This is a genomic window from Micromonospora sp. WMMD882, assembly GCF_027497255.1.
Lineage (GTDB): Bacteria > Actinomycetota > Actinomycetes > Mycobacteriales > Micromonosporaceae > Micromonospora.
The window spans coordinates 5,290,953-5,346,473 of record NZ_CP114903.1; the positions used below are offsets into that span (position 1 = coordinate 5,290,953).

Genomic DNA, 55,521 nt, shown 5'->3' on the forward strand with positions numbered 1-55,521 from the left:
TCGATCACCAGACCGCCGTTGCCGTTCGGGTAGGTCCGGGCGGCGTACGCCTCCATCGCCGGGTGGGCCAGCCGGCGGGCCTGGAGCAGCGCCGCCGCCTCCACCGCGTCGGTGGCCGTGTACACCTCGGACGCCCCGGCGGCCGAGCAGACCTCGGCCAGCCGGGCCAGGTCGGCCGCCGCCCGGGGGCCGGTGTCGGCCGCCGCGAGCAACAGCGCCTCCGCGTCGGTGCGCAACCCCATCGGCCGGTACGCCTCGATGGCCGCCAGGTGGGTGCGGTCGAGCAGCTCCAGCAGGCTGGGGCTGAGCCCCTGGGCGGCGATCCCGGCGACGGCGGCGCCCGCGTCGGTGGTCGAGTCGAAGACCGCCACCAGGGTCAGCGACTCCTCCGGGGCGGGCCGCAGCGCCAGGGTCACCTCGGTGACGATCCCGAGCGTCCCCTCCGAGCCGACGAAGAGCCGGGTCAGGTCGTACCCGGCGACGCCCTTGGCGGTGCGCCGACCGGTGCGCAGCACCTCGCCGGAGGCGAGCACCACCTCCAGGCCGAGCACGTACTCGGTGGTCACGCCGTACTTGACGCAGCACATGCCACCGGCGTTGGTGGCCACGTTGCCGCCGATCGTGGACGACTCCCACGACCCCGGGTCGGGCGGGTAGTAGAGCCCCTCCTTGCGTACCGCCCCGGCCAGGGTGGCGTTGACGACCCCGGGCTGCACGACGGCGATCCGGCTGACCGGGTCGATCTCCAGGATCGCGTCCAGCGCCGACGTGCTCACCACCACCGCGCCGTCGACCGCGTTCGCCGCGCCGGCCAGCCCGGTCCGGGCCCCCTGCGGCACCACCGGCGCCCCGTGCCGGGCCGCCGCCCGGACCACCGCCACCACCTGCCCGGTGTCCCGGGGGCGCACCACCACCAGCGGCAGGCCGGCGGCGCACAGGTCGGCCTCGTCGCGTTGGTGCGTCCGGAGCAGATCCGGGTCGGTCAGGACGGCGTTCTCGCCGAGCGCGGCCCGCAGCTCGTCGAGGAGGGGGGAACCGGACATGCAGCAGAGGTTAACGTCAGCTCAGGGCGACGGCCATCGTGCGCCGGCCGCTCACGGCGGCAGCCGACAGGGTGACCGGGCGACGGCGGGCCGGGTGACCGTGGTGGCGGGGGACGCGGTGGGTCAGTCGGGGTGGCGCAGGGTGGTCAGCTCCCGGGTCAGGTTCGCCCGCGCCGGGGCCTCCCAGCGGGCGGCCAGCGCCGGCACGTGGAACAGGGCGGGCAGGTCGAGCAGCTTCTCCAGCACGGCCGCCCGGCCGGACCGGAACGCCGCCTCGGGCACGTGCGCGTACTCCTGACGGATCCGGGCCGCGTACCCGTCGTACCGCTGCGGGGTGGCCGCGAGGACCGCGAGGTCGGCGTCGCAGAGCAGCGCGCCGTCCCGGTCGTCGGCGGCGACCGCGTGCCCGGCGGTGAGCAGCACCAGCCGGCGTACCTCGGCCACCGCGTCGGTCGGCACGCCCACGGCGGTGAGCAGGTCACCGGCCAGCGCGGCGCTGTCGCGTTCGTTGGTGTCCCCGGGCGCGCGCGGATCGTAGACCGCGTCGTGGCACCAGGCGGCGAGCCGTACCAGGTCGGGCCGGTCGGCGTGCCCGGCGTGCCGGTCGATCACGTCCAGCACGGCGGTCAGGTGGTCGACGGTGTGATAGCGGCGGTGCGGCTCCCGCCACCGGGTGAGCAGCTCCGTGCCGGCCCCGGCCACCGCCGCCGGGTCGGGGGCACCCACCCCGCGGGCCGCCGCCTGCCACCGTCGCTCCAGCGTCTCCACAGGCGCAGTGTGCCGTACGGCCCGCGACCGCCAGGATTCACCACGCGTGGCGCGGGTAGTCCCGCCCATGGCCGCTGCCCGTGACCGACACCGCCCGCCGCGGACCGAGTTGCGGCAGGGACTGGTCGACGTCGACACCGCCCGGATCGCCGGGGCGATGGTGGAGCTGCGGCAACGGGGTCACGCCACGCTGCGGGACCGGACGCACCGGGTACGCAGCGCGGCGGGCCTGGCCGTGCAGGCTGGGGTGGCCGCCGCGCTGGCCTGGGTGGCCTCGCACGAGCTGCTGCACAACCCGGAGCCGGTGTTCGCGCCGATCTCGGCGGTCGGCACCCTGGCGGCGTCGGTCGGTCAGCGGCTGCGCCGCACCATCGAGCTGATCGTCGGGGTGGGCATCGGCGTGCTGATCGGCGACGTGCTGATCTACCTGCTGGGCACCGGCCCCTGGCAGTTGGGCCTGATCGTCACTCTGGCCATCATCGTCTCGATCTTCCTGGGCGGCAGCGTGGCGGTGGTCATCCAGGCGGCGGCGACCGCCGTGCTGATCGCCACGCTGAGTCCGTCGACCAAGGATCTGGAGCTGCCCCGGTTCGTCGACGCCCTGGTCGGCGGCGGTATCGCCCTGCTGGTGACCGCCGTGCTGCTGCCGCTCAACCCGCTCCGGGTGATCAACCGGGCGGCCCGGCCGGCGCTGGACCTGCTGGCCGAGCAGCTCGACGTGACGGCGGAGGCGATCCGGGACCACGACCGGGAGCGTTGCCAGCGGGCCCTGGAACGGCTCCGGGCGAACAAGGAGGAGCTGGCCGCGTTCACCGAGGCGATCGACGGGGCGAAGGAGACCCTGACCATCTCGCCGGCGCGCTGGCACCGGCGCAGCGAGCTGGCCCACTACGCCGAGGCGGCCGAGCCGATCGACCGGGCGATGCGCAACAGCGGCACCCTGATCCGCCGGGCGATCACCATGATCGAGGACGAGGAGCCGACGCCGGAGCCGCTGCCCGACGCGGTCGGGCACCTGGCCGAGGCGGTCCGGCTGCTGCGGCACGAGTTCGCCGTCGGGGCGGAGCCGGGCGACGCCCGGGAGCGGACGCTGCGCGCGGTCAGCGAGGCGGGGCGGGCGTACGAGCAGGGGGTGGGGTTCTCCGGCAGCGTGGTGGTGGCCCAGGTGCGGACCACCGCCAGCGACCTGATGGTCGCCTCCGGTCTGGACCAGGAGGAGGCCAACCGGCTGGTCCGCAGCGCGTTCGGCGAGCACGAACGGCCCTCGTCGCCCACCGACCGGCGGACCGGCGACGCCGGACCGCCGGTGGCCTGACCGCCGGTGGCCCGTCGACCGCCGGGACCGGTGTGCCGCCGCCGGTGGCCTGACCGCCGGGACCGGCATGCGGCCGGTCGGGTCGGCCGGGGGTCGATACGCTGAGCGCATGGCCGACACCCCGCCCGGCGCAGCGCCTGCCGGTCCGCCGCCGCCGAGCCCCGCCCTGCACACCCCGGGCCCGCCGGTCACCCCGCTGCCCGCCCGCCGGACGAGCTGGCGACGGTACGTGGTGTTGGCCGGCACCATCCTGGTCATCGCCGCCTGCGCCATCTTCATGATCTTCACGTTGGGGCAGAGCCTGGGCGTCGAGGCGCTGTTGATCGGCCTGGTCGCCGCGATCCTGCCGGTCCCGGTGCTGGTGGCGTGCTTCCTCTGGCTGGACCGCTACGAGCCGGAGCCGTTGAAGTACCTGATCTTCTGTTTCGCCTGGGGGGCGTTCGTCTCCACCGCGGCGTCACTGACGGTGAACGAGTTCTTCGCCGGCCGGTTCGCCGCGTGGGACCTGCCCGACGCGCTCACCGCCGTGCTGGTCGCCCCGTTCATCGAGGAGCTGACCAAGGCGCTCGGCCCGATCCTGCTGCTGATCTTCCGGCGGCGGGAGTGGTCCGGCATCACCGACGGTCTGGTCTACTGCGGGCTCTCCGCGATCGGCTTCGCCATGGTGGAGAACATCCTCTACCTGGGCGGGTACGGCTACCGCACCGGCGTCGAGGAGTACGGCCCGGCCACCGGCGCGCAGCAGGTGCTGGCCATCTTCATCGTCCGGATCCTGCTGTTCGGCTTCGCCCACCCGCTGTTCACCGCGATGACCGGCGTCGGGCTGGGCATCGCCGCCCGGTCCGCCGACCGGCGGGTCCGTTTCCTCGCGCCGATCGCCGGCCTGCTGGTGGCGATGATGCTGCACGGCACCTGGAACCTGGTCCCGTCGCTGGTGGCCGCCACCGGGCAGCCGCTGGTCGCCCTCTACGGGTACATCGGCGTGATGGTGCCGATCTTCTTCGGCATGGTGGGCCTGGCCGTCTGGCTGCGCGCCTGGGAGGGGCGGCTCACCGAGCGCACCCTGCCGGACTACGTCCGCGCCGGTTGGCTCACGCCGCCGGAGGTGGCGGCGCTGGGCAGCCTCGGCCGGCGGCACGCCGCCCGCAGTTGGGCCCGCCGGGTCGGCGGGGACCGCGCGGTGAAGGCGATGCGGGGCTACCAGTTCGCGGCCACCCGGCTGGCCCTGCTCCGCGACGGCATGCGCCGGGGCCTGGACCTCCGCCCCGTCGACCGGGAACGGACCGCCGCCGAGGAACGCCTGCTGCTGGAGACCATCTCCGCGTACCGGTGGTTCTTCGTCGGCCGCGACCCGCAGACCCCGCTCGGCATCTGGGACGGGCACCGCTACCACCTGCGGTTCCCCGACGGCCACCAGCGGCCGGTGGATCCGCCGGACGAGCCGGTCGTGCCGATCCCGGTGGTGCTCGCCCCGCCGCCGCCACCCGTGCCGTACCCGCCGGGGCCGCACTGGCCCGCCCCGCCCGCCGGCTGGCACCCGGGCGCTCCCCGCTGACGGCGGCCCGGGGGCCGGGCGCTCAACTGAACAGGCTGGTCAGGAAGTCACCCAGGCCGGCGGCGATGGCCAGCAGCGCCACCCCGATGGCCCTGAACAGGTCCGCGGCGCCCTGCGGCCGGAACGCCATGAAGTAGATCAGGAACCCGACGCTCAGTATGACGAGCAGCTTCTTCAGGAAGATCGGCATCATCCCTCCCCAGGGCGCGGACGTGCCTGGCTTCCCGCCGCGGCGGTGGGCAAACGGCACAGACCCCGGGGAGCGGGACGCCTACAGGTACAGGCCGGTGGAGTCGGGCTCGACGCGCTCGGCGGCGACGGCGTGCACGTCCCGTTCGCGGAGCAGCACGTAGCCCCGCCCGTGCAGTTCGACCTCGGAGCGGTCGTCGGGGTCGAACAGCACCCGGTCGCCGGAGACGATCGACCGGACGTTCGGGCCGACGCCCACGGCGGTCGCCCAGGACAGGCGCTTCCCGACGGCGGCGGTCGCCGGGATCACGATGCCGGCGGTGGAGCGGCGCTCGCCCTCGTTACCCTCCAGGCGCACCAGCACGCGATCGTGCAGCAGGCGGATCGGCAGGCCGGCGTCGAGGTTCTGGTCGGCGGTCACGGGAGGAGACGCTACCGTGCCCGCCGCCTCCGTCGGCGCGGTGGTTACCGGACGACCGCCCTGGGCAATGTGTGGCGCGACCGGCCTACCGTGACGTTCCCGCGGGAACATGTCCGGCCGTTACCGTATGTGGACACATGGTGAGCAGGAGGTCGGCTTGAGCCGCTTCGAACGGATCCGCAGCCGGCTGCGTCGCGCGTACGAGTCGGGCCGGGACGCGGTGCGCGAGGGCCGCGACCGCGACCGTGAGCAGGCCCACGACCTGCGGCGACGGGCTGCCGTCCCCGGGTCGGGGACGGGGACGGCCTCGCCGGCCGAGCCCGGGCCGGTCGCCCCGGCGTCGGCGGTGGTGGTCGGCGCGGAGCCGTCCGCCGCCCTGCACAGCTCCACGGTCAGCCGGGACGACGCCGACGTGCCGCACGCGCTGCGGATCGCCGCGGCCTGGTCGTGGCGGCTCATCGTGGTCGGGCTGGTCGGCTGGGCGCTGTTGAGGATCGTCGGTCAGATCCGGATCGTGATCATCCCGTTGGCCGTCGCGCTGCTGTTGTCGGCGCTGCTCGCGCCCGCCGTGGGCTGGCTGCTGCGGGCCCGGTTCCCCCGCTCGCTGGCCACCGCGGTGGTGCTGGTCGCCGGGCTGGCCGCGGTGATCGGCACGCTGACCCTGGTGGTCAACGAGTTCATCGACGGGGTGCCGGAGCTGAGCGCGAAGTCCTCCGAGGGCGTCCGGCAGATCCAGGACTGGCTGAAGACCGGGCCGCTGCACATGAGCGACGGGCAGCTCGACCGGTACATCAGCGAAGGTCAGCAGTGGGTCAACGACAACACCAACCGGTTGACCAGCGGGGCGCTCTCCACCGCCGCCACCGTCGCCGAGGTGCTCACCGGAGCGCTGCTGGTGCTCTTCGCGACGTTCTTCTTCCTGCGGGACGGCCGGCAGATCTGGCGTTTCCTGGTCCGGCTGCTGCCGGTCGCGGCCCGCTGGAAGGTCGACGACGCCGGTCAGGCGTCCTGGTCGACCCTGGTGGCGTACGTCCGGGCCACCGTGCTGGTGGCCTTCATCGACGCCGTCGGCATCGGTATCTTCCTGGTCGTCTTCGACATCCCGTTCGCGTTCCCGCTGGCGGCGCTGGTCTTCCTCGGCGCGTTCATCCCGATCGTCGGGGCGACCCTGTCCGGCGCGGTGGCGGTGCTGGTGGCGCTGGTCGACAGCGGGCCGGTGACCGCCCTGATCATCCTCGGCGTGGTGATCGGCGTGCAGCAGGTGGAGGGGCACATCCTGCAACCGTTGATCATGGGTCGGGCGGTGGCGATCCACCCGCTCGCCGTGATCATCGGGATCGCCGCCGGTGTGGTGCTCGCCGGCATCACCGGGGCGCTGGTCTCGGTGCCGCTGATCGCCGTGCTGAACACCGCCGTCCGGCGGCTCGCCGCCCGTACCGTGCCGGAGACTCCGCCGGACGCGGTGGTGGTCGCCGCCAAGGCCCCCTGACCCGTCCCGGCCGGGCCACGCCCCGCGCGGTCGGGGTGTCCGGCCGCCCGGACAGCGCCGTTTCGGCGACGTCGGGGTGTCCGGCGGCCCGGACAGCGCGGTTTCGCCGAAATGGCGGCGGCCGGCGAGAAAGCCCACGGTCCGGGGGCACCGGGCGGGGTCAGGAGTCGGCCAGGCGTTCCAACGCGCCCCGGGCCACCTCCGGCCGGGTGGTGTACCAGAACGGCGGCAGCGACCGGCGCAGGAACGGGCCGTACCCGCGGGCCGTCTCCAGCCGGGAGTCCAGCACCGCGACCACGCCCCGGTCACCGGTCGAGCGGATCAGCCGCCCGACGCCCTGGGCCAGCCGGATCGCGGCGATCGGCACGCTGACCGCGGCGAACCCGGACCCGCCCCCGGCGTCCACCGCCGCCGCGCGGGCCGCCGCCAGCGGCTCGTCCGGACGCGGGAACGGCAGCCGGTCGATCACCACGAGCTGGCAGGAGTCGCCCGGCACGTCCACCCCCTGCCAGAGCGACATCACCCCGAACAGGCAGCTCGACCGCTCCTGCTTGAACCGGCGCACCAGCAGCGGCAGGGACTCCTCACCCTGGAGCAGGATCGGCAGGTCCGTCCGCGCCCGCAGCAGCTCCGCCGCCTGCTGCGCGGCCCGCCGGGAGGAGAACAGCCCCAGCGTACGGCCACCCAGCGCGGTCACCAGCGACAGCAGCTCCGCGCCGGCCGCCTCGGGCAGCCCGGAGACGCTGGGCCGGGGCAGGTGCGCCGCCACGTACAGGATGCCCTGCCGGGCGTAGTCGAACGGGGAGCCGACGTCCAGCGAGCGCCAGCCCGGGCCCTCCGTCGCCGGCTGCCCGGCAGCCGGCGTGTCCCCTGACGTCTTCCGCTGCGCGCCCCGGGCGGCGGTGGCCAGGGCGTCCGCCGCCGGGGACGGCGTCGGGGCGGGCGGGGCCTCCAGGCCGAGGGCGCGGGCCACCGTGTCGAACCGGCCGCCCAGGGTCAGCGTCGCCGAGGTGGCGACCACGGTGCGCTCGTCGTACAGGTGGGTGGCGAGGGTGCCGGCGACGGACAGCGGCGCGACCACCAGCGCCCGCCGGCCGCCCTGCTCCGGCTTCTCCACCCAGGCCACGTCGTGGTCGGCCTCCTCCAGCAGCCGCTGCGCGGTGGTGGAGAGGTCGTCCAGCGCCGCCTTGGCCTGCTGTTTGCGGACCGGGTCCGGGTCGTCGGCCTTGACGTCGCCGATCGCGTCCAGCGCGGCCCGGGTGGCGGAGTCGAGCAGGGTGCACGCCTGGCGCAGCAGCTCCGGCAGGCCGTTGGTGATCCGCCCGGCCGGGGCCTCGGTGAGGCCGAGGGTGAGCGCGTCGCCGGCCTCGCCGAGCGTCTCGGCGACCTCCGGCTTGACCAGCGGCCGGGCCCGCCGGCCGGTGCGCTCGATCAGCTCCGGCGTCAGCTCGGCCTGGGACGCCGAGGAGACCCGGTCGGCCAGCTCGTGGGCCTCGTCCACGATCAGCAGCCGGTGCGGCGGCACGATCTGCCGACCGGCCAGCATGTCCACCGCCAGCAGGCTGTGGTTGGTAACCACGATGTCGGCCTCCCGGGCCCGCGCCCGGGACGCCTCGGCGAAGCACTCCGCGCCGAACGGGCAGCGGGACGCGCCGACGCACTCCCGGGCCGGCATCGACACCAGCCGCCAGGCCTGGTCGTCGACGCCCGGGTCCAACTCGTCCCGGTCGCCGGTCTCGGTCTCCATCGCCCAGTCCCGCAGCCGCTCGACCTGCTTGCCGAGCCGGCCCACCGCGCCGAGCCACTGCCCGCCACCCCCGGCGGCCGGGGCGCTGTCGAACAGGTCGGCCGGCTCGTCCTCGGTGGAGCTGTCCAGCCGGGCCAGGCACAGGTAGTGGTGCCGTCCCTTGAGGACCGCGAACGTCGGCCGCCGACCCAGCAGCGGCTCGACCGCCTCGGCGAGCCGGGGCAGGTCGTGGTCGACGAGCTGGGCCTGGAGGGCCAGGGTGGCGGTGGAGACCACCACCGGGCCGTCCACGGTCAGCGCCGGGGCGAGGTAACCCAGCGACTTGCCGGTGCCGGTGCCGGCCTGCACGAGCAGGTGTTCCCGGTCGGCGACGCACTCCTCGATGGCGGTGACCATCTCCTGCTGGCCGGGGCGGGCCGCGCCGCCGGGCACCGCGCCGACCGCCGCGGCGAGCAGCTCCGCGCCGCTGGGCCGGGCCCCCCGGCGCCGGGAGCGGGAGCTGGCGGACTTCGGGAAGGCGCGCGGCAGGGTCACCGTGCGACGGTACCCGTCGCCGCCGACACCGTCCGCGCGGATCGGCCCGTGTTCGGGGTGACCGTCCGGAATCGGTCAGTCCCGATCGGTTCGTGCCCTGGGGCGTCCGGTGGGGGGTACGGGATAGGCTGCGAACCATGCCGAGCGACGTGGTCCGGGTGGTCTACCGCAAGTACGACGGCAGAGCGCACCGCGACTACCCGGCCCGCCGCCTCGCCGAGGACGACCTCGGGGTCTGGCTCGGGGTGCCCGCCGGCACCGCGTCGATCTACCACGGTCGGCCCAGCGTGGAGCAGATCCCGTTCGTCCTGCTGGTGCCGCACCACGCCTGGTGGACCGGCATGTTCAACCCGCCGCCCCGGACCAGCGAGGTGTACTGCGACATCGCCAGCCCGGCCCGCTGGGAGGGCGACGACACCGTCCACCTGGTCGACCTCGACCTGGACGTGGTGCGTCGCCGCGCCACCGGTCTGGTCGAGTTGCGCGACGAGGACGAGTTCGCCGAGCACCGGGTCGATTTCGGCTACCCGGACGACCTGGTCACCGAGGCGGAGGCCGCCGCCCGCTGGCTGCTGGGGGCGCTCGGTGACGGCACCGAGCCGTTCGCCACCTCGTACCGCAAGTGGTTGGCCCTGGTGCTCTGAGCCGAACGCCGTACCCGGCGGGTCGAACCGCCCGACGGGCGGCGCGCGACCGACTGGGTGATGATCGCAGAGTGAACAGCGCATCGGACGAGCCCGACATCTTCTCTCCGGCCGGCGGGATCCGGCGACGGCTGCGGGTGACGCCGGGCGGCGCGCGGCAGGCCGACCTCGCGGCCGTCGACCCGCGCTCCACCCCCGGCCTGCCCGACCCGTCCGTGACCGGCCTGGACCGCAAATCCTGGTGCCGTTCCCAGGTCCGGCTGGTCGGCGCGGAGCTGGCCCGCCAGCAGGAGATGCTCTTCGCCTCGGCGAAGGTCGACCCGACGGACGGCCGGCGGGTGCTGCTGGTGCTCCAGGCGATGGACTGCGGCGGCAAGGACGGCACGATCAAGCGGGTGGCCGGCGCGATGAACCCGCTGGGGCTACGGATCACCGCTTTCGGGCCGCCCACCGACGAGGAGCTGGCCCACCACTTCCTGTGGCGGGTCCGGCGGGCGCTGCCGGCCCCCGGGCAGGTGGGCGTCTTCAACCGCTCGCACTACGAGGACGTGCTGATCGCCCGGGTCGAGTCGCTGGTCCCGGAGGCGACCCTGCAGGCCCGGTACGACGAGATCAACGCCTTCGAGCGGGAGCTGGTCGGGGAGGGCGTGACCCTGGTCAAGGTGCTGCTGCACATCTCCCGCGCCGAGCAGCGGGACCGGCTGCTGGAGCGGCTGACCGATCCGCGCAAGCACTGGAAGTACGACCCGGCCGACGTCGCCGCCCGGGCCCGCTGGGACGACTACCAGGCGGCGTACGCCGAGGCGCTGGCCCGCTGCGACGCCGACGCCGCGCCCTGGTACGTGGTGCCGGCGGACCGCAAGTGGTACCGGGACTGGGCGGTGGCGCACCTGTTGCGTGAGACGTTCGCCACGCTCGACCTGGGGTATCCGCCGGCCGGGGTCGACCTGGACCGGGAGCGGCGGCGACTGCTGGCGGGATGACCGGTTTGAATGAACGGCGGGTGAACGAAAGGTGAATGTCGGCCGACCGGGGGTAGGCCGACATTTTCCGGTCGTCACCCCTTCCCTAGCATGCGCAGGGCAGTGCCCCTACCCGGGCGTCCGCCACCCTTCCTTCGATACGACGAGGTCCGTGCCGTGAAGTTTTCCTTCCGCCCCTCCGAGGGGGCCTTCTACGAGCTCTTCACCAGGGCCGCGCAGAACCTGGTGAAGGGTACGGAGCTGCTCAACGAGCTGGCGCTGCCCGGTGTCGACGTCCAGTCCGTCAGCGAGCGGCTGACCGAGGTGGAGCACGACAGCGACCAGATCACCCACGAGCTGTACAAGAAGATCAACTCCACCTTCATCACCCCCTTCGACCGGGAGGACATCTACCGCCTCGGGTCGCTGCTGGACGATGTGATGGACCACCTGGAGGCGGTCGGCAACCTGCTCTACCTGTACGGCCTGACCAAGCTTCCGTCGCTGCCCCGGGAGATGCACGAGCTGGTCAACGTCCTGGACGCCCAGGCGAAACTGACCGCCGAGGCGATGCCCCGGCTGAAGTCGATGAAGGATCTCGAGGACTACTGGATCGAGTGCAACCGGCTGGAGAACGACGGCGACCAGGCGTACCGGATGCTGCTGGTCCGGCTCTTCTCCGGCGAGTACGACGCGCTGACCGTGCTGAAGATGAAGGAGGTCGCCGACGAGCTGGAGGCCGCCTGCGACGCCTTCGAGCACGTGGCGAACACCGTCGAGACCATCGCGGTCAAGGAGTCCTGAACCTGTGAGTCCCGAACTCATCGCCGTGCTGGCGGTGATCGCGGTAGCCCTGGCGTTCGACTACACCAACGGGTTCCACGACGCCGCGAACGCGATCGCGACAAGCATCTCCACCCGCGCCCTCACCCCCCGGGTCGCCCTCGCCATGGCCGCGGTGGGCAACTTCATCGGCGCGCACTTCGGCGCCGAGGTCGCCAAGACCGTCGGCAGCGGCCTGGTCAGCCTCCCCACCGGCACGGCGAGCCTCGGCATCGTCTTCGCCGGGGTGATCGGCGCGATCGTCTGGAACCTGATCACCTGGTACTTCGGGCTGCCGTCGTCGTCCTCGCACGCCCTGATCGGCGGCCTGGTCGGCTCGACGCTGGCCGCCTCGGGCACCGTGCTGTGGACCGGCATCGGCCGGGACGTCGTCATCCCGATGGTGCTCTCCCCGATGGTCGGCTTCGTCCTCGGCTACATCGTGATGATCGCCGTGCAGTGGATCTTCCGGAAGGGGCACCCGGGCAAGCTCAACCGGGGCTTCCGCTGGGCGCAGACCGCCTCGGCCGCCGCGATGAGCGTCGGCCACGGCATGCAGGACGCCGCCAAGACCATCGGCATCGTGGTGCTCGCCCTCTACGTCGGCGGGTACCAGGACGACCCGGGCTTCATTCCGGAGTGGGCGTTCTGGACGTCGGCGGCCGTGCTCGCCGCCGGCACCTACGCCGGTGGCTGGCGGATCATCCGCACCCTGGGCCGGAAGATCATCGACCTGAAGCCGCCGGAGGGCTTCGCCGCCGAGACCGTCGCCAGCGGCGTGCTCTACTTCAACGCCCTGGTGCTCGGCGCGCCCATCTCCACCACGCACACCATCACCTCGGCCATCATGGGCGTGGGCGCCACCAAGCGGCTCTCCGCCGTCCGGTGGGGCGTGGCCGGCAACATCATCGGCGCGTGGATCCTCACCTTCCCCGCCGCCGGCACCATCGGCGCCCTGATGTACCTCCTCGTCCGCCCGATCTTCTCCTGACCCCGCGGGCGCCGGGAGGCTCTCCTTCCCGGCGCCCGCGGCGCTCTTTCCCGACATCTTCCGCACCCCTGAAGACATAGAGCAACATCGAAGAACTTCGGCCCGGTGGAGATCGGCACACTGACCCTGTCCCGGTCGGGGCCGCCGCCGTCCCCGACCTGCCCCGTCGCCGGACAGGTAGGTGCCGATGATGAGTACGTTGCCCAGGGTCGAGGTCGTCCCCGCCCCGCCCGTCACCGGGCGGCCACCCCGGGTCGGCCGGGTGATCGCCCTCAGCGCGCTGGCCGGCGTCCTGCTGGCCGTGGTCTGGTCGTACCACTTCGTCGACTCGGTGATCGGCGACAACGTGGCGAACGCGCTGCTCGGCCACGACGCCAAGGAGACCGCCCTCGCCGGGGCCGGCGCCGGCCTGTTGTTCGCGTTCGTCTCCGGGCTCGCCGGCACGTTCACCGCCTGCAACATCGCCATGGCCGCCTCGATCGGCCCGATGAGCCAGGCCGGCGCCACCGAGGCGACCCAGGGCGCGCTCCGGTCGCTGCTGCGGCCGGTCGGTTGGCTCACCCTGGGCATGGTGGTGGTCTCCGGCGCGTACGGCTTCGTCGGCGTGCTGCTCGGCGAGCGCCTGCCGCAGCTCTCCACCGACCGGATCGGCGACCTGCCGGTACGCCTGGTCCAGTCCTCGGTGGTCTTCGGCCTCATCGGCCTGGCGTTGATCTGGCTCGGCCTGGCCGCGCTCGGCGTGCTGCCGGACGTCTTCGCCGGCCGCCCGGTGGCCCGGGTGGTGACCCTCGGCGCGCTGATCGGCGGATTCCTGATCGGTCGGCCGTACCCGCTGTTCAACAAGCTGTTCCACTGGGCGGTGGACGAGGGCAACCCGCTGTACGGGGCGGGCGCCTTCATCCTCCAGTCGCTCGGCAACGTCGTCATCGTCACCGCGCTCTTCGCGCTGCTGATCGTCGGCACCCGGGGCGGATTCCTGCGCTGGCTGGCCGGCAGCCCGGCCCGCACCGCCGTGGTCACCGGCGCCCTGCTGGTGGCGCTCGGCGTGTTCACCGTCGTCTACTGGGACGTGCGGCTGCCGGCCATGTTCGGCTACGGCTGGTTCCCCAGCATGCCCTGGAACTGAACCGCCGCCGGTAGGCCGACGGGGGTCGGCGGCCTCAGCGGTAGCTGACGCCGATGCGCTCGCGGACGGCGTCCAGCAGGGCCATCACCTCCAGGGTGGCGGCGTGCGGGACGAGCGGGCTCTCCACCAGCCCCTCGGCCAGGCAGCGCTGCACCTCGGCCGCCTCGTGCTGGTAGCCGTTGCCGACCAGCTCCGTGGTGATCGTCTCGGGCTCGGCGTCGTCGCGGCGCAGGGTCGCCGAGCCGGGCCGGAAGAACGGCGACGGCAACTCGATCCGCCCGGTGGTGCCGGTGATCGCGGCCACCACCGGGCTCGCCCCGACGATGCCGCAGCTCAACGTGGCGACCGCCCCGGAGTCGTAGCCGAGCAGGATGCCGGTGTTCTCGTCCACCCCCTCCGGGCTGATCCTGGCCCAGGCGTGCAGGTGGTCGGGCACGCCGAGCAGCAGATGCGCCAGGCTCACCGGATAGACGCCGAGGTCGAGCAGGGCCCCGCCACCCAGGGCGCGGGCCCGGATCCGACTCTCCGGCGGGAAGGAGCCGCCCAGCCCGAAGTCGGCCTGCACGCCGGTCACCGTGCCGATCGCGCCCTCGCCGATCAGCTCCAGCAGCCGCAGGATCAACGGGTTGCACCGCATCCACATGGCCTCCATCAGGAAGACGCCACGGGCGCGGGCCGTCTCGACCAGCTCGGCGCTGCTCGCCAGGTCCAGCGTGAACGGCTTCTCCACCAACGCCGCCCGCCCGGCCTCCAGGCAGGTCATGGTGGCCTCGTAGTGGGCCGAGTGCGGGGTGGCGACGTACACCACGTCCAGGTCGGGATCGGCGGCCAGCTCCGCCCAGGAGCCGTACGCCCGCTGCGCGCCGTGCGTGGCGGCGAACGACTCGGCGGCCTCGGCCGTACGCGAGCCGACCGCGACCAGCTCGGCGTCCGGCGTCAGCCGGAGGTCCTCGGCGAAGCGGGCGGCGATGTTTCCGGTGGCCAGGATGCCCCAACGTGTCATGCGCCGGACGCTAGCGCAGATCACGTTCCCGCACGTCACCCGCCCCGCTCATCATCGACTCCACATCCAGGAGAACGCGCCATCGTCTCCCGAGGACCACCCCACTTCAAGGAAACGAAGTCGGTCAACGAGGCGGCGCCCCGGCTAGGCTCGCCTGCATGACGATCGACAGCGGCGGCTTTCCCGCCCCGGCCGCCCTGGTCGAGCACGCCCGCCGGTTCCGGGCCGAGGGCGGCGTGCCGGCGACGCCCCGGGTCGCGGCCACCGTGCTGCTGCTGCGCCCGTCCGACGCAGGCTTCGAGGTGTACGTGATCCGCCGGGTCGCCGCCATGGCCTTCGGCGGGGTGTACGCGTTCCCCGGCGGCGGCGTGGACCCGTCCGACGCGCACGCGCACCCGGGCTGGGCCGGCCCGCAGCCAACGGAGTGGGGCCGACGGCTGGGCGTCGCGCCCGAGGCGGCCCGCGCGGTGGTGTGCGCCGCCGCCCGCGAGGTCTTCGAGGAGGCCGGCGTCCTCCTCGCCGGCCCGGCCGTCGAGCCCGACGGCGACCGTCCGGCCCCGGCCACCGTGGTCGGGGACGTCAGCGGGGACGACTGGGAAGCCGCCCGGGTCGACCTGGAGAAGCGGCGCACCCACTTCGCCGAGTTCCTGACCGGCCGGGGGCTGACGCTCCGGTCGGACCTGCTGTTGCCGTGGAGCCGGTGGATCACGCCGGAGTTCGAGCCGCGCCGCTTCGACACGTACTTCTTCGTGGCCCTGTTGCCGCAGGGGCAGCGGACCCGGGACGTGTCCGGCGAGGCCGACCACACCATGTGGGTACGCCCGGCGGAGGCGCTGCGCCGCGCGGCGGCCGGTGAGCTGGCCATGCTGCCGCCGACGCTGATGACGCTGGAGCAGATCGCGGCGGCCGGTGACCTGCCCGACGTGACCCGACTCGCCGCCGCCCGGGACGCCGCCACCCCGATCACCCCCCGCCTGGCCGCCCTGGACACCGACACCCCCTACTTCACCCTCGCCTGACGCCCGTCCCGATTCCTGCCGAGATTGATCCGGGCGCTGCCGCAACGGCCCAGCCATTCGATAGTTGTGCCTCGTGACTTGTTGGGGGAAAAAGTGAAGATCACGACTAGTCTCGCTGCTGAGATGATCTTCTCCGCTGACCCGGAGGGCGCCGACGAGCAGTTCGAGGCGTTCCTGGACGAGGTGCTGAACCAGTTGGCCGCAATCGGCCGAGAGGGCGTCGATCTGGCCGCGAGGTTGACCGAGCGGTACGCCGAGTTCGAAACCACCGTCGAGGCTACGGACTTCAACACCGCAGGTGCGAGCTTCTTGATGGACCTACGCACGGCTCTGCATGCAGCCGGCTGCGCTACGGCGGATTGGCCACGCTTCGCGCCGCACGGTCAGCACGTGCGAGAACTACGCACAGTCTGAACTGATCAGCACCGGGCCCTCCACTTCTCAGTCAGAGGTGGGGGGCCCGCGCGTCTCTCCGAGCAGCAGGATCTCACTACATCCGACAAGTGGTGGTCTCAGCAGCCGAAGAGGCCACCACTTGCCAGAAGTAGCAGGGATCTTGGCGGGGCGCGTGGGGAGTTTCAGGCGGATTCGTCGGGTTCGGGTTGGGGGCGGTGCTTGGCTGCCCACTCCTCGACGTCCTCGGTGCGCCAGATCCGGCCCGCCTTGAGGATCGCGGACGGCTCGGGGAAGTCCCGGCGTCTGGTGAGGATCTCTGTCCACTGCCGGGACACGCCGAGGTATTCGGCGATTTCCGCAGCACCCATCACGCGCAGTAGTTGGCGAGCCACTTCAGGACCATCTCAGTCGCTCGCTAGTCAACCCCCATAGTGGAGTTGCCTATCTGAGGGTAGTCATCCTGCTGCTATGAGTGTTGGCGGGTCTGGGCGCGAGCGTGAACGCACGGGCGATGGGGACCCTCAGGGGAGCTCTCGGTCGGCGGCCGAACAGCGGTCGTGGGATGAGCAGTTGGCGGCTGAGGACGAGCAGGCACGTGCGATAGCGGAGCGACAGATCTGGCCGACCTCCGACGAGGACGACTGGTGAAGCGGAGTGTCGAAAGGAAGGTTCTCGGATGAGACGACTTCTCGGGTGGCTGGTCGACGGTCACCGTTCCGCCCGGCACCGGCAGGTCGACGCGGCCCCGTACCGGTCCCGGTACTGTCTCCCGCTGTTGCCGGCGCAGATCCGCGACCGCCGGTTCCGGCTCACCCGGCTCGGTCGGCGTGGTCTGGACCCGGACGACGTGCGGCGCTTCCTGGACCGGGTCGCCCTCGAACTGGCCGACGCCCACGCCGCCGCCGACCGGGCCACCCGCGAGACCGTACGGATCAAGGAAGCGCTGCGGCGCTGGCAGTCGGAGCAGGCCCGTACCCGCGACGGCTACGCCCTGCGCCGGTGAGCCGGGCGGTGGAGCCGGTGAGCGTCGGTGAGCTGCCGATCGGCCGGCGGGTCGCCCAGTGGCGGGTACGGCGGCGGATGACCCAACAGATGCTCGCCGACCGGCTCGGCAAGTCCAAGAGCTGGGTCGACAAGGTCGAGCGGGGGGTGCGTGCCCTCGACCGGTTCTCGGTCATCGAGGAGCTTGCCGGGGTGCTGAGCGTCGACCCGGCGGCGCTGCTGGGCCGCCCAGCGCCGCCACCCCCGACCAACGCCGCCGGGTCCGCCGGCGCGGACGGCGTCGACGCGGTGCGGGCGGCTCTCGCCCGGTACGACCTCGGCCCGGCCGGACCCGGTCGTGCGCCCGCCCCGCCGGTCGCCGAGCTGGGCCGACGGGTCGGGCACGCCTGGCTGACCTACCAGCACGCGAACTATCCACAACTGCTGCGGATGCTGCCGGACCTGCTCGGCGACACGCGACGGGCCCACGCCGTCCGGTCGGTCGGGGCGGCCGACCCGCTCGTGCAGGCGTACCGGATCACCGCTTCGGCGCTGGTGAAACTCGGCGTCGCCGAGCTGGCCTGGCTGGCCGCCGACCGGGCCATGACGGTGGCCGCCACCAGCGGCGACCCGCTGCTCGTCGCCGTCGCGGCGATCCCGGTGGGCCAGGCGTTACGCGCTCTCGGCCAGAGTCGCCCCGCGATGGCCGCCACCGTCACCGCCGCCCACCGGATCCGGGCCACGATCCCGGGGCAGGGCCCGCCCGACGCGCTGTCCGTGCTCGGCACGCTGCTGCTGGAGGGCGCGCTGGCCGCCGCGGTCGGCAACTACCCGCGCGGCGTACGGGAGCTGCTCGACCGGGCCGCCGGGCTGGCCGGGCAGGTCGGCGACGGCCACGACCACCAGTGGACCGGCTTCGGGCCCACCGCCGTCGAGCTGGCCCGGGTCGCGGCGGCCGTCGACCTGGGCGACGCCGGTGAGGCGGTCGCCCGGCACCGTGCCGTCGTCGACGGGGAGCGGTGGCGACGGCTGCCCGCCGAGCGCCGGGCCGCCCACCTGGTCGACGCCGCGCGGGCGTACCTGCTGCTCGGAGACCATGCCGCCGCCGGTCGCGCCCTGACCGACGCCGACCGCGTCGCGCCCGCCGAGACGCGGAGCCGACCGGTGGCCCGTACCCTGCTCACCGCTATCGTGCGCGGCGGGCCCGCGACGCCCGGCGTCACGCGACTCGCCGGTCAGCTCGGGGTGGCCTGATGAGCCGGGACGCGGGACCGCCGCCCGACCACCGTTACCTCGTGCAGCTTCCGGTGACCGCCGCCGACCTCGACGTTGCCGCCCGGGTCGCCCGGGTCGTCGCCCGTTCGTTGGGCTTCCACCACCTGGTCGAGTGCGACGACGCCACCGTCGCCGCTGTCGAGGATCCGGCGGTACGGCATGCCGCGTTCTGCCCCCGGCGGCTGCCCAACGGTCGCCGCTGCCTGCTCCGCCCCGGCCACGACGGCCCCTGCGCCCGGCGGCTGCCGCGCTGAGGGGGGTGGGGTGGTGTTTTGGGGGGTGGCGGGGGAAGGTGGGGGGAAGGTCGGGGCTAGTGGGGCGGGGACGATGGACAACACCTACCACCTTGAACAGCTCGACCGGCTGTCCGGTCTGCTGGCGGCGGCGAGCCGGGACGCGGCGGGCACCATCCGGCGGGTCAGCGTCGCCCTGCTCGACGTGGACGCGGCGGCGGCGCGGGCGGTGCTGGCCGAGGTGGCGCAGCGGCGGACGGCCCACCGCGAGATCGACGAGCTGGTGCCGGTGACCCTGGTCCGGCAGCAGCCGGTCGCCTCCGACCTGCGGTTGGTGCTGGCCGGGCTGCGGATGAACACCGATCTGCACCGGATGGACGTGCTCGCCGCGCACATCGCCAAACTGGTGTTGGCCCGGCATCCGGAGCAGGTCGTGCCGCCGCCGGTCCGCCCGTTGGTCGGCGCGATGGCGGAGACCACCGCGCGGATCGCCGACAAGTCGGCGCTGTGTCTGGCCACCCGGGACCGGATCGACGCGCTCCAGCTCGGCCTGGACGACGACGAGCTGGACGCGCAGTACGAGCGACTCTTCGGCGCGCTGACCGACGCCTGGCCGCACGGCGTGCAGGCGGCGATCGACGTGGCGATGCTCGGGCGGTACTACGAGCGGTTCGCCGACCACGCGGTGAACGTCGCCCGCCGGGTCGCGTACCTGGTGGGTGGTGACATGGCGCGCGGCGTCCTCTGACCCCCTCCTCCCCGCTCCGAGTGGGATCGGGATGCCTCGATCCATTCACATCTCGGAAAGGTCCGCCTCGCTTCTCGGCCACATGTTCCTGGCAACCTGTTCACCCTCGGTTAACCAAGCTCCGGGGAGCCGGCTACCTGCCGCCCCTAGCGTCGGCACCGGTCAGGCCGTCAAAGGCCAGACGCACCCCGACAGAGAGGCAATTCTGAGGTGAACCGCAATGTGCTCTCGCGGCGCGTTCTTGCCGGCGTCGCGCTCGCCGCGCTCGCTCTCACCGGCTGTGGCTCCAGCGACAACGACGGCGACACCCCGGCTGCCGGCGACAGCGCCGGCTCCGAGTTCGCGAGCCTTTCCGGTGAGCTGAAGGCCTCGGGCGCCAGCTTCCCGGACGCCTACTACCAGGAGGTCATCACCTCCTTGCAGGACGTCGCTCCGGACCTCACGGTGAACTACAACGCGACCGGCTCGGGCACCGGCAAGAAGCAGTTCGGCCAGGGTCTGGTCGACTTCGCCGGCAGCGACAGCCTGGTCAAGGAGAGCGACGGCGTGGCCGCCGACTCCTTCCTCTACGTGCCGACCGTCGCGGCCCCGATCACCGTCAGCTACAACCTCCAGGGCGTGGACAAGCTCCAGCTCAGCCCGGAGACGCTGGCGAAGATCTTCCAGACCGACATCAAGACCTGGAACGACCCGGCCATCGCCGCCGACAACCCGGGCGTGACCCTGCCGGGCACCGCGATCGTCGTGGCGCACCGCTCGGACGGCTCGGGCACCACCAACAACTTCACCAAGTACCTCGACAGCGCCGCCAACGGCACCTGGAAGCTCGGCAGCGGTGACACCGTGGCCTGGCCGGCGTCCACCCAGGGCGGCGAGAAGAACAGCGGCGTGGCCCAGATCGTCAAGCAGTCCAACGGCGCGATCGGCTACGTGGACCTGAGCGACGCCAAGGCCACCCAGCTCAAGTTCGCCGCGATCAAGAACAAGGACGGCCAGTTCGTCGAGCCGTCGCTGGAGGGCACCACCGCCGGCCTGGAGGGCGCGGAGATCAAGGAGGACCTGAGCTACAACCCGCTCAACGCCGCCGGGGCCGCCGCCTACCCGATCACCGCGCCGACCTACCTCCTGGTCAAGACCAAGTACGACGACCCGAAGAAGGCCGAGCTGGTCAAGGGCTTCGTGAAGTACGTCCTCACCGACGGCCAGGAGCTGGCCAAGGACGTGGACTTCGCGCCGCTGCCCGCCTCGCTCAAGGACAAGGCCCTCGCCCAGCTCGACAAGATCCAGGGCTGAGCCGGACCGCACCAGGCACGACCCGCGGTCGGGGACGGGACGGGTGACCGGCCCGTCCCCGCCGGGGTAGCCGAGCCACTGGAGTGAAGGTGACCATCACAGAGAACAAACCCGAAACCCGGCCGACCCTCGCGCCACAGCGGGGCGGCCTGCTCGCCGATCGCGCCTTCTCGTGGTGGACGCTCGGCGCCGGCCTGCTCGTCCTCGCCATCCTCGCGCTCATCCTGATCACCACCGTCCGGGAAGCCTGGCCGGCGTTCGCCGAGATGGGCTTCCGGTACGTCACCGAGCGCACCTGGGATCCGAACCCGGCCGCCGGTGACGCCGTCTTCGGCGCGCTGCCGTTCATGTACGGCACCGCCGTCTCCTCGCTGATCGCGCTGGTCATCGCGGTGCCGGTGTCCATCGCGATCGCCCTGTTCATCACCGAGCTGGCGCACCGCCGGCTGCGCGGCAGCGCGGTCACCGTCATCGACCTGCTGGCCGCCGTACCGTCGGTGGTCTTCGGTCTGTGGGGCATCCTGGTGCTGGCGCCCAGGCTGGACCCGTTCTACCGGTCGGTGCACGACCTGTTCGCCGGGGTGCCGGTGCTCGGCAGCGTCTTCGGCCCGTCCGGTGGCGGCCGGAACTTCATGACCGCCGGCCTGATCCTGGCCATCATGGTCACGCCGATCATCACCTCGATCTGCCGGGAGGTCTTCGGCACCGTCCCGCAGGCCGACAAGGACGCCGCGTTGGCGCTCGGCGCGACCCGCTGGGAGATGATCCGGGGCGCGGTCTTCCCGCACAGCTTCGGCGGCATCGTCGGCGCGGTGATGCTCGGCCTGGGTCGGGCGATGGGCGAGACCATCGCGGTGGCGCTGGTCATCGGCGGGGCCACCAACATCACCTCGAACCTGTTCGCGCCGGGCAACACCATGGCCGCCGTGATCGTGCAGCAGTTCGGCGAGTCCACCGGCACCTTCACCGCCGCCCTGATCGGCCTCGGTGTCGTCCTCTTCGCCATGACCGTGCTGATCAACCTCACCGCCCAGGCGATCGTCCGCCGGGCCGAGGCCCGGATGAGGGGAGGCGTGGCGTGACCGTCACCGCCGAGACCGGGGCCGGCGTCCGTACGCCGGTCCGGCCCGACCTGACCGGCCGGGCCCTGTCGGCGCGCCGCCGGATCGTCAACCACCTGGCCACCGGGGGCATCTACCTGGCCGTGCTGCTCGCGGTGGTGCCGCTCGGCCTGGTCACCTGGACGGTGTTCAGCCGGGGCGCCGGGGTGATGAGCCTCGACTTCCTCACCGAGGCCATCCCGAACTCGTACCGCCGGGAGGGCCCCGGCATGGGGCCGGCGATCGTCGGGACCCTGATCATCACCGGTATGGCGTCGTTGATGGCGATCCCGCTCGGCGTCTTCGGCGCGATCTACCTCAACGAGTACGGCAAGCAGAAGCCCCTGGCCCGGGTCATCCGGATCATGGCGGACGTGATGACCGGCGTCCCGTCGATCGTGATGGGCCTGTTCATCTACATCGGCTGGGTGCTCTGGGTGGGCGAGTTCTCCGGCTTCGCCGGCTCGCTCGCGCTGGCCTGCCTGATGCTCCCGGTGGTGATCCGCAGCAGCGAGGAGATGCTCCGGCTGGTCCCCGACGAGCTGCGCCAGGCGAGTCTGGCCCTCGGCGCGCGGAAGTGGCGGACCATCCTCACCGTCGTGCTGCCCGCCGCCATCTCCGGCATCACCAGCGGCTCGCTGCTGGCGGTGGCCCGGGCGGCCGGTGAGACCGCGCCGATCATCATCGTCACCGGCATCACCTTCGCGACCAACCCGAGCCTCTTCGAGGGGTCGAACACCGCGCTGCCCGCGCAGATCTTCCGCAACGCCAGCCAGCCGTTCGTCGGCTCCCAGGACCGGGCCTGGGGCGCCGCCCTCACCCTGATCGTGATCGTCGTCCTGTTCACGATCGTCGCCCGCATCATCGCGAACCGCTTCGCCATCAAGGAGCGCTGAACCATGGCCCAGCACGAGACCACCACCGACCGCCCCTCGGTCGCCATCAGCGCCCCGAGCGAGGGCTGGAACAACGCCGGCCTGGACCCCACCGGCGGCGCGACCGTGATGGACCTGAAGAACGTCAGCGTCTACTACGGCGACTACGAGGCGGTCCGGGACACCACCATCCCGATCCGGCAGAACCAGATCACCGCCATGATCGGCCCGTCCGGCTGCGGCAAGTCGACCATCCTGCGCTCGCTGAACCGGATGAACGACCTGATCCCCGGCGCCCGGGTGGCCGGCTCGGTCACCTACCACGGGCAGGACATCTACGCCAGGGACGTCGACCCGATCCAGGTCCGGCGGCGGATCGGCATGGTCTTCCAGAAGCCCAACCCGTTCCCCAAGTCGATCTACGACAACGTCGCCTACGGGCTGCGGATCAACGGGATCAAGGGCAAGCTCGACGACCAGGTCGAGGAGGCGCTGACCGGGGCGGCGCTCTGGGACGAGGTCAAGGACAAGCTCCGCAAGAGCGGGCTGGCCCTCTCCGGCGGCCAGCAGCAGCGGCTCTGCATCGCCCGGACGATCGCCGTCAAGCCGGACGTGATCCTGATGGACGAGCCCTGCTCGGCCCTCGACCCGATCGCCACCAGCAAGATCGAAGACCTGATGTACGAGCTGTCGAAGTCGTACACCATCGTGATCGTCACGCACAACATGCAGCAGGCGGCCCGGGTCAGCCACTACACCGCGTTCTTCACCGCCGAGGTGGACGCCGACCAGGTGCGGCACGGCCGGCTGGTGGAGTTCGACCAGACCGCCAAGCTGTTCACCAACCCGGGCGACAAGCGCACCGAGGACTACATCACCGGCCGCTTCGGCTGACCGGCGTCGGTGGGCCGGTACGCCCAGAGGAGGTGATGTGGTCACTGACGACGTCGGCTCGGACCTCGTCCACATAGCCGTCCCGGTCGCGTACGTGCGACACGTCGCGGCGCTGCTCGCGGAGCTGGACCGGCAGGGCGGCCCGGTGCGCCCGCCGGCCCGACCCGCCGCCCGCCACGCCCCGCCGGAGCTGGCCGCCGCCTGGTCGGCGGCGGAGCTGCGGCGGTTCGCGACCGGCCGGTCGAAGAGTCACCAGACCGTGCTGAAAGTCCTCGACCTGCTCGCCGACCGGCCCGGCGAATGGCTGTCGGCGGAGGCGATCTGCGCCGAGGTCGGCGTCTCCCGGCACCGGCTGGGCGGCGCGCTGGCCGGGGTGACCCGCATGCTCCGCTCCCACGCCGCCTTCCGGGACCTGGGACTACCGATGAACCGGTACGTCACCGGCAGCCTCGACGAGCGCGCCGGGACCTTCTACTGGCTCACCGAGGAGCAGGCCGGGCAGTGGAAACTGGCCCGCCTCAGCCCCGGCGGTAGTTGACGTGGGCGCACCACTGCGCGAAGCCGGCCCGCCGGTAGAGGGCCATCGCCGCCGCGTTCGACTCGTCGACGTAGAGCATCACCCGGCCCAGGCCCCGACGCTCCCGCAGGTACGCCAACCCGGCGGCGGTCAGCGTCCGGCCCAGCCCGCCGCCGTGCGCCGACGGGTCCACCCCGAGCACGTACACCTCGCCGATCGGGGCCGACCCCGGCCGCTCGTGGACCTTCGTCCAGTGGAAGCCGAGCAGGCGACCGGTGGCCCCCTCCACGGCGAGCAGGAACCCGGCCGGGTCGAACCACGGCTCGGCCAGCCGCGCCCGCAGGTCGGCCAGGCGCCAGCGACCCTGCTCGGGGTGGTCGGCGAAGGCCCGCGCGTTGAGCGCCAGCCAGGCGTCGTCGTCCGCGCCGGGCCGGAAGGCGCGCAGGGTCACCCCGTCGGGCGGGCGCGGCACGGCCGGCAGGTCGGTGAGCGGGCGACGGAGCTGCCACAGCACCCGGGCCCGGCCGAAACCGAGGTCGACGGCGAGGGCGGCGGCAGCCGGGTGGTCACCGTGCGCCCAGGCCCGGACCACGGACTCCGGGGACGCCCCGGTCAGGGCGGCGACGGCCAGGGCCCGGCCCAGGCCGGCCCGGCGGTGGGCCGGGTGCACGACCAGGTCCAGGTCGGCCGCCCCGGTCGGGTCGGCCAGGTCGAGGCGCGCGTACCCGACGAGCCGACCTTCCGGCGTACGGACGCTGTGGTGCGCGGCGGCGGACGTCGGCTCCCGCAGCCGCAGCAGCACCGACTCGTCCAGCGGGTCCGCCCCGTCGGCGTCCCCGGCGGCCCGCGCCAACGTCAGCACGTCGGCTGCCGCCCCGGGGGTCAGCCGGTCCTGCCGGAGAACCCGCCCCACCGTCACTCCGCCACCGGTCACCCTGCCACGGTAACGGCTTTCCGGCGACCCGCGTGCCCCGCGCGGTCGCCGCGCCCACGCGGTCCGGCGCTCACCAGACGCCGGCGGCGCAGCCTACGGGTCACAGCTCGCTCGGCAGGGCGGTCACCCGGAAGCGGCTGGTCAGGTTGGGCAGGATGCGGTAGAGGGAGTCCACCGTGCCCTGCCGGTCGCCGCCCGCGTCGTGCAGCAGCACGATCGAGCCGGGCCCGACACCCGCGGTGACCGTGGCGACGATGCTGCTCGCCCCCGGCAGTTGCCAGTCGCCCGGGTCCACCGTCCAGTGCAGCGGCATCATGCCGAGCTCGCTGGCCACCGAGACCACCGGGTACGTCCACGCGCCCCCCGGCTGCCGGAAGTAGGCGATCCGCGCGCCCGGCACGGCGGCCCGGATCACCTGGTTGGTGCGCAGCAGGTCCGCCTGGATGACGTGGCGGGAGCGGGCGCCCAAGCGCACGTCGTGGCTCCACGAGTGGTTGCACAGGGTGTGTCCCTCGGCGACGATCGCCCGGACCAGGTCGGGGTATGCCTGTACGTTCTCGCCGACCAGGCAGAAGGTCGCCGTCACCCCGTACGCGCGCAGCGCCGTCAGCGCCTGCGGCGTGTAGCGCGGGTCGGGTCCGTCGTCGAAGGTGAGCGCCACGTCGGCCGTGCCGGTGGTGTCCCGGGCGCCGAACGGGCCGCCCCCGGTCGGACCGTCCAGCCGCCACCCCGCCGGCGGGGACGGGGGCGGCTGCTCCGGCGGCACGCCGGTGGCCGAGGGCTGCTCGGCGGTCAGCGGCGCGGACGGGTCGGGCACGGGATAGGCGTACGGGTCGCCGCCGCTGGTCAGGTTGCGTCCGACCGCGTACCCGGTGCCGAGCAGCGCGGCGAGCACCACCACGACGATCACCAGGGCCCGGGGTGGCGCGGCGGTGGACATCAGCGGTCACCGCCGGACGCCGCGACCCGCCCTGCCCCGCTGCGACCGGTTCGTCTCGTCGTCGCGGACACGGTCGCCCACCTCCTCGTCCGACTGGTCCGTCAGTCACGTTAGGACCGACCAGTCGAACAAAAAGGGCATATCTCGAAAATGATCCCCGAAGGGGGAGTGGCTCAGACCGGCAGCGGGGCGTGCTCGGCGTCCGGCAGCGAACGCGACGGCGGCACGACGAACTTGTAACCCACCTGGCGGACGGTGCCGATCATCGACTCGTACTCCGAGCCGAGCTTGGCGCGCAGCCGCCGTACGTGCACGTCGACCGTCCGGGTGCCGCCGAAGTAGTCGTACCCCCACACCTCGCGGAGGAGCTGGTCCCGGGTGAACACCCGGCCCGGGTGCTGGGCCAGGAACTTCAGCAGCTCGAACTCCTTGTAGGTGAGGTCGAGCGGGCGGCCCTTGAGGCGGGCGGCGTAGGTGTCCGGGTCGATGGTCAGCTCGCCGGCCCGGATCGAGCCGCCGGTGCCGGCGGTCGCGTTGCTCAACCGGCCCACCACCAGCCGCAGCCGGGCCTCCACCTCGGCCGGGCCGGCGCTGGCGAGGATGACGTCGTCGACCCCCCAGTCGGCGTTGAGCGCGATCAGCCCGGCCTCGGTGACCACCGCGACCAGCGGCACGCCCAGGCCGGTGGCGTGCAGCATCCGGCAGGTCGCCCGCGCCTCGCTGAGCTCAGACCGGGCGTCGACCAGGACGGCGTCCGGGCTGGGGCCGGCGACCAGGGTGCGCACGTCACGTGGCGCGGTGCGGACCGAATGGGGCAACAGGTCGAGCGCCGGCAGCACGGCGGATGGTTCGCCGGCCCGCGCGGTCACCAACAGCAGGATCTCCACACGATCACCTCCGTCCCGGCGGCGATCAGCCGCGCGCGACCAGCGGGCACCCGGACGGGGTGCGGCGCTGAGAACTCGTGGTCCCGGCGTCGGTGGCGGGCGGGTCAGGGCTTGAGCCTAACCGATGCCTTCCCCGTCACCTCAATGCTCTTTCCTGTTTGTCTGGGTTGCCCGTACTCATCGGCAAGCTTTTAACGTCCCGGAAACGGCGATCACCCGGACGGTGTTCCGGTCTGGCACCATCGGGTGGTGTTTGCCTCCGCCTCTTCCCCGGCCGCCCCGGACCCGTGGTCCGACGAGGTCGAACCGGCCGGCTTCCCGCCGCCGCGCACCGGCCCGGGTGTCGACGGGCCCGCCGGCCCGCGCAAGCCGCGCCGGTTCCGTCCGGGCGGCGGCGGCCCCAGCGTCTACAACCCGGACGAGGAGTTCGACGACGGGCCCGAGGAGGACGAGGAGGAGATCGAGCCGGTCGAGATCAACAAGCGGCTCGCGCTGACCATCGCCGGCTTCGCCCTGCTGCTCGGCGTCGGGCTGGTGCTCGGCGCGCAGACCTCCGGCCCCGGCCACCGGCTGCCGTTCAGCCTCGTCGTGTTCGGCGTCCAGCTCCTGTTCGTGCTCGCCTGGACGATGGCCACCCGACCGCCGGCCCTGCTGGCGGTGGCCGGCGCCGCCACCCTCACCGCGGTCGCCGTCGACACCGTCGCCGTCCGGGCCGGGCAACCCGGGCTCAGCCGACTGCTGTACGCGGCGGCGGCCGGGCTCGTCGTCGCCGTCATCGCCCAGACCGTCCGCCGCGCCGACCGGCGGCAGCTCACCGACTCGTTCGGCACCACCGCGCTCGTCGTCGCCGGAGTGCTCGGCGTGGCCACGCTCATCCCGCTCAGCCGGATCCCCGCCGGCACCCAGACCATCACGACCGCCCTCACCGCCACCGCGCTCGCGCTCGCCGTGGCCCGGGCCACCGACGCCGTGCTGGCCTGGCCGAGGCTCGCCCCGCAGGTGCCCCGGGGCGCGGCCGGCGTGGTGCTCGGCGCGATGCTCGGCACCCTGGCCGGCGGGGTGCTCGGCAGCTTCCTGGTCGGCTTCACCCCGACCAGCGGCGCGCTGATCGGGCTGGCCACCGCGGCCACCGCCGTGCTGGCCGACCTCGCCGTCGGGTACGCCGAAGCGGGTCGGCTGATGGCCGGCGAGCCGCCCACCCTGTGGATCGCCCGGCACATGCAGGGCCCCCTCGGCGGCATCGCCCTCGCCGCGCCGGTCGCCTACCTCATATGCGTACTGTTCCTCTGACCTCCTCCCCGTCGGGGGCGAGGTTGGGACCCCCGGGGACCGGGTACGAACCGGTCCACGTACGGCGCTGCCGCGGCGGCGCGTTGAGAAGAGTGGAGGCGGCGTGACCGAGGCGGCGTACGACGAACGGCCCCGGCGACGCGGGCGCAAGGTCCTCGTCGGCCTGCTCGTCCTGCTGCTGGTCCTGGCCGGCCTGCTGGTGCTGGCCGACCGGATCGCCACCGGGGTGGCCGAACGCGCCATCGCCGACCAGGTGAGCCAGGAGCTGAACCGGCAGGACGCCAGCGCCTCCCCGCCGAGCGTCGACATCGGCGGATTCCCGTTCCTCACCCAGGTCGCCGCCGGAAGGTACGAGCGGATCACGATCGGGCTGAGCGACGTCACCGGCACCGTCGACGGCAACTCCGTCACCCTGCCCACCCTCGACGTGGACGCCCGCGACGTCACCGCGTCGTTGGACACCATCCGCTCCGGCCAGGGCGACGTCACGGCGGCCCGGGTCGACGGCACCGGCACGATCAGCTACGCCAGCCTCGCCGCCTACCTGGACCGGCCCGGCCTCACCCTCGCCGAGCGGGACGGCAAACTCGCGGTCACCGCCCCGGTGGACATCTTCGGCCAGCAGCTCACCGTCAGCGGCGTCGCCGAGATCACCGTCGACGAGCAGGGCAAGGTCAGCCTCGGCTTCAGCGACCTGGACGCCGAGGGCCTGCCGAACCTGCCGGCCGCCCGGGCGCTGCTCAACAACTACGCGCAGGGCATCTCGATCGACGTGCCGCTGCCGGAGCTGCCGTTCCAGATGACCGTGCGCGGGGTCACCCCGCTGCCCGAGGGTCTCCAGGTCAGCGCCGACGCCCGCGACGTACCCATCAACGCCCTGGGCTGACGGGCGGCGCGCGACGCGGGTGTGGCGCGGAGCACGTACGGGCTGAGCTGGGGAGTCGTCCCGGATGGTGGTCGGACCGGTAGCGGGATCTGGGATCGCTGGGTAAGCTCCGGGGTCATGGGGACGCTCCTCACCAAACGGCGCGCGGTCGACCTGTGCCGCGTGGCCACCTGCCTGTGTAGTTCCGTCATCTGACGACGGAGCTGCTCTTCGGCTGCCCAGCGGCCACCGGCCCGGTGCACGTACCCCCGGTCTCCTCTCCTCGCCCGGCAGCGGCGCCGTCGCATCCAACCCGTGATCCGTCCGTCCTGGGTCCGCGCGTGATGCGACCGAAACTCGCATCCTCCCCGCGCGTCACTCATCCGCCATCCACACCAGGGAGTGATCCGATGAGTCGCGACACCGCACTCGTCTCGGCCGAGTGGGCCGAGAAGAACCTCGACGCCCCGGGCGTCGTCTTCGTCGAGGTCGACGAGGACACCGCCGCCTACGACACCGGCCACATCGCCGGCGCGATCAAGCTCGACTGGAAGACCGACCTCCAGGACCCGATCCGCCGGGACTTCGTCAACAAGGAGCAGTTCCAGGCGCTGCTGTCCGAGCGGGGCATCGGCAACGACGACACCGTCATCCTGTACGGCGGCAACAACAACTGGTTCGCCGCGTACGCGTACTGGTACTTCAAGCTCTACGGCCACCGCGACGTCAAGCTGCTCGACGGCGGTCGCAAGAAGTGGGAGCTGGACGCCCGCCCGCTGGTGAAGGACGCGGTGACCCGCCCGGCCACGCAGTACGTCGCGCAGGAGCCGGACACCTCGATCCGCGCCTTCCGCGACGAGATCGTCCCCGCCATCGGCAGCAAGAACCTGGTCGACGTGCGCAGCCCCGACGAGTACGCCGGTCGGCTGCTCGCCCCCGCCCACCTGCCGCAGGAGCAGGCGCAGCGGGCCGGGCACATCCCCACCGCGATCAGCGTCCCGTGGTCCAAGACCGCCAACGAGGACGGCACGTTCAAGTCCGACGACGAGCTGCGCAGGATCTACGCCGACGCCGGGCTGGACGACGGCAAGGAGACCATCGCCTACTGCCGGATCGGCGAGCGCTCCTCGCACTCCTGGTTCGTGCTCCAGGAGCTGCTCGGCCACCAGAACGTGAAGAACTACGACGGATCCTGGACCGAGTACGGCTCGCTGGTCGGCGTGCCGGTGGCGCTCGGCGACGAGCCGGGGAAGGCGTGATCACCATGACCGCACCCACCGCTGCCGGCTGCGCCGCGCCGGACCAGGCCGCGCCGCTGCCCGCGAGTCTCGACCTGGAGAAGGAAACAGTCATCACCGGGCTGGTCACGGCCGCCTCCGGCGAGGTCGTGCCCGGCGCGTACGTCCGGCTGCTCGACTCGACCGGCGAGTTCACCGCCGAGGTGGTCACCTCGCCGGCCGGCCAGTTCCGGTTCTTCGCCGCCCCGGGCAACTGGACCCTGCGCGCCCTCTCCCGCCACGGCAACGGCGACGCCAGCGTCTCCGCCACCCGCGGCATCAACGAGGTCACCGTCACCGTCGCCTGACCGACGCCCGAGCGCGCCCCGGCCGGGAACCGGCCGGGGCGCGCTCGTCGGCGCGCGCCCCGCGCGCCCCGCGCGGGCGCGCCGCTGGGCGCGCCGCTGGGCGCGACTTCCTGGATATCGGGGTGACCCGTCGACTGGTCACCCCGATATCAGGAAAGTGGAGTCGATCAAGGGCGGCCGTAGCGCCCCGACAGGCTCAGACCGGCGCCCGAAGCCGGGGCGCGCAGTCGTCGGCGTGGCCGGGGCGCAGCACGCACCGCCGCCGGTGCGGCAGCCGCCGATCACAGAACACCGCCTGCTGCCCGGCCGGGTCGCCCTCGACGGAGACCGTGGTCGCGCCCACCTCCACCTGCGGCAGGAACCCCAACGACCGCCCGACCGCCCGAGCCAGCACCTGCGCGGCAGCCAGGTCGGCCGCCACCACAGTCAGATGTACGACGAAACGCCCGTCCCCACCCACCGGGGTGCCTTCGGCCCCGCTGGTCGGGACACTTTCGGCCCCGCTCACCGGCAGCGGTCTGCGCTCACTTGCCGGTATCAGTTCGCCCCCGCTCACCGGAGCGCTTTCGCGCCCGCTTACCGGCACCGGTTCGCCCCCGTTCACCGGCACACCCGAGGGGCGAAGCGGGACTGCCAGTCCCGCAGGGTCCGCTTGAGTCGGGCGTTCTCCTCCCGGGCCCGGTCCAGCTCGGCGCGCAGGGCGGTCAGGTCGTCGGCCACCCGGTGCAGGAACACGCTCACCTCGCCCGGGTCCGCGCCCCGCCGCACCAGCGAGAACCGCCGCTCACGCACCCGCTCCGCGCACAACGGCCAGTACGCCGCAGCCCGGTAGTGCCGCCCAGCGCTGTTACCCGTCCCGACCGGCCGCGCCTGCTCGGGCTGACGCACCCGGTCGAACTGCCGGGCCTGGTTCGGTTGCCGGCGTCGGTCGGGCGGCCGTACCTGGTCGGGTTCCCGGCGCCGGGAGTCGGGCTGGCGGTGCCGGGAGTCGGGCTGGCGGTGCCGGGCGGATGTGGACGGTGGACGGGTGTTGCGGCGGAGCCGTCGAAGCAGGTTGCGCACGGTCGAACCACCCTTCGGCGAGGATCCCCGCCCCGGCAGAAGACCCCTGCCCGGGGCGAAGTCGCTGGAGGTCGGGGCGGACCGCCGTTGACCCGCGGCCCGCCCCGACAGGGGATGAGCGCCGTTCGTTGCCACGCGAGGAGCACTCGCCCACCAACATAGGTACTGAGGTTGCGTAAGTCGACCTGCGCACTGAAGGCGTCTTCGGCTTGTTCCGCGTATCAGGTCGTGATCGAATTGGCGTGCCACGCGAGGAGAGTCATGCCTGCATTGCCGGATTACTTCAAGATCGCCAACGAGATCATGTCCGACGTGAGTAGCGGTCGGATGAGACCGGGGGCCAAGCTGCCGTCCATCGCCGAGCTGTGCGAGAAGCACAGTGTGAGCGCATCGACCATCAGGCTTGTCTTCGTGCGTCTGGAAGCCTTGGAAGTCATCGATCGCCATCAGGGCAAGGGCGTCTTCGTCACGCACCCCGACACCTGGATGCGCAAACCCTGACCGCTGCCTCCACGCCCTGCGGTCGGCGTTCCCGGTCGTAGTGCCGCGCGAGTCGCCCTCAATCAGTGAGCTCTGTCGCCTGTATTCGTCGGCGCCTCCACCAAGATCGTGCTGAATCCGAGCAGTAGTGGCCTCATGGCGTCCTGAGGCCACTGCAAGTGGGAAGTAGTGCGATCTTGACGGGCGGCGGCGATCGGATGGGCTGAGCGGGGCGGGTGAGCTACGATCCGGCTCATGACCGCAGCTTATGCGTACGAGATACGAGATTCCTGAGCATGCGCCCGCCCCGGTCGAGGCTGTTGAGCAGGCCGAGGGCGGCAAGGTCGTCTACCTGACGCGTAAGGGTCGTCGGGTGGCAGCCGTCGTGCCCACTGCCGTGGCGGAGCACAGCGATCTTGACGATCTTGAAGCGTTCTGGGAAGCGCAGGAGAACCAGGTCCGGGAGGCATGCCGGCGGATGTGGGCGGCCGTGGCCGACGAGGACGAGGACGCCAGACGGGCGATACGGGAGTCCATCGACCGCATTCTGGAGGAGATCGAGGACGCGGCCGACGCGGCGATAGCCAGCGCAGCCATGACACGTCGGTCTCTCGACGGATCTGGGATTCCGCTGGCGCAGGTCGTTCGGGACTTCGCCGAATGGCGTGGTCTGTCGAGCTGACCCGACGCGCGCGGAAGCAGATCGAAAACTTGATGAGAAGGTCAGGCGTCGGGTATTACGGGCGATTGAGGGCCTGGTGGACGAGGCTCGACCGCCAGGTGCCAAGAAGCTCGTCGGGGAGGTCGGCCAGTGGCGGATCCGGGTGGCCGATCACCGCATCGTCATTCCACCAAAGCGATGGGGTGTCAGAAGGAGCGGAGTCGCTTCGGGTTGCCGGCCGGAGCGGATGCGGGCTGCACGACCTTGTAGTCGAGGGCTTCCAGGGCGCTCGCCGCGACGGCGGGGGCATCGCGGACGGCGGCCAGAAGCTGCAGTCGACGCCACTGTTCACGGCCGGTCTCCACAGCGGCCCGCCAACCATCGACCGTGTCGACGTTGAACTCCTCGATCACCGCCTGGAGGACGTCCTCGACGCATGGCCGGAAGCGGTGCCCGCCGAGCGGGAAGTGGAATTTGGCCATTCTCGGAATTTTCGTGGCGGCGTCGGCGCTGGGTCGGCCGGCCCCGCCCGCTGTCCTGCATCATGAAAGCGAACTCGTCGCGATGCCCGTGCACGTGCAGGTGGGCACAGGGAATCCCCTTCTGATCCTCGCGTACGTACTCGTACCGGAACAGTGGGGCTTTGTCGCCGCGCAGGGTGATGTGCGTCCATGACGCCTCGGTGGTGAGGTGCCGGCCGGTGGAATCCAGGCAACAGTTGAACTTGAGCTGTAGGTCCAGGCGGTGCTTGCCGTCGATCGTCAGGGGGAACGTTCCGAAGTCGTCGCCTTCGACGATGCCGACCATCACCCGGCTACCGGTCCTGCCGGGGATCAGGAGGGCGGAGAGTCGCTTGCTCGTCCGCACGATGCGGTGCACCCGACTGGTGATGTCGTCGGCGAAGGCGCTGGCCTGCCCGACAAGGTCGCCGGTGGCCCGCTGGCCCTCAGTCGTCATCGCCGAGCAGGTAACCGATCGATCGGACCATCTCGTAGATGTTGCGCTCGTCGGGGCGCAGGTCGAAGTTCCGCCCCAGCTCGTAGAGGGTGTCCTTGTCCATGTGGACCCGGTCCAGCAGCCGTTGACGCCACTCGATCAGCTCCTCACGGGTCTTGACGATGGCGGTGCCCATCGCTGGTCCTCTCGCCGTGGTTGACGCCGCTGTGGGACTCATCTTGCTGAGGCCTTTCTGGATGCTTTCGAGCGTACGTACCGAAGGGGCAGCGAATGGACGCTTACCATTGTCGTTCACTGTCGGCTTCTGGTGGCGTACTTTCTGTGCGTCGCCTGGCGGATCAGCAGCCGGCACGGAAGCCTCGACCGGGGCCGGAACGGCGCGTGGGAGCATGGCGGGGTGAACAGCGCGGTCCAGACCGGGTACGTCCCGCCCAGTGGTCCCAGTCGGCCGGAGCGTGGCCTGCCGCGCTGGCTGGTCGTCGCCACCGTCCTGTGGGCGCTGTTGCTGACCGCGCTGACCTGGCTCTCCGTACGCGAGGACGGGCCGACGGTGCGCGAGCAGCGCACCCTCGCCGAAGCCGGTCCGGTGGTGGACCGGGCGATCGGTGACCTGGTCGCCGCCGCCGGCCCGGACGCGCTGGTCGCCCTCGAACCGGCCCGGGTCGAGCGGGGCTGCCGGGTGACGCCGTTCTCCGACGGCGGGACGCTGGAGCGGGCGGTGACCGTCCGGGTGGTCGGGGTGGAGCCGGACGACCTGCTGGACCGGGTCGCCGGGACGCTGCCCGACCGGTACGACGCGGGGGTGATCCTGACCCGGGAGGGGCCACGGCTGCGGGCCGACGCCGGGGAGTTCGTCACCGTGCGGGGTCGGCGGACCGAGGACGGCGCGCTGCGGCTCACCGCCGACACCGGCTGCCGTCCCGTCGGCGACGGATACCCGTCGGCTCCGGTGACCGGCGCGGAGGCCGAGGTCGCCGCCGTGGGCGCGGCGCTGCGGGCGCTGGGCCGACCGGCCGCCGACCAGCCGGATCTGGTCGCCGTGCCCTGCCCGGACGGTGACGGGCTGCTGCGCACCGCGCGGGCCACGGTCGACGCGGGGCCGCCGCCCGCCGGTGGCCCGGAACCGGCGCCGTCCGCTGGCGGCCCCGGGACGGCGTCGCCGTCCGCCGGCGGCCCCGGGGCGTCGCCGGAGGCGGCCGCGCTCGGGGCGTTGGCCGGCGGGTCCGTCGTCGCCGACACCGCCGACGTGTACGCGTACCGGGTCGGGTCGGTCACCGTGCAGGCCCACCTGGGCGACGACCCGCCCACGGTCACCGCCACCTCCGGCTGCCGCTGAGGCGGAGCGGGTCGGGGGCGGGCCGGGCGCGGCGGATCCCGACCGGCGGCCGGGAGTCAGGAGTCTCGGCTGCGGCCGAGGGCGTCCACGCGTCCCCAGCGGCCGGGGATGTCGAGCAGCTCCAGCCGGCCCATCCCGGGTGGCACGACCGGGTCGATGATCAGGTGCTCGCCCTGCGGCTCCAGGCCGAGCAGCACCCGCAGCAGCAGCAGCGGCGCGCCGGCGGACCACGCCTGCGGGCTGCACGCCGTCGGGTACTCGACCGGGTAGTCGGTCAGCGTGCGGTCGTAGCCGGCGAACGCCTCCGGCAGGCGGCCCCGGAAGTAGCCGGTCGCGTCGCACATCGCCTGGCAGATCCGGCCGGCCTCCTCCCGGAAACCGTACTTCCACAGGCCCCACGCGATGAACGAGTTGTCGAACGGCCAGACCGTGCCGACGTGGTACCCGATCGGGTTGTAGCGGCCCTGGTCGGTGGCGAGGGTCCGGACCCCCCAGCCGGAGAACAGGCGTGGGCCGAGCAGGTGGGCGGCGACCGCCGGGGCCTTCGACTCGTCGACGATGCCGCTCCACAGCAGGTGCCCCATGTTGGAGGCGAGCGCGTCGACCTGCCGGCCGTCGGCGTCCAGGGCGAGCGCGTAGTACTCCCGGTCGGCGATCCAGAAATCCCGGTTGAAGCGTTCCTTCAGCGCGTCGGCCTGCCGGTCGAGCGTGTCGGCGTACGCCGGATCCTGCCAGAAGGTGCGGGCCAGCCGGGCCCCGCGCCGCTTCGCGTCGTACGCGTAGCCCTGGAGCTCGCAGGTGGCGCGCGGGAAGCCGGGCAGCCGGCCGTCGGCGTACGAGATCGCGTCCCAGGAGTCCTTCCAGCACTGGTTCTGGAGCCCGGTCTGCGGGTTGCGGGTCTCGTACCAGACGTAACCGGTGCCGAGCAGGTCGCCGTACGAGTCGAGCCATTCCAGGGCGGCGCGTACCGGGAACTCCAGCCGGCGGACCAGGGTGGCGTCGCCGGTCCAGCGTTCGTACTCGTCGAGCAGGATCACGAACAGCGCGGTCGCGTCGGCGGCGCCGTAGTAGGGGGAGTGCGGCTGCTCCTCGAAGCCGGCGGTCTCGCCGTACCGCAGCTCGTGCAGGATCTTGCCCGGCTCCTCGTCCCGGAAGTCGTCGACCCGGGTGCCCTGGAGCCCGGCCAGGATGGAGAGGGTCGGCGGCACCAGCTCCGGCAGGAACGGCAGCACCTGGAGCCCGGTGAGCAGGCTGTCCCGCCCGAACAGGGTCATGAACCAGGGCAGTCCGGCGGCCAGCAGCCGGACCCCCAGCGCGATCGACTCGTAGCGCAGCGCGGCCAGGTCGTCGAGGCTGCGCTGGTACGCGGTGCGCAGCGGCTCGCAGTCGCAGTCCAGCTTCGGCGCGCGTTTCAGCAGCTCCCGCTGCTCCTGCTCGATGGCCAGGGGGGTACGGCCACCGCCGAGCGGGAGGGTGGCCCGGACGTCCTCGCCCCGCGCCCCGTAGACGACGGTCCCCACCCGCAACCGGGTGGACCACTCGCCGTGCGGCGGCAACCGGATGACGAAGGTGACGCCCCGCTCGTCGACCTGCCCCGGTGAGCTGGTCGAGATGACCGTCTCCCGGCGGAACTGGTCCCGCTGGTACGTCAGCCGCAGCCCGTCCGGCTCGACGGTGGCCGTCGCCCGACCCCGCTCCGCCCGGACGTTCTTGATCTCGAACAGGTCGGCGAAGTCGGAGGCCATGTCGAGGCGCACGGTGAACGACACCTCCCGCCCAGCGTGGTTCAGCACCGTCAGCTCCTCGTCCAGACCACTCCCGACGGTCCGGGTGCGGATCACCGACACCCGGGCGTCCAGGTAGTGCGTGGGCTGGCCGGGCACCAGGAAGAACCGGATCCGGTGGGCCTTCGACTCGTCCACGGAGAGGGCGCGCAGACGTTCGCCGTCGACGGTCAGCAGCCAGGTGGAGAGGAACCGGGTGTCGAAGGAGAACAGCCCGGTGGCGACGTCGAGCGCGGGCTCGACGTCGCCGCGCTGGTCGCTGACCAGGAACGTGTTGCCGTCGAGGATGCTGACCAGCCGCTTCACCCGGGCCGTCCGGTCTGCGGGCGGATGCCCGGCCCTGGCCGCTCCCGGGCGACGGCGCGCGGGTCACGGGTGCCGGGCGGCGCGGGGAAGAACCGTCGGAAGGCCAGGAACAGCAGGAGGTTGCCGCTGATGGTGGTCTCGTTGCGCAGCAGCGCGGCGATGCCCTGGGCCTCCCCGGTGACCAGCCGGTCGAACAGCGCCGCGCTGCTGCGCCACACCGTGTCGGCGGCCCGCAGGTCGCGGCACACCCGGACGGCGCCGGTGTGCAGCTCGACGTGCCAGTGCTCGGTGTGGCCGTCGGTGTTCAGGTTGATCTGGAGGGCGCCGTCGATCGGCTCTCGGAGCACGGTCGGGGCGCGCGACGGCAGCGTCGCGAAGAACTGCTCGGTCGGCCTGCCCACACCCGAATCGTAGGGATCTTTCCGGCGTACCGGGCGGTGATCGGGTGAGCCCGTCCCGCCTTTCCGGCGAGCGGGGGCGACGGTCAGTAGACGAGGGCCTGGGCGCCCTCGGCCATCGCCTCCTCGACGAAGACCGCCGCGCCGGCGATCCGTACCCCCGGCAGTACGTCGTCCGGCCCGATGTCGCGGCGGGCCGCGCACTGGGTGCAGGCGGTGACCTTTCCGCTGGCCAGGATCACGTGCAGCAGCTCGGCCAGCGGGGCGGAGTGCGGCAGCGTGAACTCCTGCGCCCGGCCCGGCACCGCGAACCAGGTCGACTCGCCGGTGAGCCAGAGGGAGACGTCCACCCCGGCGGCGGCGGCCGTGGCGGCGACGGTGAAGGCCTGCGCGCACCGCTCCGGAGCGTCCGCGCCCGCGGTCGCCTTGACGACGAGAGTCCGTGCCATGGGGGCCAGCATAGGATGGCCGGCGTGGTCACCGAGATCGGGTTCGTCAGCCTGCTGGTCGCCGGCCTCGGCGCGCTCGCCGGTGGCCTCGTCTACCTGGCCGTGAAGATGTCGAGAGGTCGTTGGTGAAGCCCGGTGAGCGTGAGCGTGACGAAGGTGGTCCGGTGAGCGACAGCGACAACCCCCTGGCGCCGCCGCCCTGGCTGAACGCGCCACCGGTCGACCCGTACCCGTACGAGGAGAGCCACGACCTGCGGGTCGGGCCGAAGCTGCACCCGACGCTCGACGCCCTGCTGCCGTACGTCGGGGTGTGGCGGGGTCGGGGCCGGGGCGGGTTCCCCACCGTCGAGGACTTCGACTACGCCCAGGAGATCCGGATCAGCCACGACGGCCGGCCGTTCCTGCACTACGAGTCCCGGGCGTGGCTGCTGGACGACGAGTCCCGCCCGATCCGCCCGGCCGGGCGGGAGATCGGCTGGTGGCGTCCGGTGCTCGACAGCGCCGGCAGGGCCACCGACGAGCTGGAGGCGCTGATGAGCGTCCCCACCGGCGTGATGGAGCTGCACATCGGCAAGCGCGCCGGCACCCAGCTCGAGTTCGTCACCGACGCGGTGGTGCGCACCGCCACCGCCAAGGAGGTGACCGCCGGGCACCGGCTGTTCGGGATCGTCGAGGGCGCCCTGCTGTACGCGCAGGACATGGCCGCCGTCGGCCACCCCCTCACCCCGCACCTCTCCGCCCGGCTGATCCGGGTGGCCGGCTGATCCGGTTGGCCGGCTAGGGCTGCCCGAGGAGGGCCTGCAACCGGCGGGTGTGCGGCGAGACCTGCCGGCCCAGGCCGACCCCGTCGAGGGTACGGATCTCGGCCACCCCGCGCAGCGAGGACGTGAGCCAGGCGACGTCGGCCTGGCGCAGGTCACCCGGGGTGGTCATCCGCTCGGCCGCCGCGCAGCCCAGCTCGGCGGCGTGGGCGAGCAGCCAGGCGGCGGTAACCCCGGGCAGAACGCCGGTCCGGGCCGGCGGCACCGTGCACAGGGTGCCGCCCTCCAGCCAGACCAGGCTCGCGGTGGGGCCCTCCAGCGCGTACCCGTCGGTGGAGACCCAGAGCACGTCGTCGACGCCGCGCCGGGCGGCCCAGCGGCGGGCGGCGGTGCTCGACGCGTACGAGATGGACTTGCCGCCGGTCGGCAGCCAGCCCAGGCCGGCGCGGCCGTCGGCGGTGACGCCGAGCGGCAGGGTGGCCACGCTGACCCCGGTCTCCCGGGCCCGGCGGGCGGCTGCCGGCACCTCGCCCAGCGTGGCGTAGACCGTCGACGGCCCGCCGCCCTCCGGCCCCCGGGTGCAGACCAGCCGGAGCGCGCCCTCCACCTCGGGCGGCCAGCCCGCGCAGATCGTGTCCAGCAGCCCGGCCAGCGCCCCGACCGGGGGCAGCGGCAGCTCCGCGCCGGCCGCCGCGCGGGCCAGCCGGGTCAGGTGCTCGTCGGCCAGCCACGGTCGCCCCCGCCGGACGTGCAGGGTCTCGAAGAGCCCGTCGCCGTGCAGCGCCCCGAGGTCGTCCGCCCGGAGCACCGGTTCGTGGACCGGGACGAGGCCCCGGCCCAGCACCGCCACCCGCTTCGGTTCGGTCACGGATGCCCAGCGTAGTGGCGTACCGCCGCGTGCGGCCGGACCCACGCGGAGGCCGAACTATGATCGGACGGTGTCCGAACCCTCCCTGGCCGAGATGCTGCGGGCCCGCGGCCTGCGGCTGACCCCGCAGCGGCAGTTGGTCCTCCAGGCGGTGCTGGATCTGGGGCACGCCACACCGGAACAGGTGCACACGGCGGTCCGCGAGGTGGCCGCCGGGGTGAACATCACCACCATCTACCGCACCCTGGAGCTGCTGGAGAAGCTCGGCGTCGTCAAGCACACCCACCTTTCGCACGGCTCGCCGACCTACCACGCCGCCGGGGAGCACCAGCACATCCACCTGGTCTGCCGGGAGTGCGGCACGATCGACGAGGTGGAGCCGGAGCTGCTGCGCCCGGTGGGTGACCGGCTGGCCGCCGAGCGGGGGTTCCGCGCGGACATCGGGCACGTGGCCCTCTTCGGCGTCTGTGGCGACTGCGCCGCCCGTGCCGACGACGAGCGCGCGGGTGACAGCCGGGCCGGGGAAGGCCGCGCGGGTGACGGCCGTGCGGGCGAAGGCCGGGCCGGCGACGGCGGGGACGCTGGTGGCGGCGGGAACGGTGGCGGCGGTCGGGACGTTGGTGACCGTGGGAACGGTGACGGCAGGAGGCGGGCATGATCGACATTCCGGGCGCGGTGGCGGTCGAACGGATCGACGAGAGCAGCCGCGACCAACCCGAGCCGGCGCACGCGGCGGCCGGCGTCCGCAGCGTCGCCGCCCACTACGGCGACCCGCTACGTGAGCAGCGCATCCTCGCCACCGAGGTGGGCCTGGTCGACCGGTCGCACCGGGGCGTCGTCGCCGTCCCCGGCGAGGAACGCGCCGCCTGGCTGCACACCCTGACCACCCAGCACCTGGCCGACCTGGCCGCCGGCGAGGGCAGCGAGCTGCTGGTGCTCTCCCCGCACGGGCACGTCGAGCAGCACGCCATGGTCGCCGAGGACGGCACGACCACCTGGCTGGACACCGAGCCGGGCGACACCGGCGGCCTGCTGACGTACCTGGAACGGATGCGGTTCTTCAGCAAGGTCGACCCGCGTGACGCCACCGCCGACCACGCGGTGCTCGCCCTGGTCGGGCCCGGCTCGGTCGAGGCGCTCGCCGCCCTCGGCGTGGCCGCCGGGGGCGGGCTGGCCGAGCCGGACGCCGTCGCGGTGCCGGGCCCGAAGTTCGCCACCGGCGCGGTGCCGGCCCGGCCCACCGTCCGGTACGACGTCCGCCCGCTGCCCGTCGGCGGCTGGGCGCGACGCGGGCCGCTCGGGGTGGACCTGCTCGTGCCCCGCGAGGCGATGGCCGACGTGGTCGGCACGCTGCGCGGGGCGGGCGTGCCGGTCGCCGGGCTGTGGGCGTACGAGGCGCTGCGGGTGGCCGCCCGCCGGGCCCGGGTCGGGGTGGACACCGACCACCGGACGATCCCCGCCGAGGTGGACCTGATCGCCCCGGCCGTGCACCTGGCCAAGGGCTGCTACCGGGGTCAGGAGACGGTGGCCCGGGTGCACAACCTGGGGCGTCCGCCGCGTCGGCTCGTCCTGCTGCACCTCGACGGCGTGACCACCGACCGGCTGCCGGCCGCCGGCACGCCGGTGACCCACGACGGCCGCGCGGTCGGCTTCCTCGGCACCGCCGTGCAGCACTGGGAGCTCGGTCAGATCGCCCTCGCCGTGGTCAAACGGAACGTTCCCGACGACGCCCGACTGCTGGTGGGCGAGGCCGCCGCCGCCGTCGATCCGGCCTGATCGACCGTTCAGCAGGCGGTCGACCTGCGGCGCGGCGGCGTCTAGGATCGCCGGCATGACGACCCCGACGTTGATCACGGTGGCCCCGACCGGCGCCGAGTCGGCCAAGGCCGACGTCCCGGCGCTGCCGGTGACCCTCGACGAGCTGGTGCTGACCGCCAAGGAGTGCGCGGCGATCGGCGCGGCCGTGATCCACGTCCACATCCGCGACGACGAGGCGAAGCCCACCCTCGACCCGGGGCGGCTGCGGGACACGGTCGCGGCGCTGCGCGACGGCACCGACCTGATCGTGCAGCTCTCCACCGGCGGCGCGGTCACCGACCCGGAGGCCGCCCGGCTCGCCGTGCTCGACGCCGGACCGGACATGGCCTCCTGCACCATGGGCACGCTCAACTTCGGCGACGACGTCTTCCTCAACCGCTGGGAGTTCATCGTCGACCTGCACACCCGCATGCAGGAGCGGGGCATCGTGCCGGAGTACGAGATCTTCGACCTCGGGCACCTCACCGCCCTGCAACGGCTGCTCGGCAGGCACGGCCTCCCGGCCGGCGGGCACGTGCACGTCGACTTCGTGATGGGCGTGCCGGGCGGCATGCCGGGCACGGCGGAGGCGCTGGTCGCGTGCCGCCAGGCGGTACGGGACCTGCCGGAGGGCGCCACCTTCTCGGCCACCGGCATCGGCCGCTCCGCCATCCCGGTCATGCTGGCCTCGCTCGCCACCGGCGGGCACCTGCGGGTCGGCATGGAGGACACCGTCACGTACGCCAAGGGGCAGCCCGTCGAGTCGAACATGCAACTCGTCGCCCGCGCGGTCGGGCTGGCCCAGATCGCCCAGCGGCCCCCGCTCACCCCCACCGACGCCCGCCAGCTTCTCGGCATCCGCAGGTAGGGGCCGGTCAGGTCCGGCCCGACACACCGGTACCGTTCCACCCTGTGAGAACGACGTACGCGGGTGGGGCGCTGCTCGCCGAGGTGGTCCGGTCCGGCTTCGTGGAGGGTCTGCACCGGGGCTCGGTGGCGGCGCTCGACGCGTCGGGCGCGCTGCGGGTCGCCGTCGGCGACGTCACCGGTCCGATCTTCCCCCGCTCGGCGAACAAGCCGATGCAGACGGTCGGCATGCTCGCCGCCGGCCTCCCCCTGACCGACCCGGCCGACCTGGCCCTGGTGTCGGCCAGCCACAGCGGGGAGGACTTCCACCGCGCCCGGGTGGCCGCGCTGCTCGCCTCGGCCGGGCTGGACGAGACGGCGCTGGCCTGCCCGCCCGACCTGCCGCTGGACGAGGCGGCCCGCAGCGCCGTGCTGCGCGCCGGCGGCGGCCCCGCCCGGCTGAGCATGAACTGCTCCGGCAAGCACGCCGGCATGCTGCTGACCTGCCTGGCCGCCGGCTGGCCGACCGACGGCTACCAGCGCCCCGGGCACCCGTTGCAGCAGCGGATCCGCGCGGCGGTGGCCGACTGCGCCGGCGAGGAGCCGACGGCGGTCGGCGTGGACGGCTGCGGCGCCCCGGTGCTCGCCGTCTCGCTGACCGGCCTGGCCGGGGCGTTCCTGCGGCTGGTGTCCGCCGCCCCCGGCACGCCCGAACGGCGGGTCGCCGACGCGATGCGCGCCCACCCCGCTCTCGTCGGCGGGACGAGAGCGGAGGACACCCGGCTGATGCGTGGCCTGCCCGGCGCGCTCGCCAAGGTCGGGGCGGAGGGGATCATCGCGGTCGGCCTGCCGGGCGTCGGCGCGGTCGCCGTCAAGATCGACGACGGTACGCCCCGCGCCCGGCTGCCGGTGCTCGTCTCCGCCCTGCGCCACCTCGGACAGGACGCGCCGATCCTCGACGAGTACGCCCAACTCCCGCTGTACGGCGGCGGCGTCCCGGTCGGAGCCGTCCGCCCGGTCCCGCTGGGCTGACCGGTCAGCGGGTCGGCCGGACCCGTTCCGGTCAGAGCGGGTCGGCCGGACCCGTTCCGGTCAGAGCGGGTCGGCCGGACCCGTTCCGGTCAGCGGAGGAAGTCGAGCAGGGCGGCGTTGACGGGGTCGGGGCGCTCCACGGGCAGCAGGTGGGCGGCGTCGGGCACGTCGGGCAGGCGGACCGCCCCGGGGGCGGTCGCCGCGATCAGGTCGGCGAGGCGGCTGATGTCCGGCAGGTCCAGGGCGCCGGCCGTGACCAGCACCGGCATCCGCAGCTCGGCGAGCCGGCCGGCGGCGGGCGGATCCAGCACGGCCACGTCGACGGCGCTGAGCGCCGCCTCGGTGGCGAGCGCCCGCTCGTCCCACTCCTGGGCCGAGCGCAGCAGCTCCGGGTCGACGTCCTCCGGCCGGCGGCGCGGGCCGACCACCCAGAACCGCACCTCGGCGGCGGCGCTGGCCCGGTGGTCCGCCGGGTCGACGTCGCCGACCAGGGACTCCCAGATGTCGTTGGTCTCGTCCGACCACTCGTGACCGGTGACGGCGGCGCCGAGCAGCGCCAGCGCGTCGACCCGCTCCGGGTACGCGAGGGCCGTGTCGATCGCCACCGCTCCACCGAACGAGCAGCCGACCAGGGCCGCCCGCGCGATTCCGAGCGCGTCGAGCAGCCCGACCACGTCCACGTGGTGGGCGAACGGGGTCGGCGGCAGCTCGGACTCGCCGTACCCGCGCAGGTCGAGGGCGACCACCCGGTGCCGGGCGGCGAGGGCGGCGGTCTGGGCCCGCCACATCCGCCGGTCGGCGATCCCGGCGTGCAGCAGGACGACAGGCGTGCCGTCGCCGGTGTCGTCGTAACCGAGTCGGGCGCCGTTCACTTCGATCATGGCCACCCGGGGAAGTTACCGGACGGCCGACCCGGCCGGGCGACGGCGGGCTGAGACGTCGCTAACTCTGGTTAGCATTCTGCTTGCAGGAGCTAGCAGAGCGGGTTAGCGTCGGGCCATGGCGACCCCGAAGGACCTGCCCCGCGACGTCGGCGGCTTCATCCGTGACCTGCGGCGCAACGCGAAGATCTCGCTCCGGCAACTGGCCGAGCAGGCCGGGGTCAGCAACCCGTACCTGAGCCAGATCGAACGCGGTCTCCGCAAGCCCAGCGCCGAGGTGCTCCAGCAGCTCGCCAGCGCGCTGCGGGTCTCCACCCCGGCGATGTACCTGCGGGCCGGGCTGCTCGACGACCGCGACGGGCCGGGGGTGCTGGCGGCGATCGCCGCCGACCCGGACCTGACCATGGCCCAGAAACAGTCACTCAGCCAGATCTACGAGACGTTCCGCCGGGAGAACATCCGGCTCGCCGAGGCCACCGCCACCACCGACCAATCCGCGCCGGGCCAAGCCGCCGCCGACCAGTCGCTGTCGGGCCAAGCCGCCGCCGACCAGCCGCTGTCGGACCGGGCCGCTGCCGCCCGATCGGCCGGAGGCGGAATCGGCGGGGACGGGACGGCGGGCGGCGGGCTGACCGGGGCGGCGGCCACGGTCAACCCGGTCGCCACCGGTCCGACCACCGCCGCCGGCACGCCTACCGAAGCGGTGCTCGAATCGGTCGCCGTCACCGAGGCGGGCCCCGCTCCCGCGCCGGGCGCCACCACCCGGAGAACCCCCGGCGCCACCACCCGGAACACCCCCAGGAAGAGCCCGAAGAACGCGACCGCCCCGGCGGTCGAGGAGGAGAACCCGTCATGAGCCAGCCGAAGACCAGTCGTATCCCCGCCCCGTTCTACGCCGCCGCCGGCGCCGGTGAGCTGGCCCTCCAGCAGCTCCGCAAGCTGCCCACCGTGGTCACCGAGCTGAGCGGCCGGGTGGTCACCGACCTGGGTGGCCGGGTGGTCACCGACCTCGGTGGCAAGGCCGTGGTGACCGGCTTCGAGCTGCGGCAGAAGGCCACCGAGACGTTCCGGACGGCCAACCTGACCGCCTTGGGCCTGCGCGAGAAGGCCAACGCGGCCGACCTCGACCTGGACCGGGTGCGCGAGCTGGCGACCCGGAACGCCGCCGTCGTGCTGGCCGGCGCGCAGGCCGCCCAGGAGCGGGCGCTAGCCGCGTACGGCGCGCTGGTCGCCCGGGGCGAGCGGGTGGTCGGGACCGGCGTGCTGGAGGTCGCGGAGACCGTGAACGCCGACATCGAGACGACCGAGGGGACCGCCGGCGCTGACGCCCCGACCCCCACCACCGCCCCGGCGACCACCGCCCCGGTGGCTGACGCCCCGGGGGCCCCCACCCCCGCGGACGTCGCCGAGGTGGTCGAGGCCAAGCCGGCCGCCGCCAAGCGGACCCGGGCCACCAAGGCGACCACCACCAAGGCCGCCACCAACAAGGCGGCCACGGGTACGTCGTCGCCGAAGATGCCGAAGGCCACCAAGCGGACCCGTCCCACCGCCGAGTGACGAGCACGCCGAAGGACCTGTCGTGACGGCCCCGGAAGCGTCGTGTCGGACGTTTCCGGGGCCGCCGACATAAGCTTGCCGACATGGCCAACGCCGCGCCGATCTTCTTCCTCGATGTCCGCTACGTGATCGAGCTGATCCTGCTCGTCTTCGCGCTGATCGTGCAGGGTGTCGCGCTGGTGCACGCGATCACGCAGCGCGCGGACGCGTTCCCCGCGATCGGCACCCTGCCCAAGGGCGGCTGGATCGCCATCCTGGCGGTCTGCCTCATACTCACCCTGCTCGGCTTCGGCCCGATCAGCCTGTTCGGCCTGGTCGGCATCGCCGCCGGACTCATCTACCTGCTCGACGTACGCGTCGGGTTGCGTGACCTCTCCGACGGCAAGGGTTTCTGGTGAGGGATTTCCGCTGGCCACCGCCGCCCGACGGCGGGCCACGGACGTGGGGTCCCGGCCCGGGCGCGCCGCGCACCGGCCGCCCGGCTCTGCCCGAGCCGGAGACCGAGCTGGTCACCACCCCGCACGGGGTCCGGCTGGAGCGGCTGGTCACCGGGGCGGGCGAGCCGACGACGCTGTTCGCGCACGGGCTCGCCCACGGCATCGCCACCACCCGACCGTTCGGCAGCGCCGTCGCCGGCCGCAAGGTCTTCTTCCAGTTCCGGGGGCACGGGCGCTCCGACACGCCCCCCGGGCCGTGGAGCTACCTGGAGCTGGCCCGTGACCTGCGGGCCGTCGCCGACCTGAGTGGCGCGACCCGGGCGCTCGGGGCCAGCCTCGGCGCGGGAGCGCTGTGCCGGCTGCTGGTGGAGAGCCCGGACCGGTTCGACCGGCTGGTCTTCTTCCTGCCGGCGGTGCTCGACAGACCCCGCGACACCTCCGCCCGACCCTGGCTGACCGACCTGCTCGCGGCGGTGGAGAGCGGGGACGCGTCGGCGGTCGCCGACGTGGTCTCGTCCGAGCTGCCCCCGGCCGTGCGGAACACCCCGACCGGGTGGGCGTACCTGCGGCAACGACTGGACCATCTGCTCCGCGACGGGCTCGCCCCCGGCCTGGCCGGGCTGCTGGACGCGACCCCGCTGCGGGACGCCGCGGCGCTCGCCACGGTCACCGCGCCCGCCCTGGTGATCGGCTGCGCCGGCGACGACCGCCATCCGGCCGAGGTCGCCGAGGCGCTGGCCGCCGCGTTGCCCCGGGCCACCCTGCACGTGTACGACCGACCGGGCGTGCTGTGGACCGAGCGCGCCGACCTGCGGGACCGGATCTCCACCTTCCTCAACGGGTAGCCCCCGCGCACGGGCGTCACCCACCATGGCCGTACCCCACCGACCCCACCTGCTGGATCCGACCCTGCGTGAGTGGGAGTGCACGGTGTTGTACGCCGACCCGGAGCAGGGCATCGTGCTCGACCGGTCGGCCTTCTACCCGCTGGACGTGCAGGCCGACGGCGGCACCCACGTGGCGTCCACCGCGCGGATCGGCAGGATCCAGGTGGTGAAGGTGGAGAGCAAGGGCCGGGCCAACCGTCGGGTCCGGGTACGCCTGACGGACTGACCCGCCCCCAGGGTCAGCCGGTGGGGCGAGCGGGGTCGGCCGGTCGGGCGTCCGGTCGCGGATCGGCACGGTAGAGGGCGTGCAGCCGGTGGGCGGCGTCGACCAGCATGGCCCGCAGACCGGGCGGGTCGAGCACCTCCACCTCCGGCCCCAACGACAGCACCAGCTCGTACGCCACCTCGACCGACTCGACGGGCAGCCGGGTCACCACCCACCCCTGCCCGTCCGGCTCGCCGGCGTCGGCGACCGCCTCCTGGTACGCGTACGGGGTGTGCGCGAGGTGCCGCAGCGCCCGCAACCCGGCCGGGGTGAGCCGGACGGTGATCCGCTCGCCGAGCATCTGCCGGAGGAACGCCTCGGCCTGCTCCGCCCAGTACCCGCCCAGGTCGAAAGCCTCGTCCCGGTCGAACGGCTCCCCGGTCACGGTCACGTCCACCACCCGGTCCACCCGGTACGTCCGGTACCCGCCGTCGACCCGGCCGACGAGATACCAGGTGCCGCTCTTGAGTACCAGCCCGTACGGTTGCGCCGCGCGGCTGACCTCGCGTTCCCCGCGCCGGTAGCGCAACCGGACCGTCTGGTCCCGCCACACCGCGCCGGCCAGCTCGGCCAGTCGGGGCGGCGGGGCGCTCTCCCGGAACCAGCCGGGCACGTCCAGGTGGAACCGTTGACCGGTGCGGGCCGGGGCGTCCCGCAGGGTCGGCGGCAGCGCGGCGAGGACCTTCAACTCGGCCGTGGCGACCGCGTCGGCCAGCCCCATGTCGCCGGCCGGACCGGGCAGCCCGGCCAGGAACAGCGCCTCGGCCTCCTGCCTGGTCAACCCGGTCAGCCGGGTCCGGTACCCGCCGAGCAGCCGGTACCCACCGGCCCGGCCCCGGTCGGCGTACACCGGAACCCCGGCGGCGGAGAGCGCGAGCACGTCCCGGTACACCGTCCGTTCGGAGACCTCCAGCTCCCGGGCCAGCTCGGCGGCGGTCATCGTCTCCCGGTGCTGGAGGAGCAGAAGCAGGGAGATCAGTCGGGCCGCGCGCACCCGACCATCCTGCCCGGCTCACCGCCCACCGGGCGTGAGCAGCCCCCGGTCGTACGCGGTGGCGACGGCCGCGGCCCGGTCGTTGACGCCCAGCTTGGCGTACAGGTGCAGCAGGTGGGTCTTGACGGTGGCCTCGCTGACGAACAGCTTGGCGGCGATCTCCTTGTTGGACAGGCCACGGGCGACCTGGGTGAGCACCTCCAGCTCGCGCTGGCTGGGCGGCTCCTGCCCCGGGCTCCGGACCCGACCCATCAGCCGGGCCGCCACGGTGGGGGAGAGCACCGACTCGCCGCGTGCCGCCGCGCGTACGGCCCGGGTCAGCTCCTCGCGGGGCGAGTCCTTGAGCAGGTAGCCGGTCGCCCCCGCCCGGATCGCGGGCAGCACGTCCGCGTCCGTGTCGTACGTGGTCAACACCAGCACCCGGACGCCGGGGCTGCCGGCGGTGAGCCGACGGGTGGCGGTGACTCCGTCGAGACCCGGCATGCGCAGGTCCATCAGCACCACGTCCGGCCGGGTGGCTGCCGCCACGGCCAGCGCCTCCGCGCCGTCGGCGGCCGAACCGACCACGGTGAACCCCGGGTCGCCGTCGAAGATGCCGCGCAGCCCGTCCCGCACCACCGGATGGTCGTCGACGATCAGCAGCCGGATCAGGGCGACCGGCTCGTCCGCGTCGCTCACTGGACATCGCCATCCCTGCTGGCCGCGCCCGGGCAGGGTGGCGCCGTGACGCGCGACGCCGGGACCGACCGGAGGGGCGACGCCGGGACCGACGTGACGTGCGGCGCGACGTGTGGCCTCGGGGTGGGCGTGCCGCCTTGCGTGGGGATCGGCGTGACGTGTGGCGTCGGGGTGGGCGTGACGTGCGGCGTGGGGATCGGCGTGACAGGGGGCGCGATGTGCGGCGTCGGGGCGGGCGTGACAGGAGGCGCGGGGACGGCGGCCGAGATGGCGGTGCCGCCGCCCGGCTCCGACTCGATCGTGAGACGTCCGCCGACACCGGTGACCCGCTGCCGCATCGCAGCCAGCCCGTAACCGCCTTCCAGCGCGCTGACCGACGCCCGGTCAGGCAGCGCGGCTCGGCCTGGCGGTACGGCCTGGTCGGTCGATTCTGCTTGGTCGGTCGTTGTGGCGTGGCCCGTCGTTGTGGCGTGGCCGGTCGACGTGGCTTGGTCGGCTCGTGTCGCCGGGACGGCCGACGCGGTCGGGTCGAAGCCCACCCCGTCGTCGCGGACGTCCAGGATCACCTCGTCCGGCAGGTACGACAGGGTCAGCCCGACCCGGGTCGCGCCCGCGTGTTTCGCGGCGTTGGTCAGCGCCTCCTGAGCGGCCCGGAGCAGGGCCACCTCGGCTTCGGGGTGCAGCGGACGAGGCGTACCGGTCGTGCGCGCCTCACCCGGGACACCGTTACGAGCCGACCAGCTCGCGGTCAGCTCGGTAAGCGCGTCGGGCAGCCGGGTCGTCTCCAGCCGTTCCGGGCGGATGGCGCGCACCGAACGGCGGGCCTCGGCCAGACTCTCCCGACCCAGGTCGATCGCGGTGCGCACGTGTCGACGCCAGTCCGGCGTCCGGTCCCGGGCCTGCTCGGCGGCCTCCAGTTGGGTGATGATCCCGGCCAGCCCCTGGGCCAGGGTGTCGTGGATCTCCCTGGCCATTCGTTGCCGCTCGTCGAGCACGCCGGCCTCGCGGGCGCGGACCAGCAGTTGGGTGTGCAGCTCCTCGTTCTCCCGCATCGTCTCGGCCAGCCGCCGGTTCGTCTCGGCGAGTCGGGTGTTCGCCGCCGCCAACTCTCCGTTGGTGGTGGCGAGCACGGCGACGAGCCGTTTGCGGCTGGCGTTCTGATCCCCGGTGATCATGCCGAACCAGCTCACCGCGCCGGCCGCGCCCACGTTGAACAGCACCAGCACCGACCAGAGCAGCCAGTGCTGGGGCGAAGCCGGCAGGCCGGCGCTCTGCGCGGTGGCGACCAGCGTGGCGGTAGCGGCGACCCCGGCGAACCGCCACCGGCCCGGCAGCACCAGGAACGCGTGCACGAAACCGATCCAGGTGAAGAACCCGAACCAGGGGCTGATCAGCACCAGCGCCGCGCCGAAGCCGAGCAGACCGAGGTAGTAACCGGCCATCAGGAGGCGGCGGTGCGCCCAGTCGGGGTGCAGGGTGACGAACCAGGCCACCCAGACCCCGGCCGCCGCGGCCAGGGCCAGCACCACCGGAACCGGGGGCGCGTGGTCCATCGGCGCGGCGAGCGCCAGCACCGTCCCGGCGGTCAGGCCGACGTACGGCAGCAGGCGGTACAGGCCCGCCTCCCGGTCCTCCCAGGCGGTGAGCCGGTCGACCCGTTCGGCGGTGCTGCTCATCGGTTTCTCACTCCCAGCGGAACGACGTCGCCGCCACCGTACCCGCGAGCAGGGCCACCAGGGCCATGGTGAGCAGGTGCGCGGGTCGGGGCGGGGCGCCGTGCCAGGCGTCGAAGAGCGCCTGCACCCCCGGTGGGCTGAACGCGCCGACCCGGTTGACCACGTCGGGCAGGAGGAAGCGGGGGAGGTAGGCCCCGCCGAGGAACATGGTCAACAGGAACAGCACGCCGGCCGTGCCACCGGCCACCCGTTGGTTCGGGGCGACCGCCGCGACCAGCAGCCCCAACGCGAACAGCGCCGCCGCGCCGAGCAGGTAGGCCGTGGCGAAGCCGAGCAGGTGACCCGGCAGCGGCACGCCGAACGCGACCCGGCCGACCGCGATCAACAGCGTCGCGGCGAGCCCCGACACGGTCAGGTGCAGCAGCAGTTGCGCGGCGAGCAGGGCGGCCGGACGGGCCGGGGTGACCGCCAACCGGCGCAGCACCCCGCGTTCCCGGTAACCGGCCAGCACGTTCGCCAGACTGGTCAGCCCGGCCGTGGCGAGCGTCATCACCAGCAGTGACGGGGCGAAGTAGCCGATCAGGCTGTGCCCGTCGAAGAGATCGTCCGGCCGGCGCAGGGCCGGCACCGCGCCGAGCCCGGCGAGGATCAGCGCCGGAAGCCCCACCGCCATGAACGCCGTCACCGGCTCGCGCAGGAACAGCCGGATCTCCACCCGCAACATCTGACGCAGACCGGTCACGACGACTCCCGCGCTGGGGTGGCGCGTTCGGTGAGCGCCAGGAAGGCATCCTCCAGGTCGACGCCGTCGTACCGGCGGATCAGGGCGGCCGGGGTGTCCAGCGCGACCACCCGGCCTGCGTCGACGACGGCGACCCGGTCACAGAGGCGTTCCGCCTCGGCCATCAGGTGGGTGACCAACAGGACGGTGACGCCCCGGGCGCGGAGCCGTTCGACCACCGCCCAGACCTCACGGCGGGCGTGCGGATCGAGCCCGGTGGACAACTCGTCGAGGATGGCGACCTCGGGATCACCGACGAGGGCCAACGCGATCGACAGCCGTTGCTTCTGCCCGCCGGAGAGTTTGCGGTACGTCACGTCGCGGTGGGCTCCGAGGCCCAACTCGGCCAGCAGCTCTGCCTGGTCGACCGGGAACCGGTAGAACGAGGCGTACAGGTCGAGCGCCTCACGGACCCGGATCCGATCGGGGAGTTGACTCTCCTGGAGTTGCACGCCGACCCGATGGCGGAGCCGGGCCGCGTCCCTGCGGGGGTCGAGCCCGAGGACCGACACCCCGCCCCCGTCGGGGACACGGAGCCCGGCCACGCACTCCACGGTGGTGGTCTTGCCGGCGCCGTTCGTCCCGAGGACACCGAAGACCTCCCCCGCCGTCACGGTGAAGGAGACGTCGTGCACGGCCACCCGTGAGCCGTACCGCTTGTGCAGGTTGGTCACCTCGATGACCGGCATGACCGCCGCCCTTCGCCGCGCCGTCGTCGTACCCGTCAATGGTCGGCGGAGACGACCCGGCGGCGAATCGACCAGCCGGCGCTGATCTTCACGGGTCCCGGTGGACGAGGGAAATCCACCAACCGGTGGATGCGGCGGAGGCGTGGCGCTGCGGGCCCGGAGGTGACGGCGCTGGCGACGGGACAGGGAGGTGTCGATCGGGTCCTGCCGGCCGGTTTCGTGCGTGCCCCGTATCTGGGGCAGCTCGACAGGGCGCGCTCACCTCACACTTCAGCCGGAGGGCGGAGGGCGGAGGGCGGAGGGCGGAGGGCGGAGGGCGGAGGGCGGAGGGCCGCGGGGGGACGGCGTCCCTCGCGGGGGGCCGCGGGCAGCGTCGCCCCGGATCGGCTGGCCGGATCGACGCCGCGCGGGCAGCGTCGCCCCGCCCGGATCGGCCGGCCTGACCGGCGACCCGAGGCACTAGGCTTCCGGTTCGTGAACGCACCCAGGGTCACCGCCCCGGCGGCCAGCGCCGTCGGCCGGTTCTTTTCCGGCGTCGGGCTGCTGCTGCGCGGCCTCAACCTGTACGCCCGCAGCCCCCGGCTGATGCTGCTCGGCGTCGTGCCGGCGCTGATCTCCGGCGCGATCTACCTGACCGCCCTCGGCACGCTGGTCTACTTCATCGACGACGTGGCGGCCTGGGTCACCCTGTTCGCCGACGACTGGTCGACGACCGCGCGTAACCTGCTCCGGGTGACCGCCGGGTTGGCCCTGCTGGGCGTCGGCGGTCTGCTCGGCGTGCTCACCTTCACCGCCGTCACCCTGGTCATCGGCGACCCCTTCTACGAGAAGATCTCCGAGCAGGTCGAGCAGCGGTACGGCGGCACGCCCGGCCAGGTGGAGGTGCCGTTCTGGCCGTCGCTGCGGCGCAGCGTCGCCGACTCGCTGCGGCTGATCGGGATTTCCGTGCTGGTCGGCATCCCACTCTTCGCGGCCGGTTTCGTCCCGGTGGTCGGGCAGACCGTCGTACCGGTGATCGGGGCGACGGTCGGCGGCTGGTTCCTCGCCCTGGAGCTGGTCGGCGCGCCGTTCTACCGCCGTGGCCTGCGGCTGCCCGACCGGCGGCGGATGTTGAAGGCCGACCGGCCCACCGCGCTCGGCTTCGGCGTGGCGGTCTTCCTGTGCTTCCTGATCCCGCTCGGCGCGGTGTTGATCATGCCCGCCGCGGTGGCCGGCGCGGCGCTGCTCACCCGCCGCGTCTTCGACCAGCCCATCCAGGAGGTACGTCGATGAAGGTCGATCTCGTTCAGGGTGACATCACCGCGCAGCGGGTCGACGTGATCGTCAACGCCGCGAACTCGTCCCTGCTCGGCGGCGGTGGGGTGGACGGCGCGATCCACCGCCGGGGCGGCCCGGCGATTCTCGCCGAGTGCCGGGAGCTGCGTGCCTCCCGGTACGGTCGCGGCCTGCCGACCGGCCAGGCCGTCGCCACCACCGCCGGTGAGCTGCCCGCCCGCTGGGTGATCCACACGGTCGGCCCGGTCTGGTCGGCGGCGGAGGACCGCTCCGGGCTGCTGCGCGACTGCTACGCCAACAGCCTGCGGGTCGCCGACGAGCTGGGCGCGGTCACGGTGGCGTTCCCGCTGGTCTCCGCCGGGGTGTACGGCTGGCCGGTCGAGGACGCCGTCCGGCAGGCGCTGTCCGTGCTGCGCGCCGCGACCCCGACCACCGTCACCGAGGCCCGCCTGGTCCTGTTCGGCGACGACACCTTCCGTACCGCCACCCACGTCGCCACCCGCTGACCCGCCGACCCGCCTACCCCGGCGGAACGATCGTGCTACTTCGCGGCAGTAGTGGCCTCGGGCGACATCGAGGCCACTACTGCCTGGAAGCAGCACGATCCTGCTCCAGGACGGCGCGGCGCAGGCCGGCGCGTCAGTTCTTGGAGTCGTCGACCGTGACGGTGATCTCGACCAGGTCGTCGTCACCGTCGGGGCTGTCGACGACGTGCATGCCCGCGCCGCGACGCATCAGCGCGACCAACCGGCTGAACACGTCGAACCCGCCGGCGATGTCCCGCCGGCTGCCCAGCATCGGGTTCTCGCGCATCAGGTGCGCCGACTGCGACCAGGAGATCCCGGTGACGCCGTTGGTGAGCGAGCGGAGGCTGTCGCTGTTCTTGGCGAAGCTCGCCATCAGCGCGCCGAAGGTGTGGTGCATGGTGGAGAAGACCAAGCCGGCGGTACGGTTGTTGAGCTTGTCGATTCCCCACAGATTGTTGCGGCCCCCGCCGACCGCCAGGAACGTGGTGGTGTGGTCGGTCTTGTCGTAGACCTGGATCCACAATGCCTCACCGTCGAGCGCGTGCACATCCGACGTGCTCATCAACGAATACCGCATGACGTATTTCGTGTTCTCGCGGATGGCCGCCCGACTGGCCTTGACGAACACGTTGCCCAGCGCGACCGGCCCGGAGACGGGAACGTCCTCCGTCAGCCGCTTCTGCCGGTACTCCACGAGCTCCCGGTCGTTCTCCCACTCTTTGGCCAGGTGGTCGCCCTCGGCCGCGGCGTCGTCGACGGCGAACTGACCGAACCGCGCCACCCGCGGCACCTCGCCGCCGACCGGCGGGAACACCGACAGCAGGGCGCGGAACGGCAGCCAGGTCCGGACGTCGCCGAAGACCCCCCGGAACGGCGAGGGCACCGGCACCGCGTTGCTGACGTGGGTGTACATGTGGAAGTCCTCGCCCACCAGGCAGTCGGTGACGCCGGCCTTGCCCAGGCTGTTCTCCTTCTTGCTGCGGGGCACGGCCTCGTCGACGAGCTTCTCCACCCCCTCGCCGTTGTTGGCGGTCAGTTTGCGAACCGACTCCTCCGGGTCCTTGTAGTCCCACCGGATGACCGGGGCGCCGATCGAGTCGAGGTGGAAAGTGTCGCGGCGGTAACCGCGGATCGCCACTCCGGTGAGCTTGTCGAAGGTGCTCATGGAGAGCCGTACGTAGAACAGGATGTTCGACCGGACCATGTCCCGAATCGTCGGCGGCTTGGGCGGATCTGGCTGCACGGCAGTTTCCTCTCGCATCGGGCGCGGCCCCCACGGCGCGCGCCCAACTGACCCCGACATCATGCGGGAGGCGTGGCGCTTTCGGTACGGCCGGAACAGTCCACAGTGGCGCGTCGACGTGTCGGGTTTCTTGCACACATTTCCCGCTGACGGGTCCGCATTTCGACAGTCCGCGGAAAATGGCAGATCAGCCCGGCAGGGGCATCGACGTCCGACCGGGCCTCAGGCGGAGGCGCGCAGCACCAGCTCGGTGGGGAGGATCAACGCCGGCTCGACGGTCTCGCCGGCCGCCATCCGGAGGAGTTGCCGGGTGCCGGCGCGGCCCAGCTCCAGGATCGGCTGCCGGACGGTGGTCAGCGGCGGCTCGGTGTAGGCGGCGGTCTCGATGTCGTCGAAGCCGATCACCGCCACGTCGTCCGGCACCCGCCGCCCCGCCTCGCGCAGCGTGCGCAG

At 73.2% G+C, this 55,521-nt stretch carries 62 protein-coding genes and 3 pseudogenes (2 of these 65 running past the window's edge); 39 read left to right on the forward strand and 26 right to left on the reverse strand.

All coding sequences use genetic code 11. The annotated features are described in order from the left end of the window. Both O7606_RS22625 and O7606_RS22630 read right to left on the reverse strand, forming a co-directional pair. On the reverse strand, positions 1-1,043 hold the 5' portion of the coding sequence (locus tag O7606_RS22625) for an FAD-linked oxidase C-terminal domain-containing protein (RefSeq protein ID WP_281596029.1). 358 nt of this gene lie to the left of the window's left edge; only the first 1,043 of its 1,401 coding nucleotides appear in the window; it begins with the start codon at positions 1,041-1,043; the stop codon falls past the left edge of the window. Between the two features lie 123 nt (positions 1,044-1,166). Then, entirely contained in the window at positions 1,167-1,811 is a 645-nt protein-coding gene (locus tag O7606_RS22630) for a metal-dependent phosphohydrolase (RefSeq protein WP_281596030.1), read from the reverse strand. A gap of 67 nt (positions 1,812-1,878) precedes the next feature. Between O7606_RS22630 and O7606_RS22635 the strand changes: the two genes are divergently transcribed. Continuing rightward, a complete protein-coding gene (locus tag O7606_RS22635) occupies positions 1,879-3,126 on the forward strand; it encodes an FUSC family protein (protein WP_281596031.1) in 1,248 nt (415 codons plus the stop codon). A 67-nt stretch (positions 3,127-3,193) separates the two neighbouring features. Continuing rightward, positions 3,194-4,681: a PrsW family intramembrane metalloprotease gene (locus tag O7606_RS22640; protein WP_281596032.1), complete on the forward strand. Its 1,488-nt coding sequence runs from the start codon at positions 3,194-3,196 to the stop codon at positions 4,679-4,681. A 22-nt stretch (positions 4,682-4,703) separates the two neighbouring features. Here O7606_RS22640 and O7606_RS22645 read toward each other — a convergent pair whose 3' ends face one another. Next, the gene (locus tag O7606_RS22645) at positions 4,704-4,871 is read right to left on the reverse strand and encodes a hypothetical protein (RefSeq protein WP_281596033.1); all 168 of its coding nucleotides are present in this window, start codon (positions 4,869-4,871) and stop codon (positions 4,704-4,706) included. Between the two features lie 81 nt (positions 4,872-4,952). Further along, positions 4,953-5,291, reverse strand: a complete 339-nt coding sequence (locus O7606_RS22650) for a co-chaperone GroES (RefSeq protein WP_281596034.1) — start codon at positions 5,289-5,291, stop codon at positions 4,953-4,955. Positions 5,292-5,400: 109 nt separating this feature from the next. On the opposite strand from O7606_RS22650, the gene O7606_RS22655 reads away from it, so the two are divergent. Continuing rightward, positions 5,401-6,780, forward strand: a complete 1,380-nt coding sequence (locus tag O7606_RS22655) for an AI-2E family transporter (protein ID WP_348651119.1) — start codon at positions 5,401-5,403, stop codon at positions 6,778-6,780. A gap of 160 nt (positions 6,781-6,940) precedes the next feature. On the opposite strand, the gene O7606_RS22660 is transcribed toward O7606_RS22655, so the two are convergent. Then, positions 6,941-9,055 (reverse strand): ATP-dependent DNA helicase, encoded by a 2,115-nt coding sequence (locus O7606_RS22660; protein ID WP_281599815.1) that lies wholly within the window; start codon positions 9,053-9,055, stop codon positions 6,941-6,943. Positions 9,056-9,198: 143 nt separating this feature from the next. Between O7606_RS22660 and O7606_RS22665 the strand changes: the two genes are divergently transcribed. From O7606_RS22665 to O7606_RS22685, 5 genes are all read left to right on the forward strand, one after another. After that, positions 9,199-9,705, forward strand: a complete 507-nt coding sequence (locus O7606_RS22665) for a DUF402 domain-containing protein (RefSeq protein ID WP_281596036.1) — start codon at positions 9,199-9,201, stop codon at positions 9,703-9,705. A gap of 131 nt (positions 9,706-9,836) precedes the next feature. After that, positions 9,837-10,688, forward strand: coding sequence for a PPK2 family polyphosphate kinase (locus O7606_RS22670; protein WP_281599817.1), 852 nt, complete (start codon positions 9,837-9,839; stop codon positions 10,686-10,688). 156 nt (positions 10,689-10,844) lie between these two features. Next, positions 10,845-11,471: a DUF47 family protein gene (locus O7606_RS22675; protein WP_281596037.1), complete on the forward strand. Its 627-nt coding sequence runs from the start codon at positions 10,845-10,847 to the stop codon at positions 11,469-11,471. Positions 11,472-11,475: 4 nt separating this feature from the next. Continuing rightward, positions 11,476-12,480, forward strand: coding sequence for an inorganic phosphate transporter (locus O7606_RS22680; protein WP_281596038.1), 1,005 nt, complete (start codon positions 11,476-11,478; stop codon positions 12,478-12,480). Between the two features lie 190 nt (positions 12,481-12,670). After that, positions 12,671-13,606, forward strand: a complete 936-nt coding sequence (locus tag O7606_RS22685) for a hypothetical protein (protein ID WP_281596039.1) — start codon at positions 12,671-12,673, stop codon at positions 13,604-13,606. 34 nt (positions 13,607-13,640) lie between these two features. Here the strand turns inward: O7606_RS22685 and O7606_RS22690 are convergent, their stop codons facing one another. After that, positions 13,641-14,609, reverse strand: a complete 969-nt coding sequence (locus O7606_RS22690; protein ID WP_281596040.1) for a Gfo/Idh/MocA family oxidoreductase — start codon at positions 14,607-14,609, stop codon at positions 13,641-13,643. Positions 14,610-14,767: 158 nt separating this feature from the next. On the opposite strand from O7606_RS22690, the gene O7606_RS22695 reads away from it, so the two are divergent. Continuing rightward, on the forward strand, positions 14,768-15,628 hold the full coding sequence (locus tag O7606_RS22695; protein ID WP_281596041.1) for an NUDIX hydrolase: 861 nt from the start codon (positions 14,768-14,770) through the stop codon (positions 15,626-15,628). Between the two features lie 123 nt (positions 15,629-15,751). Then, a complete protein-coding gene (locus O7606_RS22700) occupies positions 15,752-16,042 on the forward strand; it encodes a hypothetical protein (protein ID WP_281596043.1) in 291 nt (96 codons plus the stop codon). A 164-nt stretch (positions 16,043-16,206) separates the two neighbouring features. On the opposite strand, the gene O7606_RS22705 is transcribed toward O7606_RS22700, so the two are convergent. Then, positions 16,207-16,392, reverse strand: a complete 186-nt coding sequence (locus O7606_RS22705; RefSeq protein ID WP_281596044.1) for a helix-turn-helix domain-containing protein — start codon at positions 16,390-16,392, stop codon at positions 16,207-16,209. Positions 16,393-16,700: 308 nt separating this feature from the next. On the opposite strand from O7606_RS22705, the gene O7606_RS22710 reads away from it, so the two are divergent. The 9 genes from O7606_RS22710 (at position 16,701) to O7606_RS22750 (ending at position 23,961) form a co-directional block, all read left to right on the forward strand. Next, complete coding sequence (locus O7606_RS22710) at positions 16,701-17,027, forward strand: DivIVA domain-containing protein (protein ID WP_281596045.1); 327 nt, start codon at positions 16,701-16,703, stop codon at positions 17,025-17,027. After that, positions 17,024-18,259 carry a helix-turn-helix domain-containing protein gene (locus O7606_RS22715; RefSeq protein WP_281596046.1) on the forward strand — a complete coding sequence of 412 codons (1,236 nt, stop codon included), beginning with the start codon at positions 17,024-17,026 and terminating at the stop codon, positions 18,257-18,259. The genes O7606_RS22710 and O7606_RS22715 overlap by 4 nt, the downstream gene beginning before the upstream one ends. Continuing rightward, positions 18,259-18,534: a hypothetical protein gene (locus tag O7606_RS22720; protein WP_281596047.1), complete on the forward strand. Its 276-nt coding sequence runs from the start codon at positions 18,259-18,261 to the stop codon at positions 18,532-18,534. The genes O7606_RS22715 and O7606_RS22720 overlap by 1 nt, the downstream gene beginning before the upstream one ends. A 73-nt stretch (positions 18,535-18,607) precedes the next feature. Next, positions 18,608-19,261, forward strand: a complete 654-nt coding sequence (locus O7606_RS22725; protein ID WP_281596048.1) for a PhoU domain-containing protein — start codon at positions 18,608-18,610, stop codon at positions 19,259-19,261. Between the two features lie 210 nt (positions 19,262-19,471). Beyond that, a complete protein-coding gene (gene pstS, locus O7606_RS22730) occupies positions 19,472-20,554 on the forward strand; it encodes a phosphate ABC transporter substrate-binding protein PstS (RefSeq protein WP_281596049.1) in 1,083 nt (360 codons plus the stop codon). 89 nt (positions 20,555-20,643) lie between these two features. Further along, positions 20,644-21,636: a phosphate ABC transporter permease subunit PstC gene (pstC, locus tag O7606_RS22735; RefSeq protein WP_281596050.1), complete on the forward strand. Its 993-nt coding sequence runs from the start codon at positions 20,644-20,646 to the stop codon at positions 21,634-21,636. Then, entirely contained in the window at positions 21,633-22,550 is a 918-nt protein-coding gene (pstA, locus tag O7606_RS22740; protein WP_281596051.1) for a phosphate ABC transporter permease PstA, read from the forward strand. The genes pstC and pstA overlap by 4 nt, the downstream gene beginning before the upstream one ends. Before the next feature lie 108 nt (positions 22,551-22,658). Beyond that, positions 22,659-23,423, forward strand: a complete 765-nt coding sequence (gene pstB, locus O7606_RS22745) for a phosphate ABC transporter ATP-binding protein PstB (RefSeq protein WP_281599818.1) — start codon at positions 22,659-22,661, stop codon at positions 23,421-23,423. Positions 23,424-23,460: 37 nt separating this feature from the next. After that, positions 23,461-23,961, forward strand: coding sequence for a hypothetical protein (locus tag O7606_RS22750; RefSeq protein WP_281596052.1), 501 nt, complete (start codon positions 23,461-23,463; stop codon positions 23,959-23,961). Here the strand turns inward: O7606_RS22750 and mshD are convergent. From mshD to O7606_RS22765, 3 genes are all read right to left on the reverse strand, one after another. Next, a complete protein-coding gene (mshD, locus tag O7606_RS22755) occupies positions 23,942-24,874 on the reverse strand; it encodes a mycothiol synthase (RefSeq protein ID WP_281596053.1) in 933 nt (310 codons plus the stop codon). The genes O7606_RS22750 and mshD overlap by 20 nt on opposite strands. Before the next feature lie 100 nt (positions 24,875-24,974). Further along, positions 24,975-25,814 carry a polysaccharide deacetylase family protein gene (locus O7606_RS22760; RefSeq protein WP_281596054.1) on the reverse strand — a complete coding sequence of 280 codons (840 nt, stop codon included), beginning with the start codon at positions 25,812-25,814 and terminating at the stop codon, positions 24,975-24,977. Positions 25,815-25,987: 173 nt separating this feature from the next. Further along, a complete protein-coding gene (locus O7606_RS22765) occupies positions 25,988-26,701 on the reverse strand; it encodes a response regulator transcription factor (RefSeq protein ID WP_281596055.1) in 714 nt (237 codons plus the stop codon). Positions 26,702-26,950: 249 nt separating this feature from the next. Between O7606_RS22765 and O7606_RS22770 the strand changes: the two genes are divergently transcribed. The 4 genes from O7606_RS22770 to O7606_RS22785 all read left to right on the forward strand — a co-directional run bounded on the left by O7606_RS22770 (position 26,951) and on the right by O7606_RS22785 (position 30,441). Next, the gene (locus O7606_RS22770; RefSeq protein ID WP_281596056.1) at positions 26,951-27,991 is read left to right on the forward strand and encodes a hypothetical protein; all 1,041 of its coding nucleotides are present in this window, start codon (positions 26,951-26,953) and stop codon (positions 27,989-27,991) included. Positions 27,992-28,094: 103 nt separating this feature from the next. Further along, positions 28,095-28,877: a DUF2993 domain-containing protein gene (locus tag O7606_RS22775; protein ID WP_281596057.1), complete on the forward strand. Its 783-nt coding sequence runs from the start codon at positions 28,095-28,097 to the stop codon at positions 28,875-28,877. 389 nt (positions 28,878-29,266) lie between these two features. Then, positions 29,267-30,115, forward strand: a complete 849-nt coding sequence (locus tag O7606_RS22780; RefSeq protein ID WP_281596058.1) for a sulfurtransferase — start codon at positions 29,267-29,269, stop codon at positions 30,113-30,115. 5 nt (positions 30,116-30,120) lie between these two features. Beyond that, positions 30,121-30,441 carry a DUF1416 domain-containing protein gene (locus O7606_RS22785; RefSeq protein ID WP_281596059.1) on the forward strand — a complete coding sequence of 107 codons (321 nt, stop codon included), beginning with the start codon at positions 30,121-30,123 and terminating at the stop codon, positions 30,439-30,441. 196 nt (positions 30,442-30,637) lie between these two features. Here O7606_RS22785 and O7606_RS22790 read toward each other — a convergent pair whose 3' ends face one another. Together O7606_RS22790 and O7606_RS27675 are read right to left on the reverse strand one after the other, a co-directional pair. Beyond that, on the reverse strand, positions 30,638-30,901 hold the full coding sequence (locus O7606_RS22790; protein WP_281599819.1) for a hypothetical protein: 264 nt from the start codon (positions 30,899-30,901) through the stop codon (positions 30,638-30,640). A 140-nt stretch (positions 30,902-31,041) separates the two neighbouring features. Further along, the gene (locus O7606_RS27675) at positions 31,042-31,329 is read right to left on the reverse strand and encodes a DivIVA domain-containing protein (protein ID WP_348651175.1); all 288 of its coding nucleotides are present in this window, start codon (positions 31,327-31,329) and stop codon (positions 31,042-31,044) included. A gap of 435 nt (positions 31,330-31,764) precedes the next feature. Here O7606_RS27675 and O7606_RS22800 point away from each other — a divergent pair, with 435 nt between their 5' ends. Together O7606_RS22800 and O7606_RS22805 are read left to right on the forward strand one after the other, a co-directional pair. After that, on the forward strand, positions 31,765-32,004 hold the full coding sequence (locus tag O7606_RS22800) for a winged helix-turn-helix domain-containing protein (RefSeq protein ID WP_281596061.1): 240 nt from the start codon (positions 31,765-31,767) through the stop codon (positions 32,002-32,004). Positions 32,005-32,251: 247 nt separating this feature from the next. Next, a complete protein-coding gene (locus tag O7606_RS22805; RefSeq protein WP_281596062.1) occupies positions 32,252-32,665 on the forward strand; it encodes a hypothetical protein in 414 nt (137 codons plus the stop codon). Positions 32,666-32,850: 185 nt separating this feature from the next. Here O7606_RS22805 and O7606_RS22810 read toward each other — a convergent pair whose 3' ends face one another. Continuing rightward, positions 32,851-33,126, reverse strand: coding sequence for a hypothetical protein (locus O7606_RS22810; protein ID WP_281596063.1), 276 nt, complete (start codon positions 33,124-33,126; stop codon positions 32,851-32,853). A 464-nt stretch (positions 33,127-33,590) separates the two neighbouring features. Then, entirely contained in the window at positions 33,591-33,776 is a 186-nt protein-coding gene (locus O7606_RS22815) for a hypothetical protein (protein ID WP_281596064.1), read from the reverse strand. 132 nt (positions 33,777-33,908) lie between these two features. On the opposite strand from O7606_RS22815, the gene O7606_RS22820 reads away from it, so the two are divergent. Further along, positions 33,909-34,937 carry a hypothetical protein gene (locus O7606_RS22820; RefSeq protein ID WP_281596065.1) on the forward strand — a complete coding sequence of 343 codons (1,029 nt, stop codon included), beginning with the start codon at positions 33,909-33,911 and terminating at the stop codon, positions 34,935-34,937. Positions 34,938-34,993: 56 nt separating this feature from the next. Here O7606_RS22820 and O7606_RS22825 read toward each other — a convergent pair whose 3' ends face one another. The 3 genes from O7606_RS22825 to O7606_RS22835 all read right to left on the reverse strand — a co-directional run bounded on the left by O7606_RS22825 (position 34,994) and on the right by O7606_RS22835 (position 37,886). Further along, a complete protein-coding gene (locus tag O7606_RS22825; RefSeq protein ID WP_281596066.1) occupies positions 34,994-37,027 on the reverse strand; it encodes a glycogen debranching N-terminal domain-containing protein in 2,034 nt (677 codons plus the stop codon). After that, complete coding sequence (locus tag O7606_RS22830; protein WP_281596067.1) at positions 37,024-37,428, reverse strand: SCP2 sterol-binding domain-containing protein; 405 nt, start codon at positions 37,426-37,428, stop codon at positions 37,024-37,026. Before O7606_RS22830 ends, O7606_RS22825 begins: the two co-directional genes overlap by 4 nt. 83 nt (positions 37,429-37,511) lie before the next feature. Further along, positions 37,512-37,886 carry a DsrE family protein gene (locus O7606_RS22835; RefSeq protein WP_281596068.1) on the reverse strand — a complete coding sequence of 125 codons (375 nt, stop codon included), beginning with the start codon at positions 37,884-37,886 and terminating at the stop codon, positions 37,512-37,514. A gap of 12 nt (positions 37,887-37,898) precedes the next feature. Here O7606_RS22835 and mtfM point away from each other — a divergent pair, with 12 nt between their 5' ends. Together mtfM and O7606_RS22845 are read left to right on the forward strand one after the other, a co-directional pair. After that, entirely contained in the window at positions 37,899-38,003 is a 105-nt protein-coding gene (mtfM, locus tag O7606_RS22840) for a small membrane protein MtfM (protein ID WP_281596069.1), read from the forward strand. Positions 38,004-38,038: 35 nt separating this feature from the next. Beyond that, on the forward strand, positions 38,039-38,638 hold the full coding sequence (locus O7606_RS22845; protein ID WP_281596070.1) for an FABP family protein: 600 nt from the start codon (positions 38,039-38,041) through the stop codon (positions 38,636-38,638). Positions 38,639-38,651: 13 nt separating this feature from the next. On the opposite strand, the gene O7606_RS22850 is transcribed toward O7606_RS22845, so the two are convergent. Beyond that, entirely contained in the window at positions 38,652-39,503 is an 852-nt protein-coding gene (locus O7606_RS22850) for an aminotransferase class IV (RefSeq protein ID WP_281596071.1), read from the reverse strand. Positions 39,504-39,597: 94 nt separating this feature from the next. Between O7606_RS22850 and O7606_RS22855 the strand changes: the two are divergent. The 4 genes and pseudogenes from O7606_RS22855 to O7606_RS22870 all read left to right on the forward strand — a co-directional run. Further along, positions 39,598-39,972 (forward strand): annotated as a pseudogene (locus O7606_RS22855) (Fur family transcriptional regulator); the annotation flags it as partial. Between the two features lie 185 nt (positions 39,973-40,157). Then, on the forward strand, positions 40,158-41,279 hold the full coding sequence (locus tag O7606_RS22860) for a folate-binding protein (protein ID WP_281596072.1): 1,122 nt from the start codon (positions 40,158-40,160) through the stop codon (positions 41,277-41,279). A 55-nt stretch (positions 41,280-41,334) separates the two neighbouring features. Then, positions 41,335-42,168 carry a 3-keto-5-aminohexanoate cleavage protein gene (locus O7606_RS22865; RefSeq protein WP_281596073.1) on the forward strand — a complete coding sequence of 278 codons (834 nt, stop codon included), beginning with the start codon at positions 41,335-41,337 and terminating at the stop codon, positions 42,166-42,168. A 44-nt stretch (positions 42,169-42,212) separates the two neighbouring features. Further along, a complete protein-coding gene (locus O7606_RS22870; protein ID WP_281596074.1) occupies positions 42,213-43,178 on the forward strand; it encodes an asparaginase in 966 nt (321 codons plus the stop codon). An 89-nt stretch (positions 43,179-43,267) separates the two neighbouring features. Here the strand turns inward: O7606_RS22870 and O7606_RS22875 are convergent, their stop codons facing one another. Next, entirely contained in the window at positions 43,268-44,059 is a 792-nt protein-coding gene (locus tag O7606_RS22875) for an alpha/beta hydrolase (RefSeq protein ID WP_281599820.1), read from the reverse strand. Positions 44,060-44,177: 118 nt separating this feature from the next. Between O7606_RS22875 and O7606_RS27680 the strand changes: the two are divergent. From O7606_RS27680 to O7606_RS22900, 5 genes and pseudogenes are all read left to right on the forward strand, one after another. Beyond that, a pseudogene (locus O7606_RS27680) lies at positions 44,178-44,537 on the forward strand (helix-turn-helix domain-containing protein); the annotation flags it as partial. Positions 44,538-44,911: 374 nt separating this feature from the next. After that, positions 44,912-45,616, forward strand: a complete 705-nt coding sequence (locus O7606_RS22885; protein ID WP_281596076.1) for a hypothetical protein — start codon at positions 44,912-44,914, stop codon at positions 45,614-45,616. An 83-nt stretch (positions 45,617-45,699) separates the two neighbouring features. Next, positions 45,700-46,014, forward strand: a complete 315-nt coding sequence (locus O7606_RS22890) for a DUF2516 family protein (RefSeq protein ID WP_281596077.1) — start codon at positions 45,700-45,702, stop codon at positions 46,012-46,014. Then, positions 46,011-46,898 carry an alpha/beta hydrolase gene (locus O7606_RS22895; RefSeq protein ID WP_281596078.1) on the forward strand — a complete coding sequence of 296 codons (888 nt, stop codon included), beginning with the start codon at positions 46,011-46,013 and terminating at the stop codon, positions 46,896-46,898. The genes O7606_RS22890 and O7606_RS22895 overlap by 4 nt, the downstream gene beginning before the upstream one ends. A gap of 25 nt (positions 46,899-46,923) precedes the next feature. Continuing rightward, positions 46,924-47,166 (forward strand): hypothetical protein, encoded by a 243-nt coding sequence (locus O7606_RS22900; protein ID WP_281596079.1) that lies wholly within the window; start codon positions 46,924-46,926, stop codon positions 47,164-47,166. 13 nt (positions 47,167-47,179) lie between these two features. Here O7606_RS22900 and O7606_RS22905 read toward each other — a convergent pair whose 3' ends face one another. The 5 genes and pseudogenes from O7606_RS22905 to O7606_RS22925 form a co-directional block, all read right to left on the reverse strand. Beyond that, on the reverse strand, positions 47,180-48,199 hold the full coding sequence (locus tag O7606_RS22905) for a WYL domain-containing protein (RefSeq protein WP_281596080.1): 1,020 nt from the start codon (positions 48,197-48,199) through the stop codon (positions 47,180-47,182). A gap of 18 nt (positions 48,200-48,217) precedes the next feature. Continuing rightward, positions 48,218-48,877 (reverse strand): response regulator transcription factor, encoded by a 660-nt coding sequence (locus O7606_RS22910; protein WP_348651120.1) that lies wholly within the window; start codon positions 48,875-48,877, stop codon positions 48,218-48,220. Continuing rightward, positions 48,874-50,553 (reverse strand): sensor histidine kinase, encoded by a 1,680-nt coding sequence (locus O7606_RS22915; protein WP_281596081.1) that lies wholly within the window; start codon positions 50,551-50,553, stop codon positions 48,874-48,876. Before O7606_RS22915 ends, O7606_RS22910 begins: the two co-directional genes overlap by 4 nt. Before the next feature lie 7 nt (positions 50,554-50,560). Then, a complete protein-coding gene (locus O7606_RS22920; protein WP_281596082.1) occupies positions 50,561-51,295 on the reverse strand; it encodes an ABC transporter permease in 735 nt (244 codons plus the stop codon). A 71-nt stretch (positions 51,296-51,366) separates the two neighbouring features. After that, positions 51,367-52,023, reverse strand: a pseudogene (locus tag O7606_RS22925) (ABC transporter ATP-binding protein); the annotation flags it as partial. Positions 52,024-52,497: 474 nt separating this feature from the next. On the opposite strand from O7606_RS22925, the gene O7606_RS22930 reads away from it, so the two are divergent. Next, a complete protein-coding gene (locus O7606_RS22930; protein WP_281596083.1) occupies positions 52,498-53,295 on the forward strand; it encodes an EI24 domain-containing protein in 798 nt (265 codons plus the stop codon). Beyond that, positions 53,292-53,804 (forward strand): O-acetyl-ADP-ribose deacetylase, encoded by a 513-nt coding sequence (locus O7606_RS22935; RefSeq protein ID WP_281596084.1) that lies wholly within the window; start codon positions 53,292-53,294, stop codon positions 53,802-53,804. Before O7606_RS22930 ends, O7606_RS22935 begins: the two co-directional genes overlap by 4 nt. A 133-nt stretch (positions 53,805-53,937) precedes the next feature. Here the strand turns inward: O7606_RS22935 and O7606_RS22940 are convergent, their stop codons facing one another. Further along, positions 53,938-55,029 carry a hypothetical protein gene (locus tag O7606_RS22940; RefSeq protein WP_281596085.1) on the reverse strand — a complete coding sequence of 364 codons (1,092 nt, stop codon included), beginning with the start codon at positions 55,027-55,029 and terminating at the stop codon, positions 53,938-53,940. 261 nt (positions 55,030-55,290) lie between these two features. Beyond that, positions 55,291-55,521: the end of a LacI family DNA-binding transcriptional regulator gene (locus O7606_RS22945; protein ID WP_281596086.1), read on the reverse strand. The gene runs 777 nt beyond the window's last position; only the last 231 of its 1,008 coding nucleotides appear in the window; the start codon falls outside the window, past its right edge; it ends in the stop codon at positions 55,291-55,293.

Coding starts and splice junctions, on each gene's coding strand:
- O7606_RS22635 (WP_281596031.1), top strand. CDS start 1,879: ATGGCCGCTGCCCGTGACCGACACCGCCCGCCGCGGACCGAGTTGCGG.
- O7606_RS22640 (WP_281596032.1), top strand. CDS start 3,194: ATGCGGCCGGTCGGGTCGGCCGGGGGTCGATACGCTGAGCGCATGGCC.
- O7606_RS22645 (WP_281596033.1), bottom strand. CDS start 4,871: ATGCCGATCTTCCTGAAGAAGCTGCTCGTCATACTGAGCGTCGGGTTC.
- O7606_RS22655 (WP_348651119.1), top strand. CDS start 5,401: ATGTCCGGCCGTTACCGTATGTGGACACATGGTGAGCAGGAGGTCGGC.
- O7606_RS22665 (WP_281596036.1), top strand. CDS start 9,199: ATGCCGAGCGACGTGGTCCGGGTGGTCTACCGCAAGTACGACGGCAGA.
- O7606_RS22685 (WP_281596039.1), top strand. CDS start 12,671: ATGAGTACGTTGCCCAGGGTCGAGGTCGTCCCCGCCCCGCCCGTCACC.
- O7606_RS22690 (WP_281596040.1), bottom strand. CDS start 14,609: ATGACACGTTGGGGCATCCTGGCCACCGGAAACATCGCCGCCCGCTTC.
- O7606_RS22695 (WP_281596041.1), top strand. CDS start 14,768: ATGACGATCGACAGCGGCGGCTTTCCCGCCCCGGCCGCCCTGGTCGAG.
- O7606_RS22700 (WP_281596043.1), top strand. CDS start 15,752: ATGATCTTCTCCGCTGACCCGGAGGGCGCCGACGAGCAGTTCGAGGCG.
- O7606_RS22705 (WP_281596044.1), bottom strand. CDS start 16,392: ATGGGTGCTGCGGAAATCGCCGAATACCTCGGCGTGTCCCGGCAGTGG.
- O7606_RS22710 (WP_281596045.1), top strand. CDS start 16,701: ATGAGACGACTTCTCGGGTGGCTGGTCGACGGTCACCGTTCCGCCCGG.
- O7606_RS22720 (WP_281596047.1), top strand. CDS start 18,259: ATGAGCCGGGACGCGGGACCGCCGCCCGACCACCGTTACCTCGTGCAG.
- O7606_RS22725 (WP_281596048.1), top strand. CDS start 18,608: ATGGACAACACCTACCACCTTGAACAGCTCGACCGGCTGTCCGGTCTG.
- pstB (WP_281599818.1), top strand. CDS start 22,659: ATGGACCTGAAGAACGTCAGCGTCTACTACGGCGACTACGAGGCGGTC.
- O7606_RS22760 (WP_281596054.1), bottom strand. CDS start 25,814: ATGTCCACCGCCGCGCCACCCCGGGCCCTGGTGATCGTCGTGGTGGTG.
- O7606_RS22780 (WP_281596058.1), top strand. CDS start 29,267: ATGAGTCGCGACACCGCACTCGTCTCGGCCGAGTGGGCCGAGAAGAAC.
- O7606_RS22785 (WP_281596059.1), top strand. CDS start 30,121: ATGACCGCACCCACCGCTGCCGGCTGCGCCGCGCCGGACCAGGCCGCG.
- O7606_RS22800 (WP_281596061.1), top strand. CDS start 31,765: ATGCCTGCATTGCCGGATTACTTCAAGATCGCCAACGAGATCATGTCC.
- O7606_RS22805 (WP_281596062.1), top strand. CDS start 32,252: ATGCGTACGAGATACGAGATTCCTGAGCATGCGCCCGCCCCGGTCGAG.
- O7606_RS22810 (WP_281596063.1), bottom strand. CDS start 33,126: ATGGCCAAATTCCACTTCCCGCTCGGCGGGCACCGCTTCCGGCCATGC.
- O7606_RS22815 (WP_281596064.1), bottom strand. CDS start 33,776: ATGGGCACCGCCATCGTCAAGACCCGTGAGGAGCTGATCGAGTGGCGT.
- O7606_RS22835 (WP_281596068.1), bottom strand. CDS start 37,886: ATGCTGGCCCCCATGGCACGGACTCTCGTCGTCAAGGCGACCGCGGGC.
- O7606_RS22860 (WP_281596072.1), top strand. CDS start 40,158: ATGATCGACATTCCGGGCGCGGTGGCGGTCGAACGGATCGACGAGAGC.
- O7606_RS22865 (WP_281596073.1), top strand. CDS start 41,335: ATGACGACCCCGACGTTGATCACGGTGGCCCCGACCGGCGCCGAGTCG.
- O7606_RS22875 (WP_281599820.1), bottom strand. CDS start 44,059: ATGATCGAAGTGAACGGCGCCCGACTCGGTTACGACGACACCGGCGAC.
- O7606_RS22885 (WP_281596076.1), top strand. CDS start 44,912: ATGAGCCAGCCGAAGACCAGTCGTATCCCCGCCCCGTTCTACGCCGCC.
- O7606_RS22890 (WP_281596077.1), top strand. CDS start 45,700: ATGGCCAACGCCGCGCCGATCTTCTTCCTCGATGTCCGCTACGTGATC.
- O7606_RS22900 (WP_281596079.1), top strand. CDS start 46,924: ATGGCCGTACCCCACCGACCCCACCTGCTGGATCCGACCCTGCGTGAG.
- O7606_RS22915 (WP_281596081.1), bottom strand. CDS start 50,553: ATGAGCAGCACCGCCGAACGGGTCGACCGGCTCACCGCCTGGGAGGAC.
- O7606_RS22935 (WP_281596084.1), top strand. CDS start 53,292: ATGAAGGTCGATCTCGTTCAGGGTGACATCACCGCGCAGCGGGTCGAC.
- O7606_RS22940 (WP_281596085.1), bottom strand. CDS start 55,029: ATGGTCCGGTCGAACATCCTGTTCTACGTACGGCTCTCCATGAGCACC.